42 protein-coding genes (1 of these 42 running past the window's edge) are annotated in these 57,671 nt (G+C 68.0%); 24 read left to right on the forward strand and 18 right to left on the reverse strand.

The features are described from left to right. A partial coding sequence (smpB, locus tag BMY12_RS00005; RefSeq protein ID WP_093280477.1) for an SsrA-binding protein SmpB occupies window positions 1–431 on the reverse strand: 431 nt, incomplete at its 3' end. A 44-nt stretch (window positions 432–475) separates the two neighbouring features. Here smpB and BMY12_RS00010 point away from each other — a divergent pair. Further along, the gene (locus tag BMY12_RS00010) at window positions 476–1,867 is read left to right on the forward strand and encodes a sodium-dependent transporter (RefSeq protein WP_093280478.1); all 1,392 of its coding nucleotides are present in this window, start codon (window positions 476–478) and stop codon (window positions 1,865–1,867) included. Further along, on the forward strand, window positions 1,864–2,157 hold the full coding sequence (locus tag BMY12_RS00015) for an RnfH family protein (RefSeq protein ID WP_093281551.1): 294 nt from the start codon (window positions 1,864–1,866) through the stop codon (window positions 2,155–2,157). The genes BMY12_RS00010 and BMY12_RS00015 overlap by 4 nt, the downstream gene beginning before the upstream one ends. 1 nt (window position 2,158) lies before the next feature. Here the strand turns inward: BMY12_RS00015 and BMY12_RS00020 are convergent, their stop codons facing one another. After that, window positions 2,159–2,614, reverse strand: a complete 456-nt coding sequence (locus BMY12_RS00020; protein WP_093280479.1) for an outer membrane protein assembly factor BamE — start codon at window positions 2,612–2,614, stop codon at window positions 2,159–2,161. A gap of 85 nt (window positions 2,615–2,699) precedes the next feature. Here BMY12_RS00020 and fur point away from each other — a divergent pair, with 85 nt between their 5' ends. Further along, a complete protein-coding gene (fur, locus tag BMY12_RS00025; protein ID WP_093280482.1) occupies window positions 2,700–3,128 on the forward strand; it encodes a ferric iron uptake transcriptional regulator in 429 nt (142 codons plus the stop codon). Between the two features lie 183 nt (window positions 3,129–3,311). Here fur and recN read toward each other — a convergent pair whose 3' ends face one another. Together recN and BMY12_RS00035 are read right to left on the reverse strand one after the other, a co-directional pair. Next, window positions 3,312–4,991 (reverse strand): DNA repair protein RecN, encoded by a 1,680-nt coding sequence (gene recN / locus BMY12_RS00030; RefSeq protein WP_093280483.1) that lies wholly within the window; start codon window positions 4,989–4,991, stop codon window positions 3,312–3,314. A 17-nt stretch (window positions 4,992–5,008) separates the two neighbouring features. Further along, window positions 5,009–5,908: an NAD(+) kinase gene (locus BMY12_RS00035; RefSeq protein ID WP_093280485.1), complete on the reverse strand. Its 900-nt coding sequence runs from the start codon at window positions 5,906–5,908 to the stop codon at window positions 5,009–5,011. A 113-nt stretch (window positions 5,909–6,021) separates the two neighbouring features. On the opposite strand from BMY12_RS00035, the gene hrcA reads away from it, so the two are divergent. The 5 genes from hrcA to dnaJ all read left to right on the forward strand — a co-directional run bounded on the left by hrcA (window position 6,022) and on the right by dnaJ (window position 11,566). Next, window positions 6,022–7,062 (forward strand): heat-inducible transcriptional repressor HrcA, encoded by a 1,041-nt coding sequence (gene hrcA, locus BMY12_RS00040; RefSeq protein ID WP_093280487.1) that lies wholly within the window; start codon window positions 6,022–6,024, stop codon window positions 7,060–7,062. Window positions 7,063–7,185: 123 nt separating this feature from the next. Continuing rightward, on the forward strand, window positions 7,186–7,713 hold the full coding sequence (gene grpE, locus BMY12_RS00045) for a nucleotide exchange factor GrpE (RefSeq protein WP_093280491.1): 528 nt from the start codon (window positions 7,186–7,188) through the stop codon (window positions 7,711–7,713). Between the two features lie 92 nt (window positions 7,714–7,805). Then, window positions 7,806–9,743 (forward strand): molecular chaperone DnaK, encoded by a 1,938-nt coding sequence (gene dnaK, locus BMY12_RS00050; RefSeq protein WP_093280493.1) that lies wholly within the window; start codon window positions 7,806–7,808, stop codon window positions 9,741–9,743. 93 nt (window positions 9,744–9,836) lie between these two features. Next, complete coding sequence (locus tag BMY12_RS00055) at window positions 9,837–10,424, forward strand: TMEM175 family protein (protein ID WP_093280494.1); 588 nt, start codon at window positions 9,837–9,839, stop codon at window positions 10,422–10,424. Window positions 10,425–10,426: 2 nt separating this feature from the next. Continuing rightward, window positions 10,427–11,566, forward strand: coding sequence for a molecular chaperone DnaJ (gene dnaJ / locus BMY12_RS00060; RefSeq protein WP_093280499.1), 1,140 nt, complete (start codon window positions 10,427–10,429; stop codon window positions 11,564–11,566). A 104-nt stretch (window positions 11,567–11,670) separates the two neighbouring features. Here dnaJ and BMY12_RS00065 read toward each other — a convergent pair whose 3' ends face one another. Beyond that, complete coding sequence (locus tag BMY12_RS00065; protein WP_093280501.1) at window positions 11,671–12,120, reverse strand: DUF2834 domain-containing protein; 450 nt, start codon at window positions 12,118–12,120, stop codon at window positions 11,671–11,673. Window positions 12,121–12,357: 237 nt separating this feature from the next. Then, on the reverse strand, window positions 12,358–13,128 hold the full coding sequence (locus BMY12_RS00070) for a ParA family protein (protein ID WP_245732270.1): 771 nt from the start codon (window positions 13,126–13,128) through the stop codon (window positions 12,358–12,360). Between the two features lie 174 nt (window positions 13,129–13,302). Between BMY12_RS00070 and BMY12_RS00075 the strand changes: the two genes are divergently transcribed. The 6 genes from BMY12_RS00075 to BMY12_RS00100 all read left to right on the forward strand — a co-directional run bounded on the left by BMY12_RS00075 (window position 13,303) and on the right by BMY12_RS00100 (window position 18,894). Continuing rightward, window positions 13,303–14,052 (forward strand): SDR family oxidoreductase, encoded by a 750-nt coding sequence (locus BMY12_RS00075; RefSeq protein ID WP_093281556.1) that lies wholly within the window; start codon window positions 13,303–13,305, stop codon window positions 14,050–14,052. A gap of 129 nt (window positions 14,053–14,181) precedes the next feature. Beyond that, window positions 14,182–15,084, forward strand: coding sequence for a CE1 family esterase (locus BMY12_RS00080; protein WP_093280504.1), 903 nt, complete (start codon window positions 14,182–14,184; stop codon window positions 15,082–15,084). A gap of 19 nt (window positions 15,085–15,103) precedes the next feature. Continuing rightward, entirely contained in the window at window positions 15,104–16,297 is a 1,194-nt protein-coding gene (locus BMY12_RS00085) for a hypothetical protein (RefSeq protein WP_143068782.1), read from the forward strand. Between the two features lie 43 nt (window positions 16,298–16,340). Next, the gene (locus BMY12_RS00090; protein WP_177188762.1) at window positions 16,341–17,171 is read left to right on the forward strand and encodes a uracil-DNA glycosylase; all 831 of its coding nucleotides are present in this window, start codon (window positions 16,341–16,343) and stop codon (window positions 17,169–17,171) included. Further along, the gene (rimI, locus tag BMY12_RS00095; protein ID WP_093280508.1) at window positions 17,168–17,632 is read left to right on the forward strand and encodes a ribosomal protein S18-alanine N-acetyltransferase; all 465 of its coding nucleotides are present in this window, start codon (window positions 17,168–17,170) and stop codon (window positions 17,630–17,632) included. The genes BMY12_RS00090 and rimI overlap by 4 nt, the downstream gene beginning before the upstream one ends. A 29-nt stretch (window positions 17,633–17,661) precedes the next feature. Continuing rightward, on the forward strand, window positions 17,662–18,894 hold the full coding sequence (locus BMY12_RS00100) for an MFS transporter (RefSeq protein WP_093280509.1): 1,233 nt from the start codon (window positions 17,662–17,664) through the stop codon (window positions 18,892–18,894). Here BMY12_RS00100 and BMY12_RS00105 read toward each other — a convergent pair. Further along, window positions 18,884–19,483, reverse strand: coding sequence for a lysophospholipid acyltransferase family protein (locus tag BMY12_RS00105; RefSeq protein WP_218140014.1), 600 nt, complete (start codon window positions 19,481–19,483; stop codon window positions 18,884–18,886). The genes BMY12_RS00100 and BMY12_RS00105 overlap by 11 nt on opposite strands. A gap of 267 nt (window positions 19,484–19,750) precedes the next feature. Between BMY12_RS00105 and BMY12_RS00110 the strand changes: the two genes are divergently transcribed. From BMY12_RS00110 to htpX, 3 genes are all read left to right on the forward strand, one after another. Next, the gene (locus tag BMY12_RS00110) at window positions 19,751–21,253 is read left to right on the forward strand and encodes a DUF3336 domain-containing protein (protein WP_245732272.1); all 1,503 of its coding nucleotides are present in this window, start codon (window positions 19,751–19,753) and stop codon (window positions 21,251–21,253) included. A gap of 206 nt (window positions 21,254–21,459) precedes the next feature. After that, window positions 21,460–23,697 (forward strand): DNA topoisomerase IV subunit A, encoded by a 2,238-nt coding sequence (parC, locus tag BMY12_RS00115; protein ID WP_093280510.1) that lies wholly within the window; start codon window positions 21,460–21,462, stop codon window positions 23,695–23,697. Window positions 23,698–23,890: 193 nt separating this feature from the next. Then, window positions 23,891–24,778, forward strand: a complete 888-nt coding sequence (htpX, locus tag BMY12_RS00120) for a protease HtpX (protein ID WP_093280511.1) — start codon at window positions 23,891–23,893, stop codon at window positions 24,776–24,778. Window positions 24,779–24,840: 62 nt separating this feature from the next. Here the strand turns inward: htpX and epmB are convergent, their stop codons facing one another. Next, on the reverse strand, window positions 24,841–25,866 hold the full coding sequence (gene epmB / locus BMY12_RS00125; protein ID WP_093280512.1) for an EF-P beta-lysylation protein EpmB: 1,026 nt from the start codon (window positions 25,864–25,866) through the stop codon (window positions 24,841–24,843). Window positions 25,867–25,941: 75 nt separating this feature from the next. Here epmB and efp point away from each other — a divergent pair, with 75 nt between their 5' ends. Both efp and epmA read left to right on the forward strand, forming a co-directional pair. Then, complete coding sequence (efp, locus tag BMY12_RS00130; RefSeq protein ID WP_093280514.1) at window positions 25,942–26,511, forward strand: elongation factor P; 570 nt, start codon at window positions 25,942–25,944, stop codon at window positions 26,509–26,511. Window positions 26,512–26,532: 21 nt separating this feature from the next. Beyond that, complete coding sequence (gene epmA, locus BMY12_RS00135) at window positions 26,533–27,498, forward strand: EF-P lysine aminoacylase EpmA (protein WP_093280516.1); 966 nt, start codon at window positions 26,533–26,535, stop codon at window positions 27,496–27,498. A 6-nt stretch (window positions 27,499–27,504) separates the two neighbouring features. Here epmA and BMY12_RS00140 read toward each other — a convergent pair whose 3' ends face one another. After that, window positions 27,505–28,524 carry a ketopantoate reductase family protein gene (locus tag BMY12_RS00140; RefSeq protein WP_177188763.1) on the reverse strand — a complete coding sequence of 340 codons (1,020 nt, stop codon included), beginning with the start codon at window positions 28,522–28,524 and terminating at the stop codon, window positions 27,505–27,507. 85 nt (window positions 28,525–28,609) lie between these two features. Between BMY12_RS00140 and BMY12_RS00145 the strand changes: the two genes are divergently transcribed. The 4 genes from BMY12_RS00145 to greB all read left to right on the forward strand — a co-directional run bounded on the left by BMY12_RS00145 (window position 28,610) and on the right by greB (window position 33,889). Beyond that, window positions 28,610–29,401: an outer membrane lipoprotein-sorting protein gene (locus tag BMY12_RS00145; RefSeq protein WP_093281567.1), complete on the forward strand. Its 792-nt coding sequence runs from the start codon at window positions 28,610–28,612 to the stop codon at window positions 29,399–29,401. Between the two features lie 293 nt (window positions 29,402–29,694). After that, a complete protein-coding gene (locus BMY12_RS00155) occupies window positions 29,695–32,424 on the forward strand; it encodes an MMPL family transporter (RefSeq protein ID WP_245732274.1) in 2,730 nt (909 codons plus the stop codon). Between the two features lie 80 nt (window positions 32,425–32,504). Continuing rightward, window positions 32,505–33,353 (forward strand): SDR family oxidoreductase, encoded by an 849-nt coding sequence (locus BMY12_RS00160; RefSeq protein WP_093280518.1) that lies wholly within the window; start codon window positions 32,505–32,507, stop codon window positions 33,351–33,353. Between the two features lie 35 nt (window positions 33,354–33,388). Next, the gene (gene greB / locus BMY12_RS00165) at window positions 33,389–33,889 is read left to right on the forward strand and encodes a transcription elongation factor GreB (protein WP_093280520.1); all 501 of its coding nucleotides are present in this window, start codon (window positions 33,389–33,391) and stop codon (window positions 33,887–33,889) included. A 125-nt stretch (window positions 33,890–34,014) separates the two neighbouring features. On the opposite strand, the gene BMY12_RS00170 is transcribed toward greB, so the two are convergent. Beyond that, window positions 34,015–36,435, reverse strand: coding sequence for a flavin-containing monooxygenase (locus BMY12_RS00170; RefSeq protein ID WP_093280521.1), 2,421 nt, complete (start codon window positions 36,433–36,435; stop codon window positions 34,015–34,017). 197 nt (window positions 36,436–36,632) lie between these two features. Here BMY12_RS00170 and BMY12_RS00175 point away from each other — a divergent pair, with 197 nt between their 5' ends. Next, window positions 36,633–37,634 carry an AraC family transcriptional regulator gene (locus tag BMY12_RS00175; RefSeq protein ID WP_093280522.1) on the forward strand — a complete coding sequence of 334 codons (1,002 nt, stop codon included), beginning with the start codon at window positions 36,633–36,635 and terminating at the stop codon, window positions 37,632–37,634. Between the two features lie 25 nt (window positions 37,635–37,659). Here the strand turns inward: BMY12_RS00175 and BMY12_RS00180 are convergent, their stop codons facing one another. From BMY12_RS00180 to BMY12_RS00210, 8 genes are all read right to left on the reverse strand, one after another. Continuing rightward, window positions 37,660–44,892, reverse strand: a complete 7,233-nt coding sequence (locus BMY12_RS00180) for an eCIS core domain-containing protein (RefSeq protein WP_143068783.1) — start codon at window positions 44,890–44,892, stop codon at window positions 37,660–37,662. 13 nt (window positions 44,893–44,905) lie between these two features. Beyond that, window positions 44,906–48,046 carry a hypothetical protein gene (locus BMY12_RS19820; protein ID WP_143068784.1) on the reverse strand — a complete coding sequence of 1,047 codons (3,141 nt, stop codon included), beginning with the start codon at window positions 48,044–48,046 and terminating at the stop codon, window positions 44,906–44,908. Window positions 48,047–48,048: 2 nt separating this feature from the next. Continuing rightward, window positions 48,049–49,404, reverse strand: coding sequence for a hypothetical protein (locus tag BMY12_RS00185; RefSeq protein WP_093280524.1), 1,356 nt, complete (start codon window positions 49,402–49,404; stop codon window positions 48,049–48,051). A 29-nt stretch (window positions 49,405–49,433) separates the two neighbouring features. Continuing rightward, a complete protein-coding gene (locus BMY12_RS00190) occupies window positions 49,434–50,834 on the reverse strand; it encodes a hypothetical protein (RefSeq protein WP_143068785.1) in 1,401 nt (466 codons plus the stop codon). A gap of 9 nt (window positions 50,835–50,843) precedes the next feature. Then, on the reverse strand, window positions 50,844–52,943 hold the full coding sequence (locus BMY12_RS00195) for an ATP-binding protein (protein WP_093280526.1): 2,100 nt from the start codon (window positions 52,941–52,943) through the stop codon (window positions 50,844–50,846). Continuing rightward, window positions 52,936–54,393 carry a hypothetical protein gene (locus tag BMY12_RS00200; protein WP_093280527.1) on the reverse strand — a complete coding sequence of 486 codons (1,458 nt, stop codon included), beginning with the start codon at window positions 54,391–54,393 and terminating at the stop codon, window positions 52,936–52,938. The genes BMY12_RS00195 and BMY12_RS00200 overlap by 8 nt, the downstream gene beginning before the upstream one ends. Beyond that, the gene (locus BMY12_RS00205; protein ID WP_093280528.1) at window positions 54,390–56,624 is read right to left on the reverse strand and encodes a phage tail protein; all 2,235 of its coding nucleotides are present in this window, start codon (window positions 56,622–56,624) and stop codon (window positions 54,390–54,392) included. The genes BMY12_RS00200 and BMY12_RS00205 overlap by 4 nt, the downstream gene beginning before the upstream one ends. A gap of 204 nt (window positions 56,625–56,828) precedes the next feature. Beyond that, window positions 56,829–57,671 carry the 3' portion of a putative baseplate assembly protein gene (locus tag BMY12_RS00210; RefSeq protein WP_177188764.1) on the reverse strand. 1,374 nt of this gene lie beyond the right edge of the window, so the window shows 843 of its 2,217 coding nt (coding positions 1,375–2,217); its start codon lies off the right edge, out of view — the gene reads right to left on this strand; it ends in the stop codon at window positions 56,829–56,831.

Raw genomic sequence — 57,671 nt, forward strand, 5'->3', positions numbered from 1 at the left:
CGCTCCTTGATGTCCGCGCGCTTGTCGTGCTCCTTCTTGCCCTTGGCCAGGCCCACTTCCAGCTTGGCGCGGCCCTTGTGCCAGTGCAGGTCCAGGGGCACCAGGGTGTAGCCGGCGCGTTCCACCTTGCCGATCAGGCTGGACAGTTCGCGCTCGTGCAGCAGCAGCTTGCGGGTGCGCGTGGAGTCGGCAATCTCGTGCGTGCAGGTCTGCTTGAGCGGGGTGAAGTGCGCACCGATCAGAAACGCTTCGCCGTTTTTCAGGGTGACGTAGGCCTCGGCAATCTGCGCGCGGCCGGCGCGCAGGCTCTTCACTTCCCAGCCTTGCAGCACCAGGCCGGCCTCGTAGCGGTCTTCGATGAAGTAGTCGTGCCGCGCGCGGCGGTTGACGGCGATCAGGCGCTCGGGTGCTTCGTCCTCTTTCTTGCTCATGCGCGGATTATAGGGACGCGCGGTGCAGCGGATACACTTGGCGCATGAATATCCGTGAAAGCAGCTACGGTTACTGGAGCTCCAGCCCTGCCTTCCTGTGGGTGGCGGTGGGCGCCATGATCGGCGTCGGCAATGCCGTGCGCCTGCCGTATCTGATGAGCGAATACGGTGGCGTGCTGTTTCTGGGCGTGTATCTGCTGGGCCTGGCGCTGGTGGGTCTGCCGCTGCTGCTGGCGGAGTGGATGCTGGGCCGCTGGATGCGCGATGACCTCATCGCCGGTTATGCGCGCCTGGTGGAAGCGGCCAAGGCGCGGCGCGTGTGGCTGGGCATCGGCGGTCTGGCCCTGCTCACGGCGGGGCTGATTCTGTCCTATTACTCGGTGATCGCCGGCTGGAGCCTGGCTTACGGTTTCCGCGCCGCCAGCGGCAGCTTTGGTCAGCTCACGCAGGAGGGTGCGCGCGCGGTGTTTCTGGGCGTGGCGCAGGATCCGGAGCGCAGCCTGTCCTGGCATACGCTGTTCATGGTGGCGGTGTGCGTGATCGTCTCGCACGGCTTTCGCGAAGGCGTGGAGCGTGCGGCGCGGCGCATGGTGCCGGCGGCGCTGCTGATCGCGGTGCTCATGTGTCTTTATGCAATGCGCAACCGCGACGGCCTGGCGGCTTACGAATACTTCATCGCCCCGCATCCGGAAAAACTCACCTGGCGCGGCGTGATCGAAGGGCTGCATCACGGCTTCTTCACGCTGGGCCTGGGGATGGGCGTTATGATGGGCCTGGGCAGCTATTTGCCGGTGTCGGCGCCCATCCGCCGCATCGCGGTGGCGGCGATTCTGGTGGACACCGCTTTCAGCCTGCTCGCGGGTCTGGCGGTGTACTCGGTGGTGCTGGGCGCGGGCCTGGAGCCGGGCACCGGCATCAGCCTGATGTTCGAAACCCTGCCGCGCGCGGTGGGCGGCGACTTCGGCGCCTCGCTGTTCGCCACCGCGCTGTACTTCCTGCTGTTCATCGTCACCATGACCTCGGCCACGGCGATGCTGGAGCCGGTGAGCCGTTACTTCATGGACCGTCAGCGCTGGACGCGCGTGTTCGCCGCCACCTGCGCGGCGCTGCTGATCTGGTTCGTGGGCCTGGGCACGCTGCTGTCGTTCAGCGTGATGCAGGATCTGCGCTTGTGGGGGCGCAATTTCTTCGAATGGGTGCAGCTGCTCACCGCCAGCTGGTTTGCGCCCATCGATGGGCTGCTGATCTGCGTGTTCGTGGTCAGCATCATGCCGCGCGATCTGGTGCGCACGCTCTGGGGCGCGGAACTGCAGCCCTGGCTGTACAAGCTCTGGTTCGGCCTGCTGCGCTATCCGGCGCGCCTGGGCCTGATCGTGGTGCTGCTGTATGCGCTGGGCATCATCGACTGGCTGATTTCGCTGTGGAGCGTGGCGTGAACGCGGCGCAGATCGAGGTGGAAGTGGCTTACGCACTGCCCGAGCGGCAGTGGCTCAAGCGGCTGCGCCTGCCGGCGGGCAGCACGGTGCAGATGGCGGTGGCGGCCAGCGGCGTGTGCGAGGCCTTTGCGATCCCCAGGGACGCGCCCCTGCGCGTGGGCGTGTTCTCCAGGCCCTGCGAGCTGCACCAGGTGCTGCGCGGCGGAGACCGGGTGGAGCTGTACCGGCCGCTGGCGGTGGACCCGAAAGCCGCGCGCCGCGCGCGGGCGGCGACGCGCAGCAAGCGCTGAATCAGGGCGGTGCGGGCTGGCCGATGTCCGGCTTGGCCGCGCCGGCGGCGGCACGGTCATTGGCTTCACGCGTGTCGGCCTTGCCCTTGGCGGCCTTGTTCTCGCCTTCCACCACGGCCTGTACGTCCGGCGTGTCGCTGGCCTTGGCCTGGCTGGCGGCCACCTGACCTTCGATGCGCTCCAGGGCATCGCCCTTGAAATACAGGCTCACCACGCGCTGCGAGGACTCACCACGCGGCGAACGGTAATAGCTCACATAGTCCCAGCGATTCGGGCGGAAGGCACTGGAGGCCACCGGCGTGCCCATCAGATAGCTGACCTGTTCACGCGTCATGCCCGGCTTGAGCTGCTCCAGCTGCTTCTGCTCGATGACATTGCCCTGTCGGGTGGGCAGCTTGTAGACGATCTGGCAGGCCGAAAGGCCCAGCGCCACTAGGGCGAGAAAGAAGAAGCGCATCGGGGCTCGATTGGTAAATAAATGTGTTGCCGCGAGATTCAGGCGGGGGATAATAACGGAAACCCCCGAGTCGAGCGCACAGGTCATGGAATCCTCCGATCTACGCAACGCTGGCCTGAAGGTCACGCTGCCCCGTATCAAAATCCTGGAAATGCTGGAAAACAGCGACGCGCGCCATCTTTCCGCCGAAGACATCTACCGCCGCCTGATCGAGATGAACGAAGACGTGGGCCTGGCCACCGTCTACCGCGTGCTCACCCAGTTCGAAGCCGCCGGCCTGGTGCGCCGTCACAACTTCGAGGGCGGGCACGCGGTGTTCGAGCTGGAGCGCGGACCGCATCACGACCACATGGTGTGCTTGGACAGCGGCAAGGTCATCGAGTTCGTCAGCGAAGAGATCGAGGAAATCCAGCAGCGCATCGCCGCCAAGCACGGCTACGACGTGGAAGAGCACAGCCTGGTGCTGTACGTGCGGCCGAAGAACCGGGTGGCCGGCAAGGTGGGCAAGGGCTGAGGGCGCAGAGGGGTGAGGCGAAAGAGAAGACGCTTTGTCATTCCCGCGCAAGCGGGAATCCAGCGATCAGGCGCTGCAGCCGCCAGACAGAGCGCACTGGATGCCCGCTTGCGCGGGCATGACACCGGGTTTCAATAGCGAAACGCTGCATCGTCTGACGTCTGACGTCTGACGTCAGATGTCTCACGCCCGCGACTTCGCCAGCAGATCCCGGGCATGCTCGCGGGTGGCCTGCGAGATTTCCACGCCGCCCTGCATGCGCGCGATCTCGTCCACGCGGGCGTCCGGGTCCAGGGCCTGCACGCGGGTGTAGGTCTGCTGCTTCACCACCTGCTTGCGGATCGCCAGATGCGCGTGGCCTTGCGCGGCCACCTGCGCCAGATGCGTCACGCTCAGCACCTGCCGGCGCTCGCCCAGCGCGCGTAGCTGCTGGCCGACGATCTCGGCCACGCCGCCGCTGATGCCGGCGTCCACCTCGTCGAAAATCATGGTGCCCACGCCGTGCTGCGCCAGGGCCGCGACCTGGATGGCCAGGGACACGCGCGACAGCTCACCACCGGAGGCCACCTTGGCCAGGGCGCGCGGCGGCTGGCCGGGGTTGGCGGAAAAGTCGAAGCGCAGCTGATCGGCGCCGTGCGGGCGCGGGGTCGCTTCGCTCTCGTATTCCACGGCCACCACCAGCTGCGCATGCGGCATGCCCAGACGCCGGACGATGGCGCTCACCGCCTGGCCGAAGCGTTCGCCGCTCTTGCGCCGCGCCTGACTGAGCTTCTGCGCTGCGCCTCGGAAGGCTTCCAGTGCGCGCTGCTGGCGCTGCTGGCACTCGCTGATGCGGGCATCGCGATGCGCGGCTTCCTCATGACGCGAGCGCAGGCTCTGCAGATGCTCGGGCAGCTGCGCGGGCTTCAGACGGTGCTTGCGCGCCAGATCGTGGATGGCGCCCAGGCGCGATTCGATCTCGGCCAGGCGCGCGGGGTCCAGGTCCAGGCGGTCGAGCGCGCGGCGCAGGGCGTCGGCGGCCTCGCGGGTCTGCGCCTGCGCGGCGTCCACCGCGTCCACCGCCGGCTGCAGGCTGTCCAGCAGCGGCAGCAGGCCGGAGAGCAGGCGCTGCGCCTCGCTCAGACGGTCGTAGATGCAGTCTTCGCCGCCGTAGAGCAGCTCCTGGGCCTGACCGCCTTCGCCCAGCAGGCGGCTGCCGTGTGCCAGGCCGCGATGCTCGCGCTCCAGCTCCTCGATCTCGTGCTCGCTCAGGCCGAGCGCTTCCAGCTCGCTGATCTGGAAGCGCAGGAATTCCAGCTGCGCGGCATCGCTGCCATCACTGCTCAGCAGGCGCTCCAGCTCGCCTCTGGCGTCCTGCCACAGGGCGCAGGCCGCCGCGACCTTGTCCAGCAGCGCGCCGTGCTCGCCGTAGTCATCGAGGATGCGGCGCTGCACCTCGCTGCGCAGCAGGGTCTGGCTTTCCGACTGGCCGAAGATTTCCACCAGCTGCTCGCCCAGTTCGCGCAGCGCGCCGGCGTTCACCGGCTGGCCGTTGACGAAGGCGCGGGTGCGGCCCTCGGCGTAGACCACGCGGCGGATCAGCAGCAGGCTTTCGTCTTCGCCATCGAGCAGTTCCTGTTCGGCCAGCCAGCGCTTGGCCGTGGCGTCCCGGGCCAGTTCGAAGCTGGCGCTGATTTCGGCTTTCTCCTGGCCGGCGCGCACCAGCGCGGCGTCGGCGCGCAGGCCGATGATCAGGCCGATGGCGTCGATCAGAATCGATTTGCCGGCGCCGGTTTCGCCGGTGAGCACGGTGAAGCCGGGCGCGAAGTCCAGGCTCAGCTCGTCGATGATCGCCAGATTCTTGATGTGCAGATGTTTGAGCATGCGGCGGAAGATGCGCGTTACAGGCTGCTGCCGTTGAGGGCCGGGCCACGGCCCCAGTGCAGCTTGTTGCGCAGCAGATTGAAGTAGGAATAGTTGCGCGGGTGCACCAGGGTCAGCGGGAAGGCCGCCTTGCGCACCTCGAAGCTCTCACCGGCGCGCAGGGTTTCGGCGGTCTGGCCGTCGCAGGTGAGCATGGCGGCCACGCCCGGCGCGCCGCGCAGGCTGATGCGCACGGTCTGTTCGCAGCCGATGATGATCGGCCGGTCGGAGAGCGTGTGCGGACAGATCGGCACCAGGGCCAGGGCCTGCAGGCCCGGATGCATCACCGGGCCGCCGCCGGACAGCGCATAAGCCGTGGAGCCGGTGGGGCTGGAGACGATGTAACCGTCGGCGCGATGCGAGGAGATGAATTCCTCGTCCAGCCAGGTGTCGAATTCCAGCATGCGGATTGCCGCCTGGTTGCGGATCACCACATCGTTGATCGCCAGCATGTGTACATCGGGCCGGCCCTGGCGCGGCAGATGCACCTGCAGCAGCAGGCGCTCCTCGCGCAGATAGTCGCCGGCAAAGATCGCGGCGAAGGTCTCGCGCATCTCCTCGGGGCGCACATCGACCATGAAGCCGAGCCGGCCCTGGTTGACGCCGACGATGGGCACGCCGGAAGGGGCGAGGTCGCGCGCCGCGGAGAGCAGGGTGCCGTCGCCGCCCACCACCACCGCCAGATCGCAGGCCTTGGCCAGTTCGGCGCGCGGCAGGCGGATGATGTCGGCCGGCAGGTTCTGGCTGGTCGGGGTGCCGGCTTCCACCAGCAGCTTGCGGTCCAGCTGGCGCAGCGTGGTGCAGAGCTGCTGCAAGGTGGGCACGATCTGCAGATCGTGCCGCTTGCCGATGATGCCGACGGTCTGGAAGCTCTGCATGCGCGCGCTGGGACAAAAGGATGTGCAAAGGTAGCATGAATGCGCCGCCGGCCGATGTCGGAAGCCGTCCTCAGCCTATTGAAATTGCGTCACAAATTCGCCATGTTTAAGGCATGTCCCCGATTCTCGACAATCGCGCCGCCGAACTGCTGAAGCTGCTCGTCGAACGCTACATCCACGACGGCCAGCCGGTGGGCTCGCGCACGCTCTCGCGCATGGCCAATCTCGGATTGTCCTCGGCCACCATCCGCAATGTGATGGCCGATCTCGACGAGCTGGGCTTCGTGGCTTCGCCGCACACCTCGGCCGGGCGCATCCCCACCACGCGCGGCTATCGCTACTTCGTCGACAGCCTGCTGGCGCCGGAGGCCTTGTCGGAGGCCGAGCGCGAGGCCATTGCCGAAGAACTGGCGCCGCGCCAGAACGGGCCCACCGAGATGGTGCAGGCGGCGTCCCGGATGCTGTCGCAGATGTCGAAGATGGCCGGCGTGGTCACCGTGCCCCGGCGCAATCTCACGGTGCTGCGCCGCATCGAGTTCCTGCCCTTGTCCGGCAACCGCGTGCTGGCGATTCTGGTGGTGAACCAGCACGAGGTGCAGAACCGCATCATCCACACGGAACGCCCTTATGCCGCCGATGAGCTGGAGCGCTACGCCAACGCGCTCAACGAGCACTTCGCCGGCCGTGATCTGGTCAGCCTGCGTCAGGCCCTGATGCAGGAGGCCGCCGACGCGCAGGCGCGCGTGAACCTGCTGCTGCGCGAGGCGGCGGCGATGGCCGAGCAGGCCCTGCGCCCGGAGCAGCCCAGTTCCGATTACGTGGTGGCGGGCGGGCCGAACCTGATGGGCTTCCAGGAACTGGCGGACGTGGCGCGCCTGCGCGCCCTGTTCGATGCCCTGGACACCAAGCGCGATCTGCTCAATCTCTTCGACCAGTGCCTCAACGCTGACCGCATGCAGCTGTTCATCGGCGACGAGTCCGGCTACCGGGTGCTGGACGAATGCTCAGTGGTGACCTCGCCGTACTACGTGGATGGCAAGGTCGCCGGCGTGCTGGGCGTGATCGGCCCCACGCGCATGGCCTATCACCGCATCATTCCCATCGTGCGGGAAACCGCAAGACTGCTGTCGGCCGGCTTGAAAGGCGAGGGCTGAGCCCCCAATAGGCCAACAGGCGGCGTCGTTTGGGAGAAAGCGGCCCCGCCAGCCGGACAGCTTGGCTATGATGTCGCCCCTTTTGGCTGTCCCCCTCGTCCAATTTCGAGTCTGTGAAGCGCAATGACTGAACCGGTGGAACCGGCGGCCGCAGCGGCTGCCCCTGCAAACGACGAACTGGCCGTGCTCAAGGCCGCCCTGGCGGATGCCGAGGCACGCGCCCAGGCTGCCAAGGACGCGCAGCTGCGCGCCGCGGCCGATCTGGAAAACACCCGCCGCCGCCTGGAGCGCGACGCCGCCAGCTCGCTCAAGTACGCCGCCGAAAAGCTGCTCGGCGAGCTGCTCTCGGTGGCCGACAGCCTGGAGCTGGGCCTGAAGGCCGCCGCCGGCGCCGAAGGTCCGGCCAAGGCCATGGCCGAGGGCGTGGAGCTGACCTACCGCCAGCTGATGAGCGTGCTGGAAAAGAACGGCGTCAAGCAGATCAATCCGGAAGGCCAGCCCTTCAATCCCGAATTCCACCAGGCCATGACCATGGCGCCCAGCGACCAGCTGCCGGCCAATCATGTGCTCAGCGTGATGCAGAAGGGCTACAGCCTGCACGAGCGTCTGCTGCGTCCGGCGATGGTGGTGGTGGCCAAGGCGCCGGGCTGAAAAACGGCTCACATTTGCTGCGGGATTCACCCTTGAATCGCCGCATTGCAGCACTAGATAAGCGGTAGCAACGGTATTCTCGGAGTTTTCACATGGCAAAGATCATCGGCATCGACCTCGGCACCACCAACAGCTGCGTGGCGATCCTGGAAGGCAACAACACCAAGGTCATCGAGAACAGCGAGGGCGAGCGCACCACGCCGTCCATCGTCGCGTACACCGATGACGGCCAGACCCTGGTCGGCCGCAGCGCCAAGCGCCAGGCGGTGACCAATCCCTTCAACACCCTCTACGCGGTCAAGCGCCTGATCGGCCGCCGCTTCGAGGACGCCGAGGTGCAGAAGGCGATCAAGCATTCGCCGTTCAAGATCGTGAAGGCCGACAACGGCGACGCCTGGGTGATGGTGCGCGACAAGAAGCTCGCGCCGCAGCAGGTCTCCGCCGAAGTGCTGCTGAAGATGAAGAAGACCGCCGAGGACTATCTCGGCGAGAAGGTGACCGAAGCGGTCATCACCGTGCCGGCCTACTTCAACGACAGCCAGCGCCAGGCCACCAAGGACGCCGGCCGCATCGCCGGCCTGGAAGTCAAGCGCATCATCAACGAGCCCACCGCCGCGGCCCTGGCCTTCGGCCTGGACAAGGGCGGCAAGAAGGACCAGAAGATCGCCGTGTATGACCTCGGCGGCGGCACCTTCGACATCTCCATCATCGAAATCGCCGACGTGGACGGCGAGAAGCAGTTCGAGGTGCTGGCCACCAATGGCGACACCTTCCTGGGCGGTGAGGACTTCGACCTGCGCGTGATCGAATACATCGCGGCCGAGTTCCAGAAGGAGCAGGGCATCGACCTGCACAAGGACCCGCTGGCCCTGCAGCGCCTCAAGGAAGCTGCGGAAAAGGCCAAGATCGAGCTGTCCAGCTCCACCCAGACCGACATCAATCTGCCCTACATCACGGCGGATCAGACCGGCCCCAAGCATCTCAACATGAAGCTGACCCGCGCCAAGCTCGAAGCGCTGGTCGACGATCTCATCTCCAAGTCCATGGAGCCCTGCAAGATCGCGCTGCGCGACGCCAACCTGAAAGCCTCCGACATCGACGAGGTGATTCTGGTCGGCGGTCAGACCCGCATGCCCAAGGTGCAGGACGCGGTCAAGAATTTCTTCGGCAAGGAGCCGCGCAAGGACGTCAACCCGGATGAAGCCGTGGCCGTCGGCGCTGCGGTGCAGGGCGCGGTGCTCTCGGGCGACCGCAAGGACGTGCTGCTGCTCGACGTGACCCCGCTGTCCCTGGGCATCGAAACCCTGGGCGGCAAGATGACCAAGCTGATCGAGAAGAACACCACCATCCCGACCAAGAAGTCGGAGACCTTCACCACCGCCGACGACAACCAGACCGCGGTGACCATCCAGGTCTACCAGGGTGAGCGCGAGATCGCCTCGGCCAACAAGTCGCTGGGCCGCTTCGACCTCACCGGCATCGCGCCGGCGCCGCGCGGCGTGCCGCAGGTGGAGGTGATCTTCGACATCGACGCCAACGGCATCCTGCACGTCACCGCCAAGGACAAGGCCACCGGCAAGGAGCAGAGCATCCGCATCACCGCCAACTCGGGTCTGTCGGAAGACGAGATCCAGAAGATGGTAAAGGACGCCGAGGCCCACGCCGAGGAAGACAAGAAGTTCAACGAGCTGATCGCCGCCCGCAACCAGGCCGATCAGATGATTCACGCGGTCGAGAAGTCGCTCAAGGATCTGGGCGAGCAGGTGCAGGCCGACGAGAAGAAGAGCATCGAGGACGCCATCGCGGCGGCCCGCGAGGCGGTCAAGGGCGACGACAAGGACGCCATCACCGCCAAGTCCGAGGCCCTGGCCCAGGCTTCCGCCAAGCTGATGGAGCGCGTCTATGCGCAGAAGGCGGCGGGCGAGAATGCGGCGGCCGGTGGCGAAGCCGGCGCGGCCGGCGGTGCGCAGGCCAAGGCCGACGGCGATGTGGTGGACGCCGAGTTCACCGAGGTCAAGGACAAGAAGTGAGGTCTCGCGTCATCCCCGCGCAAGCGGGGATCCAGCCCCGCAGCACTGGATGCCCGCTCACGCGGGCATGACGTTTTTTGACGGGGGCGGGGGATGGGCAAGGGCAGACTGGAAGCGTTCAGCGATGGCGTGCTGGCCATCATCATCACCATCATGGTGCTGGAGCTCAAACCCCCGCATGCGCCGACCCTGGAGGCACTGGGAGCCCTGTGGCCGGTGTTTTCCAGCTATGCCTTGAGCTTTCTCTACGTGGGCATCTACTGGAACAACCATCATCATCTGATGCACGCGGTGCACCGCGTCAACGGCCGGCTGCTGTGGGCCAATCTGCATCTGCTGTTCTGGCTGTCCCTGGTGCCGTTCACCACCGCCTGGATGGGCGAGAACCATTTCGACACGGTGCCGGTGGCGGTCTACGGACTGTCGCTGCTGATGCCCGCTCTGGCCTGGCCCTGGCTGCAGCATGAGATCGTGCGCGAGCATGGCCGCGACTCCCTGCTGGCCAGCGCCCTGGGCCGCGATTTCAAGGGCAAGATTTCCATAGCGCTGTACCTTGCCGGCATCGCTCTTGCGTTCTACAACCGCTATCTGGCCTGCCTGATGTACCTGGCGGTGGCCTTGATCTGGTTTCTGCCGGACCGTCGCATCGAGTCGAAAATTCAGGATTCCAAGCAAGATTGATCATGAGCAAGCGCGACTACTACGAAGTGCTCGGCGTGGCCAAGCAGGCCGGCGACGATGAGTTGAAGAAGGCCTATCGCAAGCTGGCGATGAAGTTTCACCCGGACCGCAACCCGGGCGACAAGGCTGCCGAGGAGCAGTTCAAGGAAGTCAGCGAAGCCTATGAGGTGCTGTCCGACGAGAACAAGCGCGCGGTCTACGACCAGTACGGGCACGAGGGCCTGAATCGCGGTGGTGGCGGTGGCGGCTTCGGCGGCGCCGGCGGCTTCGCCGACATCTTCGGCGATGTCTTCGCCGACATCTTCGGTGGCAATGGCGGCGGTGGCGGCGGACGCAGCGCCGGCCCGCGCCGCGGCGCAGACCTGCGCTACATGATGGAGCTGAGCCTGGAGCAGGCGGTGTTCGGCGCCACCGAAAGCATCCGCATCCCGACCTGGAGCGAATGCGAGAGCTGCAACGGTCACGGCACCGCCGACGGCAAGAAGCCGGGCGCCTGCGGCACCTGCCGTGGCAGCGGACAGGTGCGTGTGCAGCAGGGCTTCTTCGTGCTGCAGCAGACCTGCCCGCAATGCCGTGGTCGCGGCAGCCTGGTGACCGACCCCTGCAAGAGCTGTCGCGGCGCCGGCAAGATCCGTCGCGAAAAGACCCTGGAAGTGAAGATTCCGGCCGGCGTCGATACCGGCGATCGCATCCGCCTCACCGGCGAGGGCGAGCCGGGTGATCGCGGCGCTTCCAGCGGCGATCTCTACGTGCAGATCACGGTCAAGCCGCACGAGATCTTCGAGCGCGACGGCAATGATCTGCATTGCTCGGTGCCGATCTCGGTGGTCACCGCGGCGCTGGGCGGCAAGCTCAAGGTGCCGACCCTGGACGGCGAGGTGGAGATCGACATCACCGAGGGCGTGCAGAGCGGCAAGCAGTTCCGTCTGCGCGGTCGCGGCGTGCGTTCGATCCGCACCTCCGGGCCGGGCGATCTGTACTGCACGGTGTTCGTGGAGACCCCGGTGCACCTGACCAAGCAGCAGAAGGAACTGCTGCGTCAGCTGGGCGAGACCCTCGACAAGAGCGGCGGCAAGCACCATCCGGAAGCCTCCAGCTGGCTGGGCAAGGCCAAGCGCTTCTTCGATGATCTGACGCAGTGAGCGCCGCGCCTTCCGGCTTCAGGCCGGAAGGCGAAAGCCCTGGCCTCAGCGCTTGAAGCGCATTGCCGGGGCGGGCATCGGCCCCGCCCTGGGCTTCACGCGGTTCAGACGCCCTGCGCCTGATTCCAGCGCAGCTGTCGCTCCTGCGCGGCGAGGTACAGGCCCATCGCGAAGCCGAAGCTGGTGAACAGGCTCAGCACGAAATAGATCCAGCAGTGCTTCAGGCCGCGACGCGGACCATCGATCATGGTCCACAGCGGGAACAGGAAGGTGTTGGTGACGATCAGATCCTGCGAGCCGGAACCGGCGGCGGGATTGGTGAACAGCATCTTGGTGAAATGCACCCAGCCGGCCTGCTCGCCGTAGGTTTCCACATATTGCGTGTTGAAATACCAGCCGGTGCACACCGAGCCCACCGCCAGCAGATAACACAGCCGCTCGTTCCAGCTCGGGCCCGCCCCGGACCAGCCGCCGCGATACAGATGCCGGTTGAAGCGCAGGAACAGCATGAAGCAGAGCACGCCGAGGCCGGCGTGAATCAGCAGCGATGTCATGATTTCTCCTCCCCGCCTGTCGTTTGCAGCCTTGTCTTTTTAGCGCGGCGCCGGCAGCAACTCCTCACGCATTTGTGCGATGTGCTGAATCTGTGTCTTCAGCGGCGCCCGCCCTTGCGGGGCATCGGTGCTCAGGCAGACGGGCCGGGCACCGCATGGCGACGGCAACGGACGGCCACAGCGCCTTGCGCGCCGATTGCCAGGGCCTGTTCAAGCGTCGTCGGCAGACCCCAGGGTTCAGCCGTGCTGGAGCGCCTGGTAGAGGCTCAGGTATTCCTGCGTCACGCGGTGCGAGCGGTCGAGGTTGATCAGTGGTTTGTGCAGCTCGTGCGACTCCTTGACCTTCACCGAGGACGAGAGCATCTGCGCCAGCACCGGTTTGCCCTCGGCGCGCAGCTCATCGACGATGCGCTGCGGTTGCTTGGAACGCGCCTGGAACTGGTTGACGATGATGCCTTCCACGCGCAGTTCCTCGTTGTGGTCGGCGCGGATTTCCTCGATGTTGGCGAGCAGGGTGTACAGGGCCTGGCGCGCGAACTCGTCGCAGTCGAAGGGAATCAGCACGCTGTCGGCGGCGATCAGCGCGGCGCGCGAGTAGAAATTCAGCGTCGGCGGCGTGTCGATGAAGATCGCGTCATAGCCCTTGAGCTTGCGCAGGGCGTCGCGGAACTTGTAGATCTTCTGCTTGGCCTCCAGCTTGATCGCCAGTTCCTCCAGGCGCGGATCGGAGGCCACCAGGTCCAGATTCTCGAAGGGCGTGCCGCTGACGTAGGTGACGAAGGGCGCCGGTGCCAGCGAGAAGGACAGCGTGGATTCGAAGAAGTCACCGATGCTGCGGTCCACCTGTGTGGCGCGGGCGCCGAGCAGGTACTGTGTGGCATTGCCCTGCGTGTCCAGATCGATGACCAGGGTGCGCAGGCCTTCGGCAGCGGCGATGGCCGCCAGATTGCAGACGATGGTGGTCTTGCCCACGCCACCCTTCTGATTGAATACCACCCGCTTGGTCACGGTAGTTTCACCCTTGGTTTGGATTGGCTCGCGGCCACTATGCCTTGCACGCAGCATGCCGGCCTTGATGACCGCCATGGTAGCGAAACCCTCATGCGCAAAGACTGGCTGACAAGCCAGAATACCCGGCCTGTGTGAACACTCTCCAATCAGCGTAAGGATGACCAGCAGATGATGACGGTATGGGTTACCGGGGCCACTTCCGGTTTCGGTGCGGCGATCACCCGGCAGTTCGTGCGCGAGGGCCATCGCGTGATCGCCAGCGGCCGCCGCGCGGAGCGCCTGCAGGCGCTGGTGCAGGAACTGGGTGAGGAGCGGGTGCTGCCGCTGGAGCTGGACGTGCGCGAGCAGCCAGCGGTGCAGGCGGCGGTGGACGGCCTGCCGGCCGGCTGGGCGGCGGTGGAGGTGCTGGTCAACAACGCCGGCCTGGCGCTGGGCCTGCAGCCGGCGCATGAGGCCGAGCTGTCCGACTGGGAGCGGATGATCGACACCAACATCAAAGGCCTGGTCTACATGACCCGCGCCCTGACACCGGGCATGGTCGCGCGCGGTCGCGGGCATGTCATCAACATCGGCTCGGTGGCCGGCGAATGGCCGTATCCGGGCGGCAATGTCTATGGCGGCACCAAGGCCTTCGTACGGCAGTTCTCGCTCAATCTGCGCGCCGATCTGGTGGGGCGCGGCGTGCGCGTCACCAATATCGAGCCGGGCATGTCGCATACCGAGTTCTCGCTGGTGCGCTACCACGGCGATGTGGCGCGGGCCGAGGCCATCTATGCGGGCTTGCAGCCGCTGACGCCCGAGGATGTGGCGGACACCGTGTACTGGGTGGCCACGCGTCCGGCGCATGTGAACATCAACACCCTGTCGCTGATGCCCGAGTGTCAGGCATTTTCCCCGTTCAACGTCAAACGCAAGACTTGAGCTCTGTTCGCCATCACTTTGCGTGCAAAGTGACTGTGGACAGGCCCCAGGACCGCGACAGTCAATTTTGCCGCTGACGGGCGGCCGGTGCCCTGCTAGCTTCCCCCTTGCTCTGCCAAGGGGGAAGCCATGCGCAAGAGAGCCCGCTGCGGTCTGCTGCTGATACTGGCAAGCGTCTGGGCCGGTCCGCTGCCGGCGGCGGTGACGCCCGCTGAAAACGTGCTGGCGTTCTCCCGCGACCTCCGCGACCAGACCAAGCTGCGGCATGTGCTCTATCTGCGGCCCCGCGCCGACAGCGTGGCGCCCCGGGCCGCCTATGTGCTGCTGCCATATCGCGGCGGCGAGTCCGACAACATGGCCGATCTGGTCGGCGCCGCGCAGCTGGTCCGCGATCACGACATCTGGGTGATCATTCCCGAAGCGGTCAACGGCTACTGGAACTACAAGATGCTGCTGGGCGCCGCCTCGGTGCCCGACGATGTGAAGTTTCTCAGTCGCGTGATCGACGAGGCGGTGGCCGCCTACGGTCTGGACGCCAGGCGCATCTACATGGGCGGCTATTCGGGCGGCGCGATGATGACCATCCGCTACGCCTGCGAAAGACCCGAGAAAATCGCCGGCGCGGCGCTGGTCGGCGGCCAGCTGATCCGCACCCTGGCGCCCCGCTGCAGCACCGCGGCGCCGGTGCCCATGGCCTTCGTCAACGGCGAGCTCGATCCGGTGGGCGCCTACAACGGCGATGCCACGCTGATGTCCTCGCCGGACTCCGCCGCGTTCTGGGCGCAGCTCAATGGCTGCGATGCCCTGCCGGTGCACGAGCAGTTGCCGGACACGGTGAACGACGGCACCCGCATCGAGCTGGACCGTTACGGCGGCTGCCGGCAGGGCCAGGCGGTGCGTCTCTACACCGTGCGCCAGGGTGGTCACACCTGGCCCGGCGCCGTGGACTTCTCGCCTTCGCTGGGTCGCACCAGCCAGGACCTGAACGCCAGCGAAGCCTTCATCCGCTTTCTGCTGTCCTTCTCACGCTGAGCATCCGGGAGCCGGCACCATGCAACGCACACTTGCCTTGCTGCTGGGCTGTCTCTGCACGCTGAGCGCGACGGCGGCGCCGCTTGCGCAGGGCCAGGCCTTCCAGGTGAATCAGTACAGCAGCGGTGATCAGCAGCGCCCGGCGCTGGCGCGCAGCCCCGGCGGCGGCTTCGTGCTGGCCTGGGACAGCGATGGCCAGGACGGCAGCCAGAACGGCGTCTACGCGCGGCGCTATTCCGCGCAGGGCTTGCCGCTGGGCAATGAATTCCAGGTCAACGAGCACCGCGACAACCGCCAGTTTGCGCCGCGCATCGCCGCCGACGCCGTCGGCGCCTTCGTGGTGGTCTGGCTCAGCAACAGCCAGGACAAGATCGGCATCCAGCTCTACGCGCGCCTGTTCGATGCCGCCGGCAATCCGCGCGGCGGCGAGTTCCGTGTCGACACCGACCAGCATCCGGTCTACACGCAGTTCGATGTGGCGATGGCGGCCGATGGCCGCGTCGTGATCACCTGGATCGAGCGCGACAATCTGCTGGGCAGCGCCACGGTGCAGAACAAGACGCTGTACGCGCGCCGCTATGGCGCCAGCGGCGCCGCGCAGGGCGAACTCATCACCGTGTATCAGACGCCGCTGTATCTGCTGCGCGTGCCGACGGTGGCCATGGATGGCAGCGGCAATTTCGTGCTGGCCTGGTTTGTCGGCGCCGACAGCATCTGGGCGCGTCGCTACGACGCCGCCGGCAAGGCACGCGGCGGCAGCTTCCGGGTCAGTCCTGCCGATGCCAGCCTGATCGTCGACCGGCCGCGGATCGCCGCCGACTTCGCCGGCAACTTCGCCCTGGCCTGGGAAACCGGTGCGGCCGGCGATGGCAGCGACAGCGGCGTGTACCTGCGCAGCTACGATGCCGGCGGCAGGGCCTTGATGAAGGCCACGCGCCTGGATTCCGCGCTGCTGCGCAATCCTGAAATCGCGCTGGGCGGTGCTGGCATCGTGGTGGCGGCGCACAGCAGCGGCGTTTACGCGCAGTGCTATGGCCTGAACGGCGCGGCGCTGGATCAGGCCTTCCGTGCCGACACGGCGGCGCAGCCCGGCACTTCGCTGTTTGCCGATGTCGCGGCGGATGCCAGCGGCAATCTGGTATTTGCCTGGCAGAACTTCGGCGACGACGGCAGCGGTCGCGGTGTGTTCGCGCGCTTGTTCTCGGCCTGCTGAGCGGCCCCGCGACCCGCGTTCACCCGGTCGCTACAATGTCGGCATGGACGCCGTGCGCCGACAACGCTATCTGAAACTGCTGGGCATCGAGGCCTGGCGTCCGCGCACGGCCGGGTCTGCGCAGACCGAGCCGGCCTCGTGCGCAGCGCCCGTGGCCGAGGCGCCGCCTGCGCGCGCGCTGCCGTCCGTTCCCGATTCCGCGCGAGCCTTCAGCATGCCCAGAGCCAAGCCCAAGCCCGAGGCGCCAGCGGCGCCCGCCAAGACCGCGCCGGTACGGCCGCAAGCGCTCGAGGTGCCGGCCGACTGGACGGGCTTGCGGGCGGTGGTGAAGGACTGCCAGGCCTGCAAGCTCTGCGAGACGCGCACCCACACCGTGTTCGGTGTCGGGCATGAGCAGGCGCCGCTGATGATCGTCGGCGAGGGGCCCGGCGCCGACGAGGATGCGCAGGGCGAACCTTTCGTGGGCCGCGCCGGCAAGCTGCTCGACGAGATGCTCAAGGCCATCGGCCGCAGCCGCGCCGAACAGAATCCGCAGCGCGCGGTGTTCATCGCCAATGTCGTGAAGTGCCGGCCGCCCGGCAACCGTGATCCGGAGCCGGACGAGGTGGAGGCCTGCCGGCGTTATCTGGATCGCCAGATCGAGCTGGTGAAGCCCAGGCTGATCGTGGCCCTGGGCCGCATCGCCGCGCAGCGTCTGCTGGAAAGCGACGAGCCGCTCTCGCGTCTGCGCGGGCCGCTGCACCGCTACGGCGCCAGCGGCACGCCGGTGCTGGTCACCTATCATCCGGCCTATCTGCTGCGCAGCCCGCGCGAGAAGGCCAAGAGCTGGGAAGACCTGAAGAAGATCCATCGCCAGCTGCAGGGGCAGGCTTGAGCGCGCAGCCGCAGGCGCTGTGGCAGCTCTGGCCGATGCAGCCGCAGCATCTGGATCAGGTGATGCCGATCGAGGATGCCAGTTACACGCATCCCTGGACGCGCGGCATCTTCGAGGACTGTCTGCGCGTCGGCTACAGCGCCTGGGTGGTCTGCGATGCGCAAGGGCAGGTGCTGGCCTACGCGCTGATGACCATGGCGGCGGGCGAGGCGCATGTGCTCAATATCTGCGTGGCGCCCGGGCAGCGTCGTCATGGTCTCGCGGCGTTTCTGCTGCGCCATCTGATCATGATCGCGCGCGCTGCCAGCGTGACGCTGATGCTGCTGGAGGTGCGCGTGTCCAACCTCGGCGCACAACAGCTCTATGCCGGTTTCGGCTTCAATCAGATCGGCCGGCGGCGCGGCTACTATCCAGCCACGGACGGGCGCGAGGATGCGCTGGTGCTGGCCCTGGAACTTTAGAAGTTCTGCTCTCTTTTTGATCCTTGCTCATGAATGACAAGCGCGCACGCTGGTCCTGGGCGTTCTACGACTGGGCGAATTCGTCCTTCGCCACCACCGTGATGGCGGGCTTCTTTCCGCTGTTCTTCGCCGCTTACTGGGCCAGGGATCTGGCGCAGGGCGAGCGCACCTTCTGGCTGGGCGTGGCCAGTTCGCTGGCCAGCGTGGTGGTGATGCTGATGGCGCCGCTATTGGGCGGCATCGCCGATCGTCACGGTTACAAGAAGCGCTTTCTGTTTCTCAGCACCTTGCTGGGCGCGCTGAGCACGGCGGCGATGTTTGCGGTGGCGCAGGGCAACTGGCCGCTGGCGCTGACGCTGTTCACCCTGGGCTCCATCGGCTTTTTCGCCGGCACCTCGTTCTACGACTCGCTGATCGTCAGCGTCGCGCCGCCAGAGCAGCTGGACCGTCTTTCCGCACTCGGTTACGGCCTGGGCTATCTGGGCGGCGGTCTGCTGTTCGCGCTCAATGTCTTCATGTACCAGAAGCCGCAGTTCTTCGGCCTGGCCAGCGGCGCCGAGGCGATTCTCTGGTCCTTCCTGATGGTGGGCGTCTGGTGGCTGCTGTTTTCGCTGCCGCTGTTCGCCTGCGTGCGGGAGCGGCCGGCGCCGCACGAGAACGGCCGCAGCGACTGGCAGGCCCTCATGCACACCTTCCGGCAGATTCTCGGCATGCGGCCGGTGCTGCTGTTTCTCTGCGCCTACTGGCTGTACATCGACGCCGTGGACACCATCATCCGCATGGCGGTGGATTACGGCGTGAAGCTGGGCTTTGCGCCGGGCTCGCTGATTCTGGCGCTGCTGATGGTGCAGTTCATCGGCTTTCCGGCGGCGGTGCTGTTCGGCGTGCTCGCCGAGCGCGTCGGCACCAAGACCATGATCTATGTCGCGCTGCTGGTGTATGCCGGCGTCACCTGCGGCTCGTATTTCCTGCTGAGCGAAACGCAGTTCTTCCTGATGGCGGCGGCCATCGGTCTGGTGCAGGGCGGCATCCAGTCGCTGTCGCGCTCGTATTACGCACGCCTGATTCCGGCCGATCAGGCCGGACAGTTCTTCGGCTTCTACAACATGCTCGGCAAGTTCGCCGCGGTGCTCGGCCCCTTCGTGGTCGGTCAGACCGCGCTGCTGGTGGACAACCAGCGTCTGCCGATTCTCAGCCTGCTGCCGTTTTTCATCATCGGCGGCCTGCTGCTCACGCGCGTGCGCGCACCGCTCATTCGGTAGCGAACAAGGCCGGGCGCTTGGCGGTGACGCCGCGATAGAAGGCGAAGATCTCGCGCATGTCCGCATCCCAGTCGCCCGTCGGACGCATCAGGGGCCCGGTGCCGATGCACTTGCGGCGATAGTCGATGTAGGCCACCAGCACCGGTACCTGCGCTTCGCGGGCGATGTGGTAGAAACCGCGCTTCCATTTTTCCACGCGTGAGCGCGTGCCCTCCGGCGCCAGACCGATCAGCAGCTGCTGCTTGCGGGTGAAGGCGGCGGCGCTCTGCGCCACCACGCCGCTGCCGCTGCTGCGGTCGATGGCAATGCCGCCGAGTTTGCGCATCAGCGCGCCGAACGGCGGCGCGAACAGCGTGTGCTTGCCAAACCAGTGCACCGGCAGTTCAAGACGCAGCAAGGCCGCCATGCCGAACACGAAATCCCAGTTGGAGGTGTGCGGCGCCAGAATCACCAGCAGCCTGGGCTCGTCGGGAATCGCAATGTCCAGACGCCAGCCGGCCAGGCGCAGGATCACGCGACCCAGGCCGGCGAGCAGGGCACTGCGACGACGCGGCACCGCCGCGCCGATCTCGATACGTTCGGCTTGCAAAACCGTTTCCTCCGCTATGGTCCATGGCGATGCGGTGACGGGCGCCGGACCTTGGGTTTTCTCGATTCCCGCCGCAAACCGCCGCCGTCACGACCAGCGGCGCAGTTTGCGGCCGTCAACGTATTATGGCGCATCGCTCTTGCGGCCGATGCAGGATGCGAGGGCTTCCACGTAGGGGAATCCCGTAGTGTCCCGGTGTGAATTTATGGCTTGATGTACCGGGCGCTCTTCTTCACCATGGCCGCCAGCCAAATTTGGAGTGCGTCAGTGGATGCACGTGATCGTGAATTGATGCGCGTCATGCAGCACGCGAAGGACTACGCCACCTGGCGTGAGGCCGCCGCGGCGCTGGACAAGCGTGAAGGCTGGGACGAGTGGCGCGAGGATGAAACCTCGCACGACTACGACTGGCGGCTGATCCGCTCGCGCCTGCGGCAGATCCGCCAGTACCGTGAAGATGGCGCGGTGGCCAAGCTGATTCATCATCTGCGGCAGGGCCTGCACTGGAACCTGGGCAATCTCGGCAACCCGCAGCTCTACGCCCATGCGCGCGTCGGCAGCAAGAAGCTGATCAGCGAATACGCCGGTGAAGTGTCCGCCGCGCTGCGCTGGCTCTGCGAGCAGGATCTGCCGGAGCTCCCGCATGCCGCCAAGCTGAAATTCTTCGAGGAAACCGAGCTGAGCTACGGCCGCTCGGCGCTGATGCTGTCCGGCGGCGCCACGCTGGGCCTGTTTCATGTGGGCGTGGTCAAGGCCTTGTACCGCGAGAACGTGGTGCCGCAGATCATGTCGGGCTCCAGCGCCGGTTCGGTGGTCTGCGCCACGGTCGGCTCGCGCGCACCGCACGAGCTGGAGTCGCTGCTCGATCCGGAAGCCGCCTACTACCATTTCTGGCGCCTGCTGCCGATGCGCGAGATCATGCGTCATCGCGCGCTGATGGATCAGGACCAGCTGCGCAAGGCCATTGCCGCCAATGTCCGTGATCTGACGTTTGAAGAGGCCGAGCGCATCTCCGGCCGCGTCACCAACATCACGGTCTCGCCGGCGGGCGTGAACCAGCAGCCGCGCCTGCTCAACTATCTGACCTTCCCGTATCTCTACGTGCGCGAGGCGGTGCTGGCTTCCTGTGCGGTGCCGCTGCTGTTTCCGCCGGTGATGCTGATGACGCAGGACGAACACGGCGAGCGTGTGCCCTACATGCCGCTGCTGCGCTGGAACGACGGCTCGCTGAAATCGGACCTGCCGATTCTGCGCATGCGTCGCCTGCACAACGTCAATCATTTCATCGTCAGCCAGACCAATCCGCACGTGCTGCCCTTCGTCGGCGGCAGCGAGCCCGGCGGCAAGGGCCTGCGCACCACGGCGCGCGACTACCTCTATTCCACGCTGCGCGGGCAGAGCAAGAGCATCGTCGATCTGGTGCGCCAGAACCTGCCGATCGGTGGCGTGCGTCGCACCCTGGACGTGGCGTCTTCGATTCTCGATCAGGAATACCGCGGCAACATCAACATCGTGCCGGAGGTGAGCCTCTGGCGTTATGCCAATGTCACCAGCAATCCGAGCATGGAGGCGATCAAGCGCTTCATGCTGGAAGGCGAACGCGCCACCTGGCCGCGCATCGAGATGATCCGCAACCAGACCCAGATCAGCCAGACGCTCGATGCCTGTGTGCGCCAGTTGCGCGCCCAGCCGCCGCTGCCGGGCAGTGGCGAGCGTGGCGCGCGCAAGCCGGAACTCAAGGTGGTGCGGGATCGCGGCAACGCGAGCTGAGCGCAGCAGGCAAGGCAGGACGGCGCCGGCGCGGTGATCCGCGCCCTGGTTTCGATCGTGGCGGCGGCTCCGGCGCCGCGCTGTGCGGCGGGCGCAGGCGGCGCTGCGCGGGACACTCACAAAGCCCGCCGTCTTGCAAGACGTGATTCCCTGCGCTCATTGCGTAAAATCCGTCTCATCCGCAGTCCTTCCGACCCCAATCTCCCATGAGCCAAGACGCCGCCGATTCCGGCTTCGATACCGAGCGCCTGCCGCTGCGCGTGTTCGCCGAGAAGGCCTATCTCGACTATTCGATGTACGTGGTGCTGGACCGCGCGCTGCCGCATATCGCCGATGGTCTGAAGCCGGTGCAGCGGCGCATCGTCTATGCGATGAGCGAGCTGGGGCTGTCTTCGACCTCCAAGCACAAGAAGTCGGCCCGCACCGTCGGCGATGTGATCGGCAAGTTCCATCCGCACGGTGACTCGGCCTGTTACGAGGCCATGGTCACTATGGCCCAGCCCTTCAATTACCGCTATCCGCTGATCGACGGCCAGGGCAACTGGGGTGCGCCGGATGATCCGAAGTCCTTCGCGGCCATGCGCTACACCGAGTCGCGCCTGGCAGCCTACGCGCAGACCCTGCTCGCGGAGCTGGGACAGGGCACGGTGGACTGGCAGCCGAACTTCGACGGCACGCTGGACGAGCCGCGCCTGCTGCCCGCGCGCCTGCCCAACATCCTGGTCAATGGCACCACGGGCATCGCCGTGGGCATGGCCACCGACATCCCGCCGCACAATCTGCGCGAACTGGTGCGCGCCTGCCTGCACCTGCTCAAGCATCCCAATGCGCAGGTGGAGACGCTCTGCGGTTTCGTGCAGGGCCCGGATTTCCCCACCGCCTGCGAAATCGTCTCCGAGCCGCATGATCTGCTGAAGCTCTATCAGACCGGCAACGGCCAGATCCGCGCCCGCGCGCGCTGGGAGCGCGACGAGGACGGCAACATCATCATCACCAATCTGCCCTTCCAGGTTTCGCCGTCCAAGGTGCTGGAGCAGATCGCCGAGCAGATGCGCGCCAAGAAGCTGCCGCTGGTGGAAGACCTGCGCGACGAGTCGGATCATGAAAACCCCACGCGCCTGGTGATCGTGCCGCGCTCCAACCGCGTGGATACCGACACCCTGATGGCGCATCTGTTCGCGACCACGGATCTGGAACGCAGCTACCGCGCCAATCTCAACATGATCGGCCTGGACGGCCGGCCCAAGGTCAAGAACCTGCGCGACATCCTCAGCGAGTGGCTGGAGTACCGCTTCGCCACCGTCACGCGCCGCCTCAACCACCGCCTGGGCAAGGTCAACGAGCGCCTGCACATCCTCGAAGGCTTGCTGATCGCCTATCTCAATATCGACGAGGTGATCCGCATCATCCGCTTCGAGGATGATCCCAAGGCCAAGCTGATGAGCACCTTCGCGCTCTCCGATGCGCAGGCCGAATGGATTCTCGACCTCAAGCTGCGTCACTTGCAGAAGCTGGAGGAGATGAAGATCAAGGGCGAGCAGGCCGAACTGGCCGCCGAACGGGATCGCCTCGAAGCCCTGCTCGGCGACGACGAAAAGCTCAAAGACCTGATCGCCGACGAACTGAAGGAAGACGCCAAGAAGTACGGCGACGAGCGCCGCTGCCCGATCAACGCGCGGCCGCCGGCCGCCGCCCTGGAAGCCACGGAAATCCTGCCGGCCGAGCCGGTCACCGTGGTGCTGTCCAAGGCCGGCTGGATCCGCGCCGGCAAGGGCCATGAGCTGGACGCCACCGCGCTCAGCTACAAGGCCGGCGACGAGTTCGCCTTCGCGGCGCAGGGCAAGACCAATCAGCTGCTGGTGCTGCTGGACCACAAGGGCCGCTGCTACACGCTCAATCCGCGCGAGCTGCCCTCGGCGCGCTCGCAGGGCGAACCCATCACCACCAAGCTCGACATCCAGGACGGTGGCCGCATCATGGGCCTGATGATGGGCGAGGGCAGCGAGAAGCTGGTGCTGGGCAGCGACGAGGGTTACGGCTTCATCGCCAAGCTGGGCGATCTGGAGTCGCGCCTGAAGGCCGGCAAGGCGGTGGTGAACGTGTCCGACAGCGCTGCGGTGCTCACGCCGGCGCGCGTCGCCGATCCGACCCGCGACAGCTACGCCCTGGCCACCGCCGAGGGCCGCCTGCTGGTGTTCCCGCTGAGCGAGCTGCCGGAACTGGCCAAGGGCAAGGGCAACAAGCTGGTGACGCTCAAGGGCGAGGACCGCATCCTGGCTTCCTGCGTGCTGCCGGCCGGAGCGGCCCTGACCCTGGTCTGCGGCAAGCGCACCCTGACCCTGAAACCCTCGGACCTGGCGCACTACAGCGGGGCGCGGGCCAGCCGCGGCAGCCATCTGCCGCGCGGCTTCCAGCGCGTGGAGCGCATGGAGCCGGAGGCATGAGCCGGCAGGTGCGGCGGGTCTTGTCCCAAGCTTTCAGGAAACTTTCATCTTGAAATCCGGGTCCAAGCCCCCAGTGAGGCATCTGTGAGAACGCGGGTTGCTTAACAGTTGCCTTTGTCGGCCCGCCGGGCCCTGCGAAGGCAACTGACAATCGACCCTGTCTCACCGACTGAACAAAGGCAGTCTTCACACCATGAAACGCATATTCCTGTTCCTGGCCACCAACCTGGCCATCGTGCTGGTGCTCAGCCTCGTGACCTCGCTGCTGGGCGTGAACCGCTGGCTGACGGCCAACGGCCTGAACTACCAGGCCCTGCTCGGCTTCTGCCTGGTGTTCGGCTTCGGTGGCGCCTTCATCTCCCTGGCCATGTCCAAGATGATCGCCAAGTGGAGCACCGGCGCGCAGGTGCTCACCGAGCCGCGCAGCTCACAGGAAATGTGGCTGCTGCAGACCGTGGAGCGTCAGGCCCGCGCCGCCGGCATCGGCATGCCGGAAGTGGCCATCTTCGACGCCCCGGAGCCCAATGCCTTCGCCACCGGCATGAGCAGGAACAGCTCGCTGGTCGCGGTGTCCACGGGCCTGCTGCGCAACATGACCCAGGAAGAAGTGGAGGCCGTGCTCGGCCATGAGATCAGCCACGTCGCCAACGGCGATATGGTGACGCTCACCCTGATCCAGGGCGTGGTCAACACTTTCGTGATGTTCCTGGCGCGCGTGGTCGGTTATGTCATCGATCAGGCGGTGTTCCGTCGCGGTTCGGACGAGCGCGGCCCCGGCATCGGCTACATGTTCACGGTGATGATTCTGGAAATGCTGTTCGGCATCCTGGCCAGCATGATCGTGGCCTGGTTCTCGCGTCAGCGCGAGTTCCGCGCCGACGCCGGCGGCGCGCATCTGGCCGGCAAGCGCAAGATGATTGCCGCCCTGCAGCGCCTCAAGGCCGCGCACGAGCCGGTGTCCTCGCTGCCGGCGAACATGGTGGCGCAGGGTTTCAGCGGTGGTCAGCTGGCCAAGCTGTTCTCCACGCATCCGCCGCTGGACGAGCGCATCGCCGCGCTGCAGAAGGCGACGGTGGTCTGAAAACAGGTGTCGGTGTTCCGGAAAAGCGGCCCGCGTGGCCGCTTTTCTTTTGCGCGCCGTTCCTACCAGGGCACCGGCGTCTTGGCCGGTTCGCCGGCAAGCTCGCGGACCAGACGCGGCACCAGATAGCCCGGCAGCCGCGCCGAGAGCGCGCGCATCAGCGCCTGCGCCTCGGGCTCGGACACTTCGAAATGCGCCGCGCCCTGCACGCGGTCGAGCAGGTGCAGGTAATAGGGCAGCACGCCGCATTCCAGCAGGCGCTCGGACAGCGCCGCCAGGGTGTCGGCGTCGTCGTTGACGCCGCGCAGCAGCACGCTCTGGTTGAGCAGGCTGATGCCGCGCTCGCGCAGGGGCCTCAGCGCCTGCGCCACCTTGTCATCCAGCTCGCGGGCATGATTGGCGTGCAGCACGAACACGGTGGCCAGGCGCGTGGCGTCCAGCCAGCCCAGCAGGCGTTCGTCGATGCGCGAGGGCAGCACGATGGGCTGACGGGTGTGGAGGCGCAGGCGCCGTACATGCGCGATGCCGTCCAGGGCCTGCACCAGCTCGGCGAGCTTGTCATCGGCCAGCGACAGCGGATCGCCGCCGGAGAGAATCACCTCGCTGATGCTGGTATCCGCCGCAATCTCGTCCAGCGCCGTCTGCCAGTGCGCGCGCACCGCCAGCTGCCCGGAATAGGGGAAGTGGCGGCGAAAGCAGTAACGGCAGTGCACCGCGCAGGCGCCGGTGGCGATCAGCAGCACGCGGCCCTGGTATTTATGAATCAGGCCGCCGCCGCGCGCACGCTTGAGGTCGCCCACCGCATCGCTGACGAAGCCCGGCACCTGCCGCGCTTCCTCCGTCGCCGGCCAGACCTGGCGCAGCAGCGGGTCGTGAACATCGCCCTTGGCCATGCGCTCGGCATAGGCGCGCGGCACGCGCAGGGGAAAATCGCGCATCAGGCCGGCGGCGAGCTGCGGTGTCGCCGGGTCCAGTCCCAGATACGCCAGCAGCTCCGCCGGACGGCTAAAAGCCTGACGCAGCTCGTGTTGCCAGGCCGGTGCGCGCGCGGTCTCGCTCTGGTTGTTTTGGGGGTGGGACGGTATCATGCCCGCCGATTTTCGCCGCCCGGCACCCGGCGCGGCAAATCGCCCATCCGAATTTGTCATCGCAGCGAGAGTCTTATGGCGTCCGTCAGCACCAATGAAATGAAGGCCGGTACCAAGGTTCTGATCGATGGAGATCCGTACTCCGTCATCGAAAACGAGTACCGCAAGCCGGGCAAGGGTCAGGCGACCAACACGCTGAAGATCCGCAACCTCAAGACCGGCCGCGTGCTGGAAAAGACCCTGAAGTCCGGCGACAGCTGGGAAGCCGCCGACGTCGAAGACAAGGACATGCAGTACCTGTACAACGACGGCCAGTTCTGGACCCTGATGGACCCGGTCAGCTACGAGCAGATCCAGGCCGGTGAAGCCGCGATGGCCGATGCCGCCAAGTGGCTCAAGGGCGAGGAGACCGTGCGCGTGACGCTGTGGAATGAAGCGCCGCTGGTCGTCTACGCGCCCAACACCGTGGAACTGGTGGTGGCCGAGACCGATCCGGGTCTGCGTGGCGACACCGCCACCGGCGGCACCAAGCCGGCCAAGCTGGAAACCGGCGCCGTGGTCCGCGTGCCCCTGTTCGTCAACGAGGGCGAGAAGATCAAGGTCGACACCCGCACCGGCGAGTATCTGAGCCGCGTCGGCAAGTAATCGACATCCGAGGGGCGCGGCGTGAGGCCTGAGGCGCTTTGGCGGCCCAGCGCCAGCATCGCAATCCTGAAAGCGCGGGCGCAGCTGCTGGCTGCGATCCGCGCTTTTTTTATGCAGCACGGTCTGCTGGAAGTGCAGACGCCGATTCTCTCGGCGCACGCCACGGTGGACCGTCACATCGACAGCTTTGCCACCCGCGATGGGCGCTGGCTGCAGACCTCGCCGGAGTTTGCGATGAAGCGCCTGATCGCCGCCGGCAGCGGGCCGATCTGGCAGCTGGCGCCGGTGTTCCGCGTCGATGAGCAGGGCCGGCATCACAATCCCGAATTCACCATGCTGGAGTGGTATCAGCCCGGCTACGACCATCTGCGGCTGATGGATGAGGTGGAGGCGCTGCTGCGGCATTGCGGCGCGCCGGACTGCCGCTATGAGCGCCTGAGCTATCGCGAGGCCTTTGTGCGCCACGCCGGCTTCGATCCTTTTGTCCTGAGTGCACAGCAGCTGCGGGCGCAGCTGGGGCCCGCCGGGATCGCCGAGCCCGAACAGCTGGATGCGGCGGATCTGGCGGATCGCGATTTCTGGCTGGATCTCTGGATGAGCCAGCACATCAGCCCGCGCCTGGGCCAGGATGCGCCGCAGTTTCTCTACGACTTTCCCGCCTCGCAGGCGGCGCTGGCGCGCGTGCGTGACGGTGAGCCGCCGCTGGCCGAACGCTTCGAGCTGTTCTGGCGCGGCATCGAGCTGGCCAATGGTTTTCACGAGTTGTCCGATGCCCAGGAGCAGCGGCGCCGCTTCCTTGCGGATCAGGCCTGGCGCGCACAGCAGAAGCGCATGGTGCCGCCGTATGACGCGCATCTGGTCGAAGCGCTGGCGGCCGGCTTTCCGGATTGCGCCGGTGTGGCACTGGGTGTGGACCGTCTGCTGATGCTGCTGACCGGCTGCGCGCGACTGGAAGAGGTGCTGGCCTTCGCAGCGGACCGGGCCTGAGCGCGCTCAGTTTGGCGCCAGCGCCGCCAGCAATGCCGCTGCGCTCAGATACACCGGCGGCGCCTGGCCGCGCCTTGCTTCCACCAGCTCGCAGAGGCGGCGATTGGCCGGCGCATCGCGGCCGAGCTGCTGCGCCAGCTGCACGATGGCGCCGTTGAGTTCGCGCACTTCGGTGTCGCGGCCCTGCGCCAGGTCCGCCACCATCGAGGGGTAGGCACCCGCACGCAGGCCATTGCGCAGCCGCGCGAACCACCAGGGCAGGGGACTGCGTCCCGCGAGCAGGCGGCGATAGAGCGAAAACGGCAGCGGCATGGGCAGCGCGTAGGCCGTTCCGCTGGCCTCCAGCACCGCCACCGCCTCATCCAGAACCTGCACATAGGCGCGACGCAGCTCGCGCTGCGTCAGCAGTTCGGCGAAGCCGGTATGCGTGAGCGCGCCGATGGCATTGGCGAGATTGATCAGCAGCTTGCCCCACAGCGAGGGCTCGCCGTGGCTGCGGCCCACGCGCATGGCGCTGCCGGCGAAGGCGCGACGCAGCGCGGTTTCCTCGCGCGCGATCAGCACGCGTGGCGTGGTGCTCAGCTGTGCGTGCAAGGGGGCCAGCAGCTGCGCGTTGAACATCACCGGCATCGCCAGCAGGCGCTGGCCGGGCCGGCGTGCGCGGATGCGCGCCAGCGCCGCCGGACCGTTGAGGGTGGAAACCAGGGTGCAGTGCGCCGGCAGGGGCGGAAGCGCATCCAGCGCCGCGTCGAGCTGCGTCTGCTTCACGCACAGCAGCAGATAATCCATCTGGGCCAGCTCGCCGGCCGTGCACAAGCGGGGCCTGGGCTGCGCGCGTTCACCGGCGGCGGTGCGCAGGCGCAGCTGCGGCAGCGTCTGCCACCGGGCGGCGTCACGCTCGCGGGCCAGCAGCGAGAGCTGGCAGCGGCCACTCTCCGCCAGATGCAGGGCCAGCACGCAGCCCACCGCGCCGGCGCCGATCAGGCCGATGCGCGGTGTCTGGTCGGAGTCAAGTGCGGCCATCATGCCAGCACTATAGGGCGGTGCGGGCAAGACGGGAATTTTGCGGCGATGCCACAATGCCGCGCGGCACGAGCCAAGGGAGCGGGGTATGCGGACTGCAGTGAAGCTGGGGGCGAGGGTGGCACTGTTGCTGGTGCCAGCGCTGTCGGCTGCCGAGGCGCCCACGGCGCAAAGCGTGCTGCAGTGCATGCGCGCCAACGTGCCGCAGACGCTGCAGGTCAAGCAGGTGGAACTCAGCGCGGTCGATGGCAATGGTGGCAGCCGGCAGCTGCGTGGCCGCCTGTACGCGCGCCGCGAGAACGAGTTGCTGCAGGCGATGATGCGGATCGAGTCGCCGGCCGACATGAACGGCGCCGCCTACCTGCTGCGGCAGAAGGACGGCGCCGTACGCGATGAGATGTACGTGTATCTGCCCTCGCTGGCCAAGGTGCGCCGCATCAACGGCGCGGCCATGGACGGTTCGCTGTGGGGCACCGACATCACCTATGGCGACTTGCGCCAGATCACCGGCGCCTTTGCCGGCAGCGATGCCAGGCTGGAAGGCAGCGAGACGCTCAATCAGCGCAGCGTCTACGTGCTCAGCGTGAATCCACCGGCGGCGAACGATGGCTCGCAGATCCAGCAGCTGCGTGCCTGGGTGGATGCCAAGACCTGCGTGGCCCTGCGCGTGGATTTCAGCGACGGCAAGATGGTGCGCCGCCGGCTGGAAGTGGCGCCGGCCGAGCTGCGCCAGGATGGCCGCTTCTGGTACGCCGGCAATGCCGTGATGCGCGACCTGCAGGCCGGCTCGCAGACCCAGCTCAAGGTGCTGGGCGTGAGCGCGGATCAGGATCTGCTGGGACGCTATTTCAATCCGGCCAGTTTCTTCGTGGGTGGTTAGGGCCTGTCAACGCTATGGACGATCGCTTCGTTGCTGCCGGAAATGGCGCCCGGCAAGGCGCGGGACGCAGGCCCTGGTGGTTCCAAGGCCAAGTCCCGCAACGTCGCTGGGTGCCATTTCCGGCGCAAGCCGGATGGCACGGGGCCCCACGTGGACGACTGGAGCCGAAGGGCGGCATTGGCAGCCGCCGGCCTGGAATCACCAGGCGGCGCGTCTGCCGCCTTGCCCTGCGGCAAAACGGCCTCCGTCGCAGCCATTGCCATGGCGTTGACAGGCCCTAGCCCGTGTTTTCCATGCAGGCTTTGGTGAACTGGATCGCCGGCCGCCCCTGGACGGTGGTGCTGCTCAATCTGCTGCTGGGGCTGGCGGCGGCCTGGGTGGTCGTCGATCCGCAGCACGCCAGCCTGCGCGTGCGCATCGATCCTTCCATCGAAAGCCTGCTGCCGCCGGACAGCCCCGAGCGCGCCATCGATCAGCGCGTGCGGCGCGCCTTCGGCGAGAGCGAAACCATCATCGTCGCGGTGCAGCCTCAGGCGATTTTCACGCCGGAGGGCATGGCGCTGGCGCAGCGGCTCACGCAGCGCTATCAGCAGCTGCCGGAAGTCACGGGCGTGCTGTCGCTGGCCACGGCGCCGAACATGGTGTCGCACGAAGACGAGCTGGACGTGCGCAGCTTCACGCAGCAGGCGCAGGACGACCCCGCGCTCGTCGCCGGCTTTGCCGAGGCCATCGCCGCGCATCCGCTGTATCGCAACACCCTGGTGTCCAGCGATGGCCGCAAGCTCGCCTTCGCCTTGCTGGTGCCGGCCTTGAGCGAGCAGCGTTTCCTGGAGCTGGGCTTTGATCGCCTGCTGCGCGAGGCCACGCGCGAGGTGGCCGGCGATGTGCCGGTGTACATCACCGGCACGGTGGTGGGCCGCGCTGCCACCGCGCGCGCCCTGCTCGATGCCCTGAAGTTCACGGTGCCGGCGGTGTTCGTGATTGTGCTGGCACTGCTCCTGCTCGCGTTCCGCAATCTGCGTGCAACCCTGGCCGCCGCCCTGACCGTGGCGCTGACGCTGCTGTGGACGGCCGCCACCGCCGTGCTGCTCAAGGTGCCGGTGAATCTGGTCACGGCGATCGTGCCGGCGCTGGTGCTGACCCTGGCGCTGTCCTTCACCATCTATCTGCTGGCGGCGCATTTCGATGCGCAGAGTCATCCGCGCCTGGGCGATCGTGGCACGCGCACGCGCTGGGTGCTCAACCGCGCCGGCCTGGGCCTCACGCTGTCGGCGGGCACCACGGCGGCGAGCTTTCTGGCGCTCACGCTCAACGATCTGCCGGCGATCCGTCACTTCGCCGTGCTGGCCAGTCTCGGTTCGGCCTATGGCGTGTGGCTGAGCCTGAGTTTCCTGCCGTCCTTGCTGGCGCTGCTGAATTGCGGGCGGCCCAGCCGTCCGCCACCGGCCAGTCTGTGGTTCGAGCGTCTTGGCGATGCGCTGGCGCGCTTCGATCAGAAATGGCGCACGGCCATCATCGCCGTGGCCCTGATCGCCATTCCGGTCAACAGCATCTTCGCCTCGCGCGTGCAGGCCGGCGCCGAGTTCAGTCGCAGCTTCGCCAAGAGCAGCGAGGTGCGCCGCGACTTCGAAACCATCAACCGCGATTTCGACGGCGCCAATCTGCTCTCGATTCTGATCGAGACGCATGTCAACGACGCGCTCACCGATCCCGCCAGCGTGCGCCGGATCGACGAGCTGCAGAACTGGCTGCGCGCGCAGCCTGAAGTGGGCGCGGTGGTCTCGTACGTGGATCATCTGAAGCTGATCAACCGCGCGTTTGGCGACGCCAGCGAAGACGCCGCGCGCATTCCCGACACCGCCGCCGCCATCAAGCAGCTGCTGGTGTTCGGCGGCAGCGATGCGATCCGGCATCTGATCGATCCACGCTTCCGCTCGGCGCTGATCACCCTGCGCGTGAAAGTGGACAGCTCCGCCGAGATCGAGGCGCTGGTGGCGCGCATCGACCAGCGTCTGGCGGCGATGCCGCAGCCCCTGGACGGCGTGGTCAGCGGCAGCCCGCTGGTGGCATCGCGCATGGTGCGGCAGATCGCCTCCGGGCAGTTCGAATCCATCGCCCTGGCCACGGTACTGATCTGGATGCTGCTGGCGCTGATGTTCACCTCGGCGCGTGCCGGTCTGGTGGCGCTGCTGCCCACGGTGGTGCCGGTGGCGATCTACTTCGGCACGCTCGGCCTGCTCGACATTCCTCTGAGCCCGACCACGGCGCTGGTGGCCTGCATCGTGATCGGCATCGCCGTGGACGACACCATCCAGTTCATGGCGCGCTTCAATCTCGACGCACGCGCCAGAGGCGACGAGGCACCGGCGGTGGGCAGCGCGCTGCGCGCCATCCTGCGGCCGGTGACGCTGAGCACCGTGGCGCTGTGCTCGGGCTTTCTGGTGTTCGCCGGCAGCTCGCTGAACTCGCAGGTGCAGTTCGGCCTGCTCTCGGCCTTCACGCTGTTTCTGGCCTGGGTGATGAACATCACGCTCACCCCGGCGCTGAGTTCCAAGCTGCGCATCGTCACCTGGTGGGACATCCTGCGCCTGGATCTGGGCGAGGCGCCGCAGCTGACCATTCCGCTGCTGGCGGGCCTGAGCCTGCGTCAGGCGCGGGTGTTCGCGCTGATGTCCAAGCTGGAGAAATATCCGGCCGGCGCGCTGGTGATCCGCGAGGGCGATGTCGCGCGCGATATCTATGTGGTGGTGGACGGCCAGCTCGAAGCCTGGGTGCAACGCCAGGGCGAGCATCGCCGCCTGTCCACCATGGGACGCGGCGCGGTGATGGGCGAGGCCGGCTACTTCGGCCAGCGCCGCACCGCCAATGTCCAGGCCCTGAGCGCGGTGCGCGTGCTGCGCTTCGATCACGAAGACCTCGAACGTCTGCGCGAGCGTTATCCGCGCATCGCGGCGCTGGTGCTGCGCAATCTCAATCGTGCGCAGGCCGAACGCCTGGCGCGGGCCACGGCGATGCTGGAGTAAGCGCCGCGTGCTGCGCGTGCCGGTGGTTTTCGGGCGCGTCTATCATCGGGCAATCAGCGGTCAATACCAAGGAGGCGGCCATGTCACTCAAGGACAAAACCCTGTTCATCACCGGCGGCTCGCGCGGCATCGGCCTGGCCATCGCCGTGCGCGCGGCGCAGGACGGCGCCAATGTCGCCATCGCCGCCAAGACCGCAGAGCCGCACGCCAAGCTCGAAGGCACCATCTACTCCGCCGCCGAGGCCATCGAAAAAGCCGGCGGCAAGGCCCTGCCGCTGCTCTGCGATCTGCGTGACGAAAGCCAGCTCGCCGCCGCCGTGGAACAGACCGTGAGCCGCTTCGGTGGCATCGACATCCTGGTGAACAATGCCAGCGCCATCTCGCTGACCGGCACCCTGGCCACCGACATGAAGCGCTACGATCTGATGAACAGCATCAACACGCGCGGCACCTACATGGCTGGCCGCCACTGCATCCCGCATCTGAAGAAGGCCGCCAACCCGCACATCCTCACGCTGTCGCCGCCGCTGGACATGCGCGCGAAATGGTTTGCGCCGCACGTGGCCTATTCCATCGCCAAGTACGGCATGAGCCTCTGCACCCTGGGCTGGGCGCAGGAATTCGCGCGCGAGGGCATCGCCGCCAACTCGCTGTGGCCGCGCACCGCCATCGCCACCGCCGCGATCCGCCTGATCGGCGGTGATGCCCTGATGAAGAAATCCCGCAAGCCGGAAATCATGGCCGATGCCGCGCACGCCATCCTGTGCAAGCCGGCGCGCGAATTCACCGGTCATTTCTGCATCGATGATGTGGTGCTCTGGGAAAGCGGCATGCGTGATTTCTCCGGCTACGCCGCCGTGCCCGGCACGCCCGAGTCGGAGCTGATGGAAGACTTCTTCGTGCCGGCGGACACGCCCAAGCTGGGCTGACGCGGCGGTCCTGCAATCACTGACGAACGAGCACGATGTCCCGCTGGCGCCCGCCTTCCGAAAAATCCTCGCCCTACATCACCGCTGAAGGCCACGCGCGTCTGAAAGCCGAGTTCGAGCAACTCTGGCGTGTGCGCCGGCCGGAGGTGGTGCGCGCGCTGTCTGCCGCCGCTGCCGAAGGCGACCGCAGCGAAAACGCCGAGTACCAGTACCGCAAGAAAGAGCTGCGCGAAATCGACGCGCGCCTCAAATACCTCACCACGCGGCTGTCGGACGTCAAAGTCGTCGAGCCCAATCCGAAGCAGACCGACCGCGCCTACTTCGGTGCCTGGCTGGAAGTCGCCGATGAAGAGGGCGAGTCGCGCCACTACCGCATCGTCGGTGCCGATGAGACCGACAGCGGCAGGGGCTGGATCAGCGTGGACTCGCCCGTGGCCCGCGCGCTGCTGGGCAAGGCCGTGGGCGAGCTGGTGAAGATCCGTCTGCCGGCGGGCGAGGTGGAGTATGAGTTGCTGGCGGTGCGCTACGAGCGCTGAGCTGAATCCGCCGGAAGCGCTCTTTGTGCCGGGCGGGCGCTGCGGTTCCTGAGCAAAAAAGGCGCGGCTTACGCTTGCCGCGTGAGCCGCGCCTTTGTCGGTGGCTTCGGGACGACGCGGCTTTTCTAGGTGTCCGAAGCGGTGACACGGCGCGCGAAGGCGGCGATCCCCGCAATCGCGTCCACCGCCGAGCGCAGGTAGAAGGCCTGCAGGTGAAACACATGCCAGCGGGCCTCGTGCAGCTCGCAGCGCACCTCGACACCGGCTGCGCGCGCCCGCTCGCTCAGACGCAGCGAGTCGGACAGCAGGATCTCCTGCGAGCCCACCTGAATCAGCATCGGCGGCAGGCCGCGGAAGTCCTGGTCGATCAGCGCCGGACGCGCGCCGCCGCGACCCAGATACCAGTCCAGACCCTGGCGCAGCCAGCCGATGCGCAGCATCGGGTCTTCGCCGGCGTGCGTGGCCAGGGTCTCACCGCGCAGCTGGGCATCGGTGACCGGCGAGATCATGGCCAGACCCGCCGGGCGCTGGCCGGCGTCGCGCAGCCGCAGCGCCACCTCCAGGGTCAGCGCGCCACCGGCTGAATCACCGGCAATGACGATGCGCTCGCAGGGAAAGCCTTGCTCGTTCATCGCCTGCACGCAGGCCAGGGCGTCTTCGACGGCGGCGGGGCAGGGATGCTCGGGGGCGAGACGGTAGTCGGGCACCCAGACCGCCATGCCGGATTCGGCGGCCAGATGCGTGGTGATGCTGCGATGGGTGCGCGGACTGCCCAGGCAGAAGGCACCGCCGTGCAGGTACAGAATCGCCTGCCTGGGCGCGGTGCCGGGCGCCTGCAGGATTTCCACCGGTCGGCCCGCCACGCTGCGCTGGCTGATCTGCGCGCCGCTGCGGCCGGGCATGGCCAGCACCAGGGCATCGACCACGGCGCGCTGCACACGCGGCGCGAAAGGCGGTCCGATCAGCGGCCGGAACACGCTGCGCAGGATGCCGCGCATCAGCGCAGCGCTGGCCCTCTCCAGCACGTTCTGCGGCGCGGCCACGCGCAGGCTGCCTGCCTGACGGGCATCGATGCTGCTGAAGCGATACGGGCGCAGGCTGCCGTGGCGCGTGAGCCAGCGGTAGCTGAGCGTGAAGCCGGGCCAGTTGGTGCTGTTGTGGCCATTGGCATCCACGTACCAGCTCTTGCAGCCGTTCCAGACCGTGCCGGCCAGACGCTTCTGGATGTGCGCGTTGTAATGGCGATACGTGGCGGCCTGGGTGTCGATGGCGCTGGCCGAGACTTCACGCATGCGGCGGATGCAGCGCAGCACATGCGCGATCTGGCTCTCCAGCATGTAGACGATGGAGTTGTGGCCCAGATTGGTGTTGGGCCCGTAGAGCATGAAGAAGTTGGGGAAGCCCGGCACCGTGAGGCCCAGATACGCCATCGCGCCCTGGCGCCAGACGGTGTTGAGATCCTGGCCGTCGCGGCCGCTGATCGACATCGGCGCCAGAAACTCGGTGGCGGCAAAGCCGGTGCCGTAGACGATGGCGTCCACTTCATGCACCTGGCCGTCCGTGGTCTCCACGCCCTGTGGGGTGAGACGGCGTATGCCTTGCGTGAGCAGCTGGACATTGGCGCGCGTCATGGTCTCCAGATAATTGTCGGAGAGCAGCAGGCGCTTGCAGCCGATGGGATAGTCCGGCAGCAGCTTTTCACGCAGTACCGGATCGGCGATCTCGCGCTTGAGCGTGGCGCGGTAGGGAATCTCCACCACCAGCTTCATCAGGCTCTTGAAGCGGGTGAAGGCCAGGGCGCGCGACTCGTAGCGCAGGTAGATGCCCAGGCGGTACAGACGCATCAACCAGGGCCACTGCCGGAAGCGGCGCTTTTCGCCCTCGCTGTAGGCGCGGTCATGGCGCGGCATCATCCAGGCCGGCGAGCGCTGGAAGATTTTCAGCTGCTTGGCTTGCCTGGCGATCTCGGGAATGAACTGGATGGCCGAGGCGCCGGTGCCGATCACCGCCACGCGCTTGCCTTCCAGCGGGTAATGCTCGTCCCACTGCGCGGAATGGAAGCTGCGGCCGGCAAAGCTGTCGATGCCCTCGATCCTGGGCAGTGCCGGGCGGCTGAGCTGGCCCACGCCACTGATCAGCAGACGTGACTGCAGCACCGAACCGTCGCTCAGGCTGACCTGCCACAGATCCTGCGCTTCGTCGTAGCGCGCGCTCTGCACCGCCGTGCCGAAGCGGATATGCGGCAGCAGCTGGTACTTGCGCGCGCAGAGCTGCAGGTAGGCGGCAATCTCCGGCTGCGCCGAGAACACATGCGACCAGTCCGGATTCGGCTCGAAGGAGAAGGAATACAGGTGCGAGGGCACATCACAGGCCGCGCCGGGATAGCGGTTGTCACGCCACACGCCGCCCACGTCCTGCGCGCGCTCGACGATCAAAAAATCCTGCAGGCCCTCGCGACGCAGGGCGATGCCCATGCCGATGCCGGCGAAGCCGGCGCCGATGATCACTGCGCCCAGTGGTTTGGCTTCGCGCGCTTCAGCGGACATGACAAGACTCCGCGCAGCGCGGATACAGGACGGCGATGGTCCGGAACATATGGTTTCTCCTGGCGCCGCCTTGGCGGCCCGGTGATTTTTTGTAGGCACCCGAAAGTGCCGCCTATGTTCCTTTCCCGGGCCAGGTCCGGCCAGACCGTAACGGGTCAAGTTTTTTATAATACGGGCCAAATTCTTGCCGGTTTGCCATGCGCTTCTGGGACTTCAAGCGGGGTTTGGGCAGCGTGGCGCTGCTGGTGGATTGCGGCCGCGAGCGCGGCCTGTCCGAGGCCGCGCTGCTGCGCGGCAGCGGCATCTCGCCGGCGCAGCTCGGCGATCCGAACGTGGAGATCGACGCCGCGCAGGAACTCAAGGTGATCGCCAGCTTCCTGCGCCTGAGCGGGGCGCCGCCCGGCATCGGCATCAGCGTGGGTTCGCGCTTCCGCTTCAGCACCTATGGGCTCTGGGGCTACGGCCTGGTCAGCAGCGCCAGCGCGCTGGATGCGCTGCAGCTGGCGCTGCGCTATCTGCCGCTGACCTATCTGTTCACGCAGCTGCAGTTCCGCCGTGAAGCCGCGCTGGCCGTGCTGCAGTTCGAAGAACCCGACTTCACCCCGGAGCTGCGCCGCTTCGTGGTGGAACGGGACATGAGCGCGGCGGCTTCGCTGATGCGCGAGCTGGTGGGTGAGGACTTTGCGCTGCAGCGCTTCCAGCTGCGGCTGGGCAGACCGCCGGCCTCGGCCGGGCCGGCGCGCCTGTTCGGCGCGACGCTGCTGCACGGTGCGCGCAGCAATCAGCTCGCCTTCGAAGCCGCGCTGCTGGAGCGCCGTCTGCCCGATGCCAATCCGATCACGGCCGCGATGTGCGAGCAGCTGTGCGCGGAGCTGGTCCGTCGTCGCAGCCTGCAGACCAGCACCACCGCTGCGGTGCGCCAGTATCTGGAAGCGCCGGGCATGAAGCTGCCGGATCTGGCGCAGATGGCGCGGCATCTCAATACCAGCGAGCGCAGTCTCAAGCGCCGCCTGCAGGCGGAAGGCAGCTCCTTCCGCCAGCTGCTGGAACAGCGCCGCCGCGCCCTGGCGCGCGAGCTGCTGCGCGAACGGCGCCTGAGCCTTGCGGCGATTGCCGAGCGTCTGGGCTATGCCGATCTGTCCAGCTTCTCGCAGGCACACAAGCGCTGGCACGGCGTCTCACCGCGCGCCAGGCGCTGAAGCGTTCAGGCACTTCCTTTTCGTCTCACGCACGCGTGCCGCTGCCCTGCTCGGTATGCGCGCTGCCGTTGTCATTGAGCAGTGAGGCCAGGGTCTCGGCATTGAGCGAGGGCACCTGGAAGCGCACGCGTTCGGGGTCGAAGACCACGCCGCGACTGTCGCTGTAGTAGTCCACCGGCACGTTGAGACCCAGCGCGAGATTGCTGCCCACCTCGCGCTGCGCCAGCTGCCAGTCCTTGCGCCAGAGTTCCCAGTTCACGCCCAGCGCACCGGCGATGACGCGCGCATAACCGTGCACGTCGAACTTGAGCTTGGGCGAGAGCGAGGCATTGAGATCGGCATGCAGATGCAGGCCGCTGCTCGCGGTCCAGTCCAGATCCACGCCGGTGCGCGCGCGCGTTTCCACCGCCACGCCGGCACTCACGCCCAGGCCTGCCTCCAGGGAAATCACCGCGCCGGCGGCCAGGCCCGCATCCATGCGCGCGTCCACGCCGGCAGCGGCCGGCACTTCGAAATTGGCATGACCGGTGATGTGCAGGCTCTCGGGCTGCGCGGGATTGAAGTCCACCACGTTCACTTCCGCCGTGGTCAGCTGGCCCGGACCGATGTGCGCATAACCGTCCACGCCGCCGCTGATGTTGAGCGTCACGCCCATGCCCGGCGCGCCCACCAGCGGAATCGACAGCGTGGGCATGGAGAACAGGCGGCGGCGGTCGCGCGGCGCGGCCGGATACTGATCGAACACGGTCACCGCCGCCGGCGTGCCGATGCGGCCGCTGATCAGCAGGCTGCCATTGGGCCGCACGCGGATGCCTACACCGCCCTGCAGCCATTCGGTGACACGCGCATTGAGCGTGCCGCTGCCGTAGAGGCGCAGCTGATCACCGGGCTGATCGCCGGACAGCTCGCCGTTGTCGCTCACCGCGCGATTGGTGAGGCCCACGTTGACGTTGCCCGAGAAGATGCTGCGCGCGTAGCTGGCGCGGATCTCGCCGTCGAACAGGCCGTTGTTGTAACGCAGGTGGATATTGGGGTTCAGGCCCGGCAGATTGGGCTGGATATCGCCTTCGGCCGAGACCTGCCAGGCCTCGTCGCGCTGCTGCAGCTGTGCGTGCACGCGGCCGCCGCTGAGGCCTGGAATGCCGGCGGCCAGATTCAGATCGCCGGCAATCAGCAGCGAGTTGCCGCCGCTTTCGTCCGGGCCGTAACGCACCGCCAGCCCCGCGCTTTGCACGCCGGGGATGTTGGGCTGCACGCTGCCTTCGGCATTGAACACGCCCTGGTCGTAGCGCGCCGTCACCTGCGCGCTGCGGATGCCGCGGATCTTGTTGGGATTGGTGATGCCCAGGGTGCCGCTGGCGCCGAAGCCGCCGGTGGAGCGATACCAGACATTGAGATCGGCGCGGTCGAACAGACGCGGATCGGCACGAAAGCCGCCTTCCAGCTGGAACTGTCCGGCGCTGTCCACGCCGGCCTGCAGCGAGCCCTGACCGAAGTTGCGGATGGTGAATTCCGCACCGCCCGCGACACTGAAATTGCTGCCGTCATAGCCGAGCGTGATGCTGGCGCTGTCCACCGACAGCCCCGGCACGCGCACGCGCTCGGCCAGCGCGCTGGCGTCCACCGTGTAGTAGAGACCCAGACGGCCGTCGCGGATTTCCGCCGGCAGGCGCAGGCCGGCGAGCGCCGGATGACTGGGCGAGATGAAGGAACGCGCATACACGCCGCGACCCACGCGCAGCTCCTCGATGGCCATCGGGCTCAGCGGCGTGAACTGCGCGGGAATACTGTTGGGTGGCGGGGCTGCCGCGCCACTGCCGGCAGCCGCCGTCGCGCCGCCGGTGGCGGTGGCCGGCGGCACCGGCGTGGCGGCGATGCGCACCGCGAAGTTCTCGCGTGCCTTGACGATGGGCAGACGGTGGCGCATGCCGGCCGGGAAGGTGACGGCGGGGCCGAGATTGAGCGTGCCCTCCAGCTGACCCACCGCCGCGCCTGCGGGCGGCGTGGTGGTGGCCAGAGAGGCGATGGTGATGCCCGGATCGAGCGTGGCGGCGTCGATGCTGTAGCCGGCAATCGCGCCGGCCTGCGCGCCGCCCACCGTCAGCGTGTTGCCGCTGACCGCGAAGCGGCCGATCACCATCGCCCCGGTGGGCGACTGCAGCGCGATCTGCGAGGCCGTGCCGGCGAGATTGCCGCTGCTGCCCGGCAACAGGCGCGTCACATGTTCCAGCTGATTGATCGCACCCTGACTCCAGAAGCTGGAGCCTTCCTCGCGCCGCGCCGACTCGCGGCCGCGGATCTGCACGCTGGTGAACACGACATCGTAGTTGTCCTTCACGAAGTCGGCGGTGGGCGTGGCGGGGATGCTCAGGCCCGGCGAGGCGGGCGGCGGTGTGCTGACCAGGCTGGCGCGGATCGCGCGATTGATTTCGTAATTGAAGGACGAACCGACGCTGCCGTTATGCGTCTGATTGAGCAGTTCCAGATTCGTGATGTCGTCCTGGCCGCCCAGCTGGAACTCGATCATGTGGTCGACCTGATAGTTCTCGCTCGCGCCGGTGATGCTCCAGTCGGGAATCTTCAGCGTGCGGATCAGCTCGGCATCGGTGGTGGCGCTGAGCGTGCGCACGGTGGCGCCGCCGGCGGCCTGCAGCGGAAGGCTCCAGGGATTGCCCGGCGCCGGACGATAGGGCGTCAGCGCGGCGTTGTTGAGCGGTGTGCCGGTGAGCACGCCATTGAGCCAGTTGCTGACCTGCGCGGTGGCGCGCGTGGCGGCGTTGTAGCCGCGTGGGCGGCGCAGGGTGCTGGGCGTGGTGCCGGCCTTGGCGGCATAGGTGGGCGAGTGCCGCGCCTTGATCGGCGGAATCTGCAGGGCCACGCTCACGCGATACTCGGGCGCACCCGGCGTGGCCGCGCCGCCGCTGCCCGCGCCACCGGCGGGTGCGCCGCTGCCGGCGGCGGGCGCCGCCACGGTGGCGACGCTGGCGCTGCTCGGCGGCGGACTCGTGCTGCTGCCGCCGGGCGGCGTGGTGATGCGCATGATGCTGCGCGACACGCCGTTTTCCTGCTGCACGACATGGGTCAGCTCATGCGCGAGCAGACGCTTGCCTTCGCGGCTCTGCGGGTCGTACTGCCCGGCGGCAAACACCAGATGCTGGCCGCGCGTGAAGGCACGCGCCTGCAGCGCACGCGCGGCGGCGTCGGCGGCGCCGTCGGTGTGGATGCGCACCGCGCTGAACTCATGCTGCAGCTGCGGCTCGAATTCGCTGCGCACCTCGGCGGGCAGGGCTTCGCCGGGACCGAGTCGTGACAGCGGATCGTCGTGGCCGGCGCCGGCCTGTGCGGCACCGGCGGGCTTCTGGCCTTGCGCCTTGCTGCCGGCCTTGTTGCCGGCGTTCTGCGCGGCGGCCGGCGGACGCTGCGTCGTCACCGCGGCGGTGTGCATGGGCGCTGCCTTGGGCGCCGCGGCTTGCTGCATGGCGGTGGCGGCGGCCGGCGTGGCGCCGGCGGCGCGGGCGCTCTGCGCCGGCGGGGCACCGGCATGGGCATCGGCCTTGCGCGCCACCGGCTCGCTATCCTTCTTTTCGCGGGTCTCGGTCTTCTCCGATCCCGCACCGCCGCCCAGCACCTTGCCCATCAGCGCCGAGGTATCGAGCTTGGGCAGCGAAAACTCCGGCGGACTGAGGCTGGCCTTGTCGGTCTTGCTGTTGTAGCCGGCCTTGATCTTTGCATCGAGCGAGATGCCGGGATCGAGTTCCACCTTCGGACCGTTGAACTGCTTTTCCCAGAGCGTGATGGTGTTGACCAGCAGATTGGCCTCGGCATACAGCTTGCCGTTGAGGCCCAGCGAGAGCACGGGCTTCAGGCTCACGCCGACATCGCCTTTCACGTCCAGGCCATCTCCCAGGCTCCAGGTGAAATCGGCATTGGCCTCGATCTGCGGCTTGACGCCCACTTCCGCCGTCATGCCGACGCTGCCGCCGAAATTGGCGATGGCCGCGCTCACCGCCAGACGCGCATCGATGCCGGCGGTGAGACCCACATAGCCGGGCACGATGAACTTGCCGCCGCCCTTGAAGTGCAGCTGTTCCAGGGTCACTGCCTGCGGATCGAATTCGGCGATCTCGATGTGCACGCCGCTGAGCGTGCCGGGTCCGACCCAGGCATCGCTGTACAAGCCGCCCTTGATCGACACGTTCACGCCGACGGCGACGCTGCCGACGGTGATGCCCAGGCCCGGGACCGGCACCGGCGGCGAGGTCATGTCGAACAAGGTTTTCTTCGACTCGTTCTCCGGCGGATAACGCTTGAACAGATCGGTGCTGGCCAGTTCCAGACGGCCCTTGATGCGCGTGCTGCCATCGGGCAGCAGGCGCACGCCGGCCTTGCCCTTGAGCTTTTCGGTGAGCTTGGCGTCGATCTCGGCATTGCCGAAGGCCTTGTAGCTCTTGCCGCCTTTCTTGCCGACCAGCTGGCCCTTGTCGTCCACCTCGCCATTGGTGACACCGGCGGTGACCTTGCCGGAGAACACGCCGCCGTTGTCGAAGCCCAGCTCGCCCTGGATCAGCACCAGGCCATCGTCGTAACTGCCCTTGAGATTGCCGGACAGACCCTTGAGGCCGGGCAGCTTGGGCGTGATGTCGCCGCTGCCGGAGAGCTTGTACTCGCCGCCGCGATCCTCCAGCTTGAGCGTGAGCTTGGCGGCGTCCACGCCGGGCAGCTTGCCCAGATCGGCCTCGCCGCTGATGGTGGTGCCTTCGGGCTTCACCTCCAGTCCCAGCTTCACGCTCTTCACGCCGGGGATGTCCACCTCGGCGCTGCCATCGGCCTTGAAGGCGCCGGCATCGTACTTGGCGCTCACATGCGCGGACTTCAGGCCCTTGATCTTGCCGGGCTTGGTGATGGCCAGATCACCGCTGGCGCCGAAGCCGCCCTGTTCGCGCCACCAGGCCTTGATGGTGGCGGTGTCGAACATATCGGTGTCGGGCATCAGCGTGCCTTCCACGCTCACGCCCTGCGCCTCGCTCCAGCCGGCACGCAGCTGGCCGCCGCCGAATTTCTTGATGGTGAAGTACACCGAGCCGTCGACACCGAAGCCATTGCTCAGCGAATAGCTGACTCCGACTTCGGCTTCGTTGATGTCGATGCCCGGCGCCTTGAGCTCCAGGTTGTCGCTGCCGTAGGACATGCGGAAGCGCACATCCTTGCCGTACAGGCCGACCTCGATGGGCGTCTTGAACAGGGAGATCGAAGGCTGCAGCGAACCATCGGCGCGCAGCTGGCCGTCCTCCACGCCCACCGAGCCGAACTTCACCGGACTCAGGTGCTTGAATTCCAGATCCGCCGCGCCGAGCTTGCCGGGATAGCCGCGATACTTGCCGTTGCCGGCGAGTTCGATGGTCTGCTGGGGATCGGCGGGCTTCCACTTCTCCGCCAGATTCCATTCGCCCTTGATCGTGCCCTGTCCGGCCAGCGCATTGCTGAACTTGATGCTGTGCATCGAAAAGCCGGCGATGGCGCTCTTGGCCACGCCGTCGATGTTGTATTCGCCCTGCTTGGGATCGGTCTTGATGCGCTGGATCACCGCGCCGCCGGGCGCGGCCAGCAGCAGGAATTCCTGATCGGTGCCTTCGCGATCATCGGGCGGTGAGGGCTTGATCTCCTCCACCGGCAGCGCGTCGATGATTTCATCGCGATACCACCAGGACGAGGCGGCGGCGCCACCGGCCAGGGTCGCTTCCACGCTTTCGAAGAACAGCGTGTGCTGCTCCAGGAAGTCGCTCTTGCTCGGCACCGGGTCGAAGGTCTTGAGCCAGGCCTCGACCTTGTTGTGGATGCTGTTGCTGATGATGGGGCCGGAGCTGCCGTTGCTGGGCTGATCCAGCAGCTCCATGTTCTTCAGATCGTTGCCGGTGCCGGTGCCATTCTCGCCGGAGACCTGCAGTTCGACGATGTGGTCCACCTGATAGCCGGTGCCGATGGCCTTGCCATCGCGGCTCCAGGTGGGAATCTGCAGCTTGGTCTTCAGGGCATCGATGGTGATGTCCTGCTTCACGCCATTGCCCAGCTGCAGCGGAAAGGGGCTGTCATTGGTGGTCGGCGGCGTGATGCCGCGCCCCTGGAGGCGTGCGCGCAGGCGGGCCTCGTCCACCTGCACGCCGGACTTCCATTTCGCGGCCTGCCCGGGACTGCCGCGCTTGTAGTCGCCCTTGCGCGCCAGCGTGCCGAGCATCTGCTGGTAGTAGGGCAGGTGCCGCGCCTTCACCGCCGGAATCTCCAGAGTCAGCATCTTCTTCTGGGCGGCGGCGGTGGCAGCGGCGTCCTTGGACTTGAAGCTGGTCGGCGCGGCGGGATCGATGTGCCGCGCGATGCCCATCGGCGAGCGCTGGTGCTGCACCACGTGCGTCAGCTCATGCGCGAGCAGGGCGCGGCCGCTGCCGCTGTTCGGGTTGTAGCTGCCGCTGGCGAAGAACACATCGTTGCCGCTGGTGAAGGCCAGCGCGCCCAGGCCCTTGCACAGCTCATGCGACTGCGCATCGTGATGGATGCGCACCTGCGCGAAGTCCTGCCCGAACTGCTGCTCCAGGCGCGCGCGCAGATCCGGTTCCAGGGCCTGGCCACGTCCCAGCTGATTCTTGATGCGCTGCTGGATCTGCTCGCTGTCCAGCGCCGGCGGTCTGGCGTCCTGGGCATCGCGCTTGGTCTTCACGTCCAGCGCATCGGGGGCGTGCTGCTGCGCCGGCGCCACCGCGCGCGCCACCGGGGTTTCGGCGTTCTTCTGTGCCGCTGCGGCCGGCGCCGGCGTGGCCGGCTTGCTGTCCTTTTTCTGCTGCGTGTCCGGTGCCGCGGCATTGGCGTCGAGCTTGCGCGCGACGCGATCGGCCACCGCATCGGCCTCGCGTTCCACGGCATCGCCGGGCTGGCTCACTTCCAGCTTGGCGCGCACCGCCATGCGATCCGCGCGCTGCGCATGGCCGGCGGGCGCCTGTGCCGCACCGGCCTTGCCGCCGCCATCGGCGGCTTTCTTCTGGCCCTCGCCGGGACCGGATTTCTGCCCGGCCTTCTGCGGCTCGCTCTTCGGTGCCTTGGGCGCTTTGTCCTGAGTCTTGTCCTTGGCCTTGTCGCCGCCGGGGTCCGCCGCCTTGCCGGCGGCTTCGGCAGCGCCCTTGGCCTGCTTGCCCGCAGCCGGCGCGGCGCCCGCCGCCGGCGCAGGACCGGCGGGTTTTTTCTTCTGCTCAGGCGCAGCGGGCGCGGCCATGGCGGGCCTTTGTTCAGCGCTTGCGCGCGCTGGGCTTGCGGATGGTCTTGGGCGCCGCCGGGCCGCTGGCGCCTGCGGCTGCCGCTGCGGCGACGGCATCGGCGACGGGCACCGCATCGCTGCTGACTTTGTTGTCGGTGGGCGGCGCTTCATCGCAGCTGACCAGCAGGAAGCCGCCGTCGAAGTCACGCTGTGCAAACCACGGCGCTTCGGGCAGCGACTTCACGCTGCGCGCACCGCGCGACTCGATCAGGGGCTGCAAGAGCTGCAGCAGGCGTTTGGCGCGCTCATGGTTCTGCCAGTTCTGGCCGGTGACGGGCGCGCGTTCCCAGAGCAGCACGCCGGCCAGATAGTCGGCGGGCTGCGCCTGTTTCCAGTCGCTGAGAATCTCGTTCTGGCTTTCCGTGGGCGAGCTGGCGGCATCGTGGTAATGCAGCACATCCACGCGCTGCGGTGTCGGCAGACTGGTGCCGGGCGCCTCGCCGAGGCTGAGCATCTTGAGAATCTTCAGCGCTTCCTCGCGCGACTTGGCGCGGTAATGCCAGGTCTGGAAGGCGTCGATGCTGCTGGCCTGCGGGCAGCCGCAGTCGCTGTCGCAGCGCAGCGGCGCGCGGCGGCGGAAGGCCAGCCAGTCGCGCGTGGCGCGCACGCGCAGCACACCGTCGGCCGGCGCGCTGTCGGGGAACAGGCGACGGCGTGCGCGCGCCAGGAAGGCATCGTCCTGCGCGGCATCGGCGATCTGCGCCAGGGTGTTGAGCGCGTTCAGGCGCAGCGGGCTTTCCGGCTGCGGCGCCGCGCCCAGCTCCTGCAGACGCACATAGGGATCGATGTCGGGCGCGGACTGTTGCGCGTAGCTCAGCTTCCTGACTTTCTCATGCAGCATGTCCTGCTTGTACACGGTGCCGCTGAAGGCGTCCTGATAGGGGCCGAACACCGCCTCGCGCGGCTGCTCGCCCCAGCTCGCGCCCAGTCCGGCGTCGCTGTCGCCGGCGGCGGCCAGCAGCGTGCCGCTGCGCGCATCGCCCTGGCGCATCAGGCGCAGGGGCAGGGTGTAGCTGCCGTTCTTGGTGGTCTCATCGTCCGGTGTCTTCTCGGTCATGGCGAGCTGCATGCGGATGCTCACCTCGGCGCCCTGGATGCGCGCGCTGACCTTGTACAGCGCGCCGACCGTGAGCCGGCCTTCGCCGAAGAAGCTTTGCAGCTGCGTCTGCGGCTGGCCGCTACCATCGTCGAGCGTGGTGAGCAGGCGCAGCTCCAGACTCAGGGGCAGCTCCTCGCCTTCGGCCTGCGTGAACGGGTCTTCGGCAATGCTCAGGTCCACATACAGGGCGCTGAGCGTGCGCTTGCGGTAGGCCATGGCGCCCTGCGCATCGCTCTGCTGCTTTTCCATCTCGGACTTGAGCTGCCGCGCATAGAACAGCTTGCCGGCATCCGGCTGGCAGACCAGGCTCAGGCGCGCGCCACCGGTTTCCAGCGGCATGCTGCGCGCCAGCCCGGCGAAGTCGCTGCTCTCGACATCGTCCTCGGTGTCGATCTGGTAGGACTCCATCCGGATGCTGTCGTCGCTCTTCTGCTTTTTCTGAATGAAGTCCTGCTGCAGGTCCTGCTTGCTGTTCACCATCAGCAGCTCGGGCAGCAGGCGCATCAGCTCGCGGGCGCGCAGCGCCACCTGCCAGTAGCGGCCGGTGTCGGTGGACACCGCGTCGAGCAGCTGGCCGTCGGGAACCAGAATCTCCACGTCCTCCTTGTTGCCCGGATCATCCAGGCCGCGCGTGAGGCTGATGCGGTCCAGATGCTGGGCGTCTTGAACCGCGCCGGCGATGGCGTCGGGCCGGCAGGTGCAGAAGTACAGGTTCACGCCTTCGCCGAACAGGCGCTGCATCTGCTCGTTGATCGCCTGCTGGCTGAGCTGCACCGGCAGATAGCCGGCCGGCGGCAGTTCCACGAAACCGCTGCTGAGCAGCAGGCGGTTGGGCGTGTAGGTCTTCATCGCGCCCTGCGCATCGACCAGCTTGCCGGCCAGCTTGTGGATGCGTTGATAAGGCTGCTCCAGCATCTGGATCATCTCGCCGGCCTGCTCCTTGCCGCCGAGCAGTTCCATGATCTTGCGATTGCCGGCCTCGTACTTGGCGCGCGCGGCCTCCAGCTCGCGCGCCGAATCGATCAGCAGCTGGCGCAGCTTGTCGCAGTCGCTGTCCAGGGGCGTGAACGCCGTGCTGCCGGCCTCGAAGGCGCCGGAGAGCTGACACTGGAACTGCAGGATCTGCGCGATGAACACGTTCCAGGGCCGCATGCGCATGCGGCCCTGCCAGTAGCCGCGCGCCTGCGCGTCCATGCGTTCGCGTCGCGCGCTCCAGGCATCGATGAACAGCGTGCTGCCGCCCTGGCGCGCGAGCAGGCCGATGGGAACCTCGTCGCGCGTGTACAGCGCGGCCGGCTGACACCAGACCTCGCAGTTCAGGCCCTGCGCGTTGAGCAGCGACTTGCTGAGCCAGGGTTCGCTGGCGAAGTAGGCGCTGGCCATGCGGTTGCGCAGATGCGTGGCGCCCAGGCTCACCGCGCTGCTGTCGGGCAGGCTCAGGCTGATGGGTCGCAGGCGCAGCATCAGGCCTTCCTTGAAGTAGGGCTGCTGCGAATCCGTGACGCAGGCGTCCTCGCAGAGCTTGCCGTACACCTCTTCCTGTCCGCACAAGGCCTGCACGGGCCCCACGGTGATTTCGTACCAGTCGCTGACCACGCTGGCCACGCCGGAGCCCTCATCCTTTTTCTTCTTGCACTCGCAATCGCCGAAGGCCTGATTGCCGGCCACGCTGTCGGGATTGGGCGGCGAGGGCTGCGCGCGCTTGATCAGTTCGCCGAGGCTGGCGCTGAGCTCGTGCTGCAGCAGCACGGTGCTGCCAGCCGGCGTGATCGCCAGGCCTGAGCTGAGTTTCAGCGTGTCGCCGGACAAGCCCAGGCCCAGGCCATGCACCACGCCCCAGCCGCCGGCGAGATTGCTCAGGCGCACCAGCTGACGGTGATAGTCCTGTTCCAGGGTGAGGGCATCGGCACGCAGATACTTGCCGTCGAAGTAGTGCAGGCGGGTGAGGCTGGCATCGCTCTCGATGCTCGCCAGGCCGTCCTGCACCGCGCTCGTGGTGGTGGTGTCGCCCATGATCAGACTCCGGAAACGGGGAAGAAGAAATCGCTGCCCTGGCCATCGGGCATCTGGATGCCGGCGGCGCTGCCATCGCTGCCGCGCAGGGCGGCGGCACCGCTGCCGCGGATACCGACGCGCAGCGCGCGGCCGGCGGCGGGCGCGTGATCCAGCGTCAGGCTCACGCGCTGCTGCGCGTTGTCGTAGGCCGCTGCGCTGAGCGTGAAGTCCTGCCACTGCCCGGCCGCATCCTGCTGGCTGCACACGAAGGCGCCGGACTGCACGCTGGCGGCATCCAGCGCGCGGTCGAGGCGCAGCGTCAGCTGCGTGCCGGAGACTTGTGCGCCGCCGCTCTTCAGCAGCGGGCCGGTGGCGGGCAGCACATCGCTGCCGGAGAAGACCGGCAGCTGCTGCAGCAGCTGCGCGGGCAGCAGGGTCTGGCGGCCGTCGATATCGATGCCGCCGACCTCGGCCTGCAGGACATCGCCGTTCTTGTGCAGATGCACGCCGGACAGCCGTGCCAGCACCAGGCAGTCGGCGGTGGCCCTGCCGCTGCCATCGCCGGCATCGTCCGGTGGGGGCCAGCTCGCCTGCGGCAGCGGGTCCGTGGTGGCCGCGGCGGCGCGTGCGCTCGCCGCCTGCCAGAGCTTGGCGCGCGCGGCCGGCAGCTGCGCCTTCGCGAGCATGGCGATGGCGGCGAGCTGTGCGGCGAGCCAGACGTCATCGCTCAGCGTGCAGCCCTGCGCATCACGCGCCGGCGCGTCCAGGCCGCCGAGCAGGCGCAGCAGGTGATAGGGCGCGAGGGGCGCCTCGCTGGCCGCGCCGCTCTTGCGCCGCACCAGCAGCAGCTGCGGCGCCTCGCAGATGCGCGAGTAGGCGAGATTGGCGCTGCCCGGCGCGCAGGCATCGGCTATCGCCGGCACCGCGCGGGACAGGCAGTTGCGATAGCAGAGCAGGATTTCGGCGTCGAAGCTGGCATCGTCCTTGTCGGCGATGTCGGCAAAGGCCTCATCCTCGCGATGCAGCTGCCACCAGGCGGCGAGGTCCAGGCATTGCGCCTCGGCCAGCTGCAGATCGCGGCCGAGGCGGTCGAGCGCATAGCCGGCGCCGACTTTCAGCTGCCGCTGCGCGGCATCGAAGCTCACCGCATAGCCATGCACCACGCCAAAGCCGTGCAGCGCGCGCTGATGACGGCGCAGGCGGCCGACATGAAAGCCCTGCTCGGTGCGGAAGTCATCGACGCCCAGCAGCATGCCGTAGTGATAGTGGATCGCGCAGTCGGGGCTGTCCGGCAGCGCATCGCCGCAGGGCCCTTTGCTGCTGCTCTGCGTGCCGCCGCAGCCGCAGCCCGTGCCGGGATTTTCCAGTGCGCCCATGTCTTGTACTCCTTAGTGCGGGCCTGCGCTCAAACGGCGGCGACGAAGCGCGCGATGCTGCCCGCGCGGCGCGTGCTCAGCTCGGTTTCACGGCGCAGGGCGTCGGCGCTTTCGCCCAGGCCCTGCGTCAGCAGATCCAGGCCGCGCTGCTCGGCCGAGACTGCATCCAGATTGCCGGCCAGCGCCGCTTCGGCCGCGCTCAGATTGCTGATCAGCGTGGCCGGCACCAGCTTCTTGAACGCGTCCAGCTCATCCAGCGCGGCATCGAGCGTGTCGAGCGGATCCCAGAGCGCATCGCTGGCGGCGGCGAACCAGCTGCGCAGCAGCGCGAGCTTGGGCGCCAGCGCGGTGACCGCGTTGTTCAGGGTGGTCTGCGCCGGATCGATCTTGTCGTGCAGGGTCTTGAGCGCGGCATCGGCGGCGATCAGCGCCGCTTCGCTGGCATCGGGCTTGGCGATCTGCGCCGCGCGCAGGGCGCGTCCATAAGCGCTCTGCGCATCCAGCAGCGCGGCCTGCGCCTCGTCGCGATCCTTGAGCAGCTTCAGCGCCGCCTCGCGTTCGCCGCGCAGGGCGGCATCGCCGTCGGCCTTGAACAGCTTGGCCTGCGCGGCGGTCAATGGCGAGGTGCTGCGCGCGGCCAGCGCCGTCAGCACTTCCTCGTCGCGCGCCAGGCGCGGCGGTGCCAGCGCCAGGTTCTGCAAGGCGGCGACGGCCTGCTCGAAGGCCAGCTTGAGGCCGGCGGTCTTGTCGCTGTCGCGACCGCAGGCCTCGGCTTTCAGACGCTGCTGGCGCTGCGCCTCGCTGGTGTCATCGCGGCTGAGCGTCAGCAGCTTGGCGCCGAGCTGGCGGCGTGCGCGCACCCGCGTCAGCAGATCGAACTTGGGATCGGCATTGCCGGGGAAGTCGGCTTCGATCTTCGCCTTGGCGGCGGCGCCGACGCCGGCGATCAGGGCTGCGGCCTGCGCCGGCACGTCCTTGAGCGCGCCGCTGCCGGCCGAGCTGATCCAGTCCTGACGCTGCGCGCGCGCCTTGTCCTCGGCGTCACGCGCGGCCTGCGCGGCGCTGCGCCGCGCCTGCAGCGCGTCCAGGCGCGCGCCCAGACGCAGGCACAGCGCCTGCGCATCACGCAGCGCGGTCTCGCGCTGCACGTACAGCGCGGCCTGCACGCGCGCCTGCAGCACCGCGTCGCGCATCTGCTGCAGCAGCGGATCGCTGTCGGCAGGCATGGCGATGCCGCCCAGGGCCTTGCGCGCGGCGTCCACCGCCTTGCGCGCCGCGTCCAGGGCATCGCCGGTCTGCGTGTAATCGTTCTGCGCGCTCTGCTGCGTGGCCTGGGCATTGGCCAGCGCCGCGCGCTGCGCCAGCAAGGCGGCATCCAGACGCGCCAGCTCGGCGCTCCAGTAGGCACTCAAGGTCGTGGGGGCTGGCATGTGCTGCTCCTATTGCCGCAGATGAGTCGTGGGGGAGGCATCGGGCCGCGTACGCGGCGGCAGGCCGGGAAAGGCCTTGCCGGCTTTTTCGTACTCGCGCTCGATGGCACTTAAAAAATGCGTCTGACGGATCGCCGGACGCTCGCCGCCGCGCTGGGCGGCGGCGAGAAAGGCCGCCGCCAGCGCCGCGTTGCGGATCTGCGCGCCGGAGAGCGCATACCAGTCGGCGAGTTCGGCGAGGTCGGTGTCGCTGTGCAGCGGCGCTTCGGCCGGCAGATGCAGACGCCAGAGCTGTTCGCGCGTGGCCTGATCGGGTTCCGGGAATTCGACGATGAACTCGAAGCGGCGCATGAACGCCTGATCCAGGCTCGCGCGCAGATTGGTGGCGAGGATCGCCACGCCCTCGTAGCGCTCCAGACGCTGCAGCAGGAAGGCGGTTTCCAGATTGGCGTAGCGGTCGTGCGCGTCGCCGCCTTCGCTGCGCCGTCCGAACAGGGCATCGGCCTCGTCGAACAGCAGCAGCGCGCGCGAGCGCTCGGCCAGATCGAAGACCGCCGCGAGATTCTTCTCGGTCTCGCCCAGCCATTTCGACACCAGGCTGGAGAGATCCACGGCCAGCAGATCCACGCCCAGGCTGCGCGCCATGGCTTCGGCGGCCAGGGTCTTGCCGGTGCCGGGCGGCCCGAAGAACAGCATGCGCAGGCCACGACGGTTCTGGCAGCCCTGCTCGAAGCCCCAGTCGTCGAGCACGGTGAGCTGCTGCTGCACGCGCAGCACCGCCTCGGAGAGCTGCTGCGCGGCGCGCTGCGGCAGCAGCAGATCGCGCCACTGCGCGCGCGGCAGGATGCGCCGCACGCCGGGCCGCGCGCGCCAGCTGCTGCGCGCGCGCAGACAGTCGCCGATGTCGTCGAAGTCCAGGCGCGCGTCCTCGCGCTCGGCGGTGCGCTGACGCAGCGCCAGATCGCCGAGCAGGCCGCGCGCCTCATCGGGTTCGATGGGATAACGCGCCGCGAGCAGGCCGGCCTGTTCGCCCAGCTGCGGCAGCAGGCTGCGCCACATGCTGCGCCGCGCGCTCGCCGGCAGGGCCTCGATGCGCAGGCACAGCAGCGGCAGGTTCAGTTCCGGCAGGCTGCTCTCCTGCGTCGCGCCCAGCAGCAGTGGCCCGGGCCAGGGCAGCTGCGCCGGCAGCGACCAGCGCAGGCCACCCTGATCGGGGCTTTCCTCGTCGAGGTCCAGCCAGGGACAGGCCTGCAGCGCGAAGGCCGCGCAGCAGGCTTCCAGCGCCAGACTGCGCTTGGCGGCCTCGCTGCCATCCGGCGGCAGGCGCACGCGCACCGCGGCGCGCGGCAGCTGGCCCAGCAACAGGCGCGCGCGCGTGGCGCGCATCGCCGCGCTGCCGCCGAGCAGCACGATCGCGCAGGGCTCGCCTTCGCGCAGGGCGCGCAGCGCATGCTGCACCTCGCTCTGCGCCAGCCAGCTGTCCAGGCCGGGCACGCTGGCAAAGCCGGGCAGCAGTTCGCTGCGCGGCAGCTGCGGCGCGCGCGCCTGCAGCGCTGCCCAGACGCCGGGACCGAGCAGGAGATTGCGGCTGTGCCAGGGGCCTTCGCCTTCCAGCTGCAGCAGGCCCAGCGTGGCCAGCGGCGTATGCACCAGCAGTTCTTCCACGGCCTCGCGTGTCGCCTGCACGGCCGCTTCATCGTCACCGCATTCATGTTCCAGCCAGTGCAGGGCCAGACTCACGCTGGCACAGCTTTCACCGCGCGCATGCAGCAGGCGGCAGAGCGTGGCGTAACCCTCGTGCAGCTCGGGCAGGGCGGCGAGCAGCAGCAGATCGGCAAACAGCTGTGCGTGGGCCGCTTCTTCGAGCATCGCCGTGAGCCGCTGCAGCGGATGATCCGGCGGCAGTTGCGCCAGCGCCGCGCCCGCCGCGCTGCGCTGCGCGTAATCGCGCGCGAAGCGCAGCGCGGCGCCCAGTTCGGTGTCCTGGCCGCCGGCATCGGCGCTGCCGAAGCGCGCCTGCAAGGCTTCGGCCAGACGCAGGCCGGTCCGTGCCAGCGCAAGGCGCGTGTGCTCGCGGGTGAGCGCTGCCAGTTCCAGGGTCTCAGTCATAGACAAACCTCATCACGCAGCCCAGCCAGGGCAGGTAGCCGGGGTCCAGATCCAGGGCGGCGCGACGGATGCGGACATCGGCCTCGCGCGCGGCCATGTGCAGCTCGATCCAGCCCGGCTCGAACACGATCCCGGCGCGGCGATGCAGCAGCCAGGGCAGCAGCGGGGGTTCCTGAGCCTGCCAGTCGAGGCGCTTCTGCAACAGCAGCAGCAGGCGTTCCTGCAGTGACTGCAGTTCGGCCTGCTGCGCCTCGGACAGCGGCGCGGCATCCTCGTCCGCCGAGGCCGGAGACCAGCCGCCGCAGAAGGCGCGCAGCGCCGGGTCGCGGGCATCGATCTGCAGCGGGCCGAGGGCCAGACGACGCAGCAGCTGTGGCGCGCTCAGCGCGCCGCTGCGCAGGCTCGCGCCGTCCAGCAGACCGGCTGCCGGCAGCAGGTTCAGCAGGAACAGCAGGCCGGCCTGCGCGCTGCTCTGCGATTCGGCAGCCTGCGGCAGCTCGGGCGGCGTGCGCGGCGCAGAAGCTTCATCGTCCGTGCCTGCGCGCGCCGGCGCAGGCTTTGCGGTGCCCGCTTCGGCAGTGCCTGCGGCGGCCTGGAGCTGGCGGCGTGCGCTCAGGCGCGCCGCGGTCGCCGGCACCGGCGGCGTCATCGCGCGCAGCTGCGCGGCGGCAGCCTGCAGCGTGTGCTGGCGCGCGGCATCGCCTGCTGCGGCCGGTTGCGCGCAGGCGGCGAGCAGAACCAGCAGGGCCTCGCGGCGTTGCGCAATCAGCTGCGGCTGTTCGCGCAGCAGCGGCAGCAGCAGCGCCAGCTCGGCGCTGTGCGGCAGCGGCGCCGGCGTGGCCGCATCCGCTGCCGGCGGCTGCAGGTAAGCGCGGCTTTGCGGACAGGCCTGCAGCAGCTGTCGCCACTGCGCCGGCGTGTAGGCGCGCAGCAGCAGCGCGAAAGCGCCGTTCTGCGGCTGCGCCTGCAGCAGGCGCATCAGCACCGGCCAGATCAGTTCGGTTTCGCGGACCAGGCTCTGCACGGCGGACTCGCGCAGCTCGGCGATGCTGCTGCTTTCGGCCCAGGCCGGCAGCAGGCGCAGCTGCTGCCAGGCCCAGAGCCGCTCGCGATCATTGGCGGCGAGGCGGTAGAGCAGATCGGCCAGCGCTGCGCGCCGCTGCGGATAACGCAGCACATGCCGTTCCGCGCTGCTGCCATGCAAGGCGGCGTCGAGGGCTTCCTGCAGTGCGGCGCGGAACATGACCAGGGCCTGGGCGCTGCCATCCTCGGCCTGCAGGCGGCCGCGCAGCTGCAGGCTGCGCACGCAGATCAGCTCTTCGCTGTCGTGGACGGGATCGGGCGCTTCGCGCAGCTCGTCGAGACCTTCATGCCAGGCGCGCAGCTGCTGCGCGCTCAGGGCCTGCGGGCTGTGGAAGCGGTTGCGCCAGCGCGCGATGCTCAGGCTCATGTTGCGTCTCCCTGGCGCTGCCACTGTCCCGGCGCGGCGGCATCAGGCGCGCTCTGCGGCGCCGGACGGCCGAGACGGTAGCCGCGACCGAGCACGGCCTCATCGAGAATCAGCGGCGAGAAGCCCGAGCTGTGGCCGATCACCGCCGCCAGATCGCTGTGCAGACCCAGACCCACGCGCGCGCCGGTGGCGGCGGTGCACAGATCGAACATCGTGTGCGCGGGCTTGTGGGTTTCGATCAGCTTGCGCAGCGCGCGCAGCTGCTCGTCGGAAAGATCCGCCACCACAGTGATGCTGAAGCGGTGCGCGAACTCGGCGAAGTCCCCGGCGCTGGCCTGCGCATCGATGCCGGCCGGCGCCTCGCTGGCCAGGCTGCCGCCGACGCGAAAGCCGGCGCCGAGCACCGCGCCGGCGCTGCGCGCCTGCGCATTGCCGTAGACGCCGCCCTGGCGCAGGCGGAACTTTTCGATGATCAGCACTTCGCCGCCGCTGAAGATTTCCACCATGCGCTGCAGCGCCGCCGGCGTGCCGCGAATCGCGAACAGCGCGCTGGCCTCGCGCAGCATCCGGCGCTTGGCGCGTTCCGGCCAGCAGGGATCCATGACCAGGCCGAGCAGGCTGCCCAGCCAGTCCAGGGCCTCGGGCGGCGCGATGCGCGGATCGAGCAGGCGATGACGCTGCGCCGAGACCTCGCCCCAGTCCTGCAGCATCGCCGCCGAGGGCATCAGATACCGCGCGAGAAAATCCGCGGCCTGCGGTTCGCGCCAGAGCGTGCGCGGCAGCTGGCGCAGCAGCTGATGACGCGGGTATTCGATGCGGGCGCTGCGCAGCCGCGGCGTCTGGCTCAGGCTGCCTTGCAGCTCGAACATCAGCCACAGATAGCGGCCGGGCGGCGCCATGATCGGCGCGTCGTACCAGGCGAAGCCGGCGGCGGGCTGCAGGCGCAGCGGCTGCGGCGTGGCGGCCGCAAAGAGTTCCTGCGCGGCGCCGGCCAGCTGCCAGTCGAGCCTGGAGACCAGCGGCGTCTGCGCCTCGAGCTCGATGGCGCTGAGCGTTTCGCCGGCCGGCGGCTTGCGGCTCAGCGCATCGTGGTAATCCAGATCATCGCGGCTGAGCGCGTAGAAGCGGATGCGCGTGCCGGCCGGCATGCAGGCCTCGATGCGCAGACGGCCCCATTCGTTCTGCTCATGGCCGCAGTCCAGCGCAAAGCCATAGACGCGGCCGCTTTCCAGATAACGCGCGCGTGCCGGCGCGGCGTGGCGCAGGCCGCGCGCGCTCCAGTAGGCGACGCGGCCATCCGGCGAGCGGGCGATGCCGCGACCATCGTAGTTCGGTGCCTGCAGCGCCGGCAGCGGGCTGAGCTGGCGCTGCTGCAGACGCCAGCAGAGAAAGTCCTCGCCGGGACGGCGGGCGCTGATCAGACGCCAGCCGTAGCGTGCATCAAAGCCGTCGAGCAGCAGATCGCCGGCATAGGGCAGGGGCAGCTTGAGCAGGGCGTCGGCCTGCGCGATCAGATAGGCATCGGCCCGTCCGGCGCGGCACAGGGCCAGCAGCAGCGGCGCGGCGTTCTCGCGCAGCGCCACTTCCAGGCGCTGCGCCTCGGCCAGCGCCGGCCAGTGCAGGCGCTGCGGCGCGGCGCAGGCGCTGAAGGTCCAGACCGACTGCGCGCCGCTGGCATCGGCATCGAGCAGGGCGTAGACCAGGCCATCGGCGTAGCAGAGATCCAGCACCTTGGCCGGCAGCTCGCAGCGCTGCACCACTTCGTGCTGCCAGCTGTCGATGCGCCACAGCGCGTAGAAGCTGCGGCCGTCCACGCTCTGCGGCTGATCGTCGCTTAAATACAGATAGTCGCTGTCATCGCAGACCAGGGCCTGCGGTGCCTGGGGCAGCGCGCCGGCACCGGCGAAATCGCCGGCGGTGCTTGCCGAGGATTGCAGGCGGTAGGCCTGCGGCTTGTCGCCGTGCACGTTCAGCGCCGTGCGCTTGCCCCAGAGCAGAACCTCCAGCGTCCTGGCCTCGCGCTGCACGTGATACAGGCGGCAATGACGGTCGAAGGCCAGGCCCGCGTAGCCATCCAGGTAGGGTGCGGGATCGGCGCTGCTCAGCGCCGCCTGCGTCTGCGGCGCGAGCGTGACGATGTCCTCGCTCAGCGCGGCATCGTCGAAGCCGCAGCGCAGCCACTGCACGCGTTCGCGCATCAGGAGTTCGCCGGCGGCTGGCGTCAGGCGCATGGGCGGTTTGCTCCCGTCGCGCTCCAGCGTAGCTGCGTAGGGCGGGTTAGCGCGTAGCGCGTAACCCGCCTGCGGCGCGGCAAATGGCGGGTTACGCGCTGCGCGCTAACCCGCCCTACGAGACTCGCTGCCATCGCTACGCGACGCGGGAGAGGGAAGCGGGAAGTTGTGTTCGTGGTGATGGCCATGGCCGCGCTCATGCGCTCAGCACGCCTCGCGCAGCACAGGGATCGGCACGGCCGGATCGCTGTCGGGCGGCGGCAGATCGGCGCCCGGTTCCGGCAGCGCCGTGTTGTCATCGACGATGCTCACCGCCGCCAGCTCCGGCACTTCCCAGCTCTGCAGCTCGACGCTGCTCCGGGTCTGCCAGAGGCCTTGTGCGTCCTGCGCGGCGAGGCGCAGCTCGCTGACGTATTCCACGCCTTCGACCTGCATCGCCGCGCCTTCGAGTTCGCGGTCGAACACGCGCCGGCCCAGCGGCCAGCCGCGACCATCGGGGCCGTAAGGCGGCAGCGGCGCCAGATACTGGCGCAGCAGCAGCTCGGTCCAGTCGCGCACCGCGTCCAGGCCGTAGCCGTCCTTGACCTTCAGCGCCAGCGATACCGCGATGCGCCGGTACGTGGGCGGAATCACGTACAGCTCGGTGGTGACCAGACGCTTGCTGTCCAGCCACTGGCAGACCTGCTTGAGCTGATAGGCATCGGGCTGCGGGGCATTGGCATGCAGCGCGTCCTGCGCCGGCCAGATCACCACGCTGACCACGCCGGCGCGCGGCGAGACCTGCTGCGGGGCGTAGAACAGCGGCAGGCATTCGGCGCGGCCCAGCTGCACGCCGGGCGTCATCATCGCCAGTTCGGAAAAATCATCGCGCGTCACCGCGCGGCTGCGACGGCGCAGCTCGCCGGGAATGCGCAGCAGGCCTTCGGCGATGCTCTCGCTGTCGGCGCCGCCCTGCGCGGCAAAGGGATTGGCCAGGGTGAAATTGCCGCTGGCGGCGCGCTGCATCGGCGCCGGCGGCGGGGCGATGGCCGCCAGCGCCGTGGCGAA

The sequence above is a fragment of the Solimonas aquatica genome (assembly GCF_900111015.1).
In the GTDB taxonomy this organism is placed as follows: domain Bacteria; phylum Pseudomonadota; class Gammaproteobacteria; order Nevskiales; family Nevskiaceae; genus Solimonas; species Solimonas aquatica.

What these genes read in the sequence shown, in the direction of transcription:
- dnaJ (WP_093280499.1), top strand. Translation starts at nt 10,427, where the DNA reads ATGAGCAAGCGCGACTACTACGAAGTGCTCGGCGTGGCCAAGCAGGCC.
- BMY12_RS00185 (WP_093280524.1), bottom strand. Translation starts at nt 49,404, where the DNA reads ATGGGCGCACTGGAAAATCCCGGCACGGGCTGCGGCTGCGGCGGCACG.
- BMY12_RS00200 (WP_093280527.1), bottom strand. Translation starts at nt 54,393, where the DNA reads ATGAGCCTGAGCATCGCGCGCTGGCGCAACCGCTTCCACAGCCCGCAG.
- BMY12_RS00145 (WP_093281567.1), top strand. Translation starts at nt 28,610, where the DNA reads ATGCGGACTGCAGTGAAGCTGGGGGCGAGGGTGGCACTGTTGCTGGTG.
- BMY12_RS00140 (WP_177188763.1), bottom strand. Translation starts at nt 28,524, where the DNA reads ATGATGGCCGCACTTGACTCCGACCAGACACCGCGCATCGGCCTGATC.
- dnaK (WP_093280493.1), top strand. Translation starts at nt 7,806, where the DNA reads ATGGCAAAGATCATCGGCATCGACCTCGGCACCACCAACAGCTGCGTG.
- BMY12_RS00035 (WP_093280485.1), bottom strand. Translation starts at nt 5,908, where the DNA reads ATGCAGAGCTTCCAGACCGTCGGCATCATCGGCAAGCGGCACGATCTG.
- epmB (WP_093280512.1), bottom strand. Translation starts at nt 25,866, where the DNA reads ATGATACCGTCCCACCCCCAAAACAACCAGAGCGAGACCGCGCGCGCA.
- greB (WP_093280520.1), top strand. Translation starts at nt 33,389, where the DNA reads ATGTCCCGCTGGCGCCCGCCTTCCGAAAAATCCTCGCCCTACATCACC.
- BMY12_RS00080 (WP_093280504.1), top strand. Translation starts at nt 14,182, where the DNA reads ATGCGCAAGAGAGCCCGCTGCGGTCTGCTGCTGATACTGGCAAGCGTC.
- BMY12_RS00175 (WP_093280522.1), top strand. Translation starts at nt 36,633, where the DNA reads ATGCGCTTCTGGGACTTCAAGCGGGGTTTGGGCAGCGTGGCGCTGCTG.
- BMY12_RS00180 (WP_143068783.1), bottom strand. Translation starts at nt 44,892, where the DNA reads ATGGCCGCGCCCGCTGCGCCTGAGCAGAAGAAAAAACCCGCCGGTCCT.
- BMY12_RS00090 (WP_177188762.1), top strand. Translation starts at nt 16,341, where the DNA reads ATGGACGCCGTGCGCCGACAACGCTATCTGAAACTGCTGGGCATCGAG.
- fur (WP_093280482.1), top strand. Translation starts at nt 2,700, where the DNA reads ATGGAATCCTCCGATCTACGCAACGCTGGCCTGAAGGTCACGCTGCCC.
- hrcA (WP_093280487.1), top strand. Translation starts at nt 6,022, where the DNA reads ATGTCCCCGATTCTCGACAATCGCGCCGCCGAACTGCTGAAGCTGCTC.
- BMY12_RS00010 (WP_093280478.1), top strand. Translation starts at nt 476, where the DNA reads ATGAATATCCGTGAAAGCAGCTACGGTTACTGGAGCTCCAGCCCTGCC.
- BMY12_RS00170 (WP_093280521.1), bottom strand. Translation starts at nt 36,435, where the DNA reads ATGTCCGCTGAAGCGCGCGAAGCCAAACCACTGGGCGCAGTGATCATC.
- htpX (WP_093280511.1), top strand. Translation starts at nt 23,891, where the DNA reads ATGAAACGCATATTCCTGTTCCTGGCCACCAACCTGGCCATCGTGCTG.
- efp (WP_093280514.1), top strand. Translation starts at nt 25,942, where the DNA reads ATGGCGTCCGTCAGCACCAATGAAATGAAGGCCGGTACCAAGGTTCTG.
- BMY12_RS00065 (WP_093280501.1), bottom strand. Translation starts at nt 12,120, where the DNA reads ATGACATCGCTGCTGATTCACGCCGGCCTCGGCGTGCTCTGCTTCATG.
- BMY12_RS00160 (WP_093280518.1), top strand. Translation starts at nt 32,505, where the DNA reads ATGTCACTCAAGGACAAAACCCTGTTCATCACCGGCGGCTCGCGCGGC.
- BMY12_RS00055 (WP_093280494.1), top strand. Translation starts at nt 9,837, where the DNA reads ATGGGCAAGGGCAGACTGGAAGCGTTCAGCGATGGCGTGCTGGCCATC.
- BMY12_RS00205 (WP_093280528.1), bottom strand. Translation starts at nt 56,624, where the DNA reads ATGCGCCTGACGCCAGCCGCCGGCGAACTCCTGATGCGCGAACGCGTG.
- BMY12_RS00085 (WP_143068782.1), top strand. Translation starts at nt 15,104, where the DNA reads ATGCAACGCACACTTGCCTTGCTGCTGGGCTGTCTCTGCACGCTGAGC.
- grpE (WP_093280491.1), top strand. Translation starts at nt 7,186, where the DNA reads ATGACTGAACCGGTGGAACCGGCGGCCGCAGCGGCTGCCCCTGCAAAC.
- parC (WP_093280510.1), top strand. Translation starts at nt 21,460, where the DNA reads ATGAGCCAAGACGCCGCCGATTCCGGCTTCGATACCGAGCGCCTGCCG.
- BMY12_RS00020 (WP_093280479.1), bottom strand. Translation starts at nt 2,614, where the DNA reads ATGCGCTTCTTCTTTCTCGCCCTAGTGGCGCTGGGCCTTTCGGCCTGC.
- BMY12_RS19820 (WP_143068784.1), bottom strand. Translation starts at nt 48,046, where the DNA reads ATGGGCGACACCACCACCACGAGCGCGGTGCAGGACGGCCTGGCGAGC.
- BMY12_RS00155 (WP_245732274.1), top strand. Translation starts at nt 29,695, where the DNA reads ATGCAGGCTTTGGTGAACTGGATCGCCGGCCGCCCCTGGACGGTGGTG.
- BMY12_RS00190 (WP_143068785.1), bottom strand. Translation starts at nt 50,834, where the DNA reads ATGCCAGCCCCCACGACCTTGAGTGCCTACTGGAGCGCCGAGCTGGCG.
- BMY12_RS00075 (WP_093281556.1), top strand. Translation starts at nt 13,303, where the DNA reads ATGACGGTATGGGTTACCGGGGCCACTTCCGGTTTCGGTGCGGCGATC.
- recN (WP_093280483.1), bottom strand. Translation starts at nt 4,991, where the DNA reads ATGCTCAAACATCTGCACATCAAGAATCTGGCGATCATCGACGAGCTG.
- BMY12_RS00100 (WP_093280509.1), top strand. Translation starts at nt 17,662, where the DNA reads ATGAATGACAAGCGCGCACGCTGGTCCTGGGCGTTCTACGACTGGGCG.
- BMY12_RS00195 (WP_093280526.1), bottom strand. Translation starts at nt 52,943, where the DNA reads ATGACTGAGACCCTGGAACTGGCAGCGCTCACCCGCGAGCACACGCGC.